Annotated in this window: 51 protein-coding genes; 21 read left to right on the top strand and 30 right to left on the bottom strand. The window is 60.9% G+C overall.

What is annotated here, in order from left to right; genetic code table 11:
- Positions 1 to 42 precede the first annotated feature (42 nt).
- The 17 genes from ACO6VD_RS05250 to rpsB form a co-directional block, all read right to left on the bottom strand.
- Positions 43 to 990, bottom strand: coding sequence for an acetyl-CoA carboxylase carboxyltransferase subunit alpha (locus tag ACO6VD_RS05250; protein WP_400170428.1), 948 nt, complete (start codon positions 988 to 990; stop codon positions 43 to 45).
- Between the two features lie 98 nt (positions 991 to 1,088).
- A complete protein-coding gene (dnaE, locus tag ACO6VD_RS05245; protein ID WP_422417489.1) occupies positions 1,089 to 4,610 on the bottom strand; it encodes a DNA polymerase III subunit alpha in 3,522 nt (1,173 codons plus the stop codon).
- 108 nt (positions 4,611 to 4,718) lie between these two features.
- On the bottom strand, positions 4,719 to 5,348 hold the full coding sequence (gene rnhB / locus ACO6VD_RS05240) for a ribonuclease HII (RefSeq protein ID WP_400170426.1): 630 nt from the start codon (positions 5,346 to 5,348) through the stop codon (positions 4,719 to 4,721).
- Positions 5,349 to 6,476, bottom strand: coding sequence for a lipid-A-disaccharide synthase (lpxB, locus tag ACO6VD_RS05235; protein WP_422417488.1), 1,128 nt, complete (start codon positions 6,474 to 6,476; stop codon positions 5,349 to 5,351).
- 2 nt (positions 6,477 to 6,478) lie between these two features.
- Positions 6,479 to 7,255, bottom strand: coding sequence for an acyl-ACP--UDP-N-acetylglucosamine O-acyltransferase (lpxA, locus tag ACO6VD_RS05230; RefSeq protein ID WP_038613984.1), 777 nt, complete (start codon positions 7,253 to 7,255; stop codon positions 6,479 to 6,481).
- A complete protein-coding gene (fabZ, locus tag ACO6VD_RS05225) occupies positions 7,252 to 7,692 on the bottom strand; it encodes a 3-hydroxyacyl-ACP dehydratase FabZ (RefSeq protein WP_038613986.1) in 441 nt (146 codons plus the stop codon). Before fabZ ends, lpxA begins: the two co-directional genes overlap by 4 nt.
- Before the next feature lie 110 nt (positions 7,693 to 7,802).
- Positions 7,803 to 8,858, bottom strand: a complete 1,056-nt coding sequence (gene lpxD / locus ACO6VD_RS05220) for a UDP-3-O-(3-hydroxymyristoyl)glucosamine N-acyltransferase (RefSeq protein ID WP_422417492.1) — start codon at positions 8,856 to 8,858, stop codon at positions 7,803 to 7,805.
- A gap of 2 nt (positions 8,859 to 8,860) precedes the next feature.
- Positions 8,861 to 9,364, bottom strand: coding sequence for an OmpH family outer membrane protein (locus tag ACO6VD_RS05215; RefSeq protein ID WP_045189677.1), 504 nt, complete (start codon positions 9,362 to 9,364; stop codon positions 8,861 to 8,863).
- Positions 9,365 to 9,408: 44 nt separating this feature from the next.
- Positions 9,409 to 11,757: an outer membrane protein assembly factor BamA gene (bamA, locus tag ACO6VD_RS05210; protein WP_422417487.1), complete on the bottom strand. Its 2,349-nt coding sequence runs from the start codon at positions 11,755 to 11,757 to the stop codon at positions 9,409 to 9,411.
- A gap of 74 nt (positions 11,758 to 11,831) precedes the next feature.
- Complete coding sequence (rseP, locus tag ACO6VD_RS05205) at positions 11,832 to 13,184, bottom strand: RIP metalloprotease RseP (protein ID WP_422417486.1); 1,353 nt, start codon at positions 13,182 to 13,184, stop codon at positions 11,832 to 11,834.
- 42 nt (positions 13,185 to 13,226) lie between these two features.
- Complete coding sequence (gene ispC, locus ACO6VD_RS05200; RefSeq protein WP_422417485.1) at positions 13,227 to 14,417, bottom strand: 1-deoxy-D-xylulose-5-phosphate reductoisomerase; 1,191 nt, start codon at positions 14,415 to 14,417, stop codon at positions 13,227 to 13,229.
- On the bottom strand, positions 14,414 to 15,229 hold the full coding sequence (locus tag ACO6VD_RS05195; protein ID WP_422417484.1) for a phosphatidate cytidylyltransferase: 816 nt from the start codon (positions 15,227 to 15,229) through the stop codon (positions 14,414 to 14,416). The genes ispC and ACO6VD_RS05195 overlap by 4 nt, the downstream gene beginning before the upstream one ends.
- Positions 15,229 to 15,984 carry a polyprenyl diphosphate synthase gene (gene uppS, locus ACO6VD_RS05190; RefSeq protein WP_400170420.1) on the bottom strand — a complete coding sequence of 252 codons (756 nt, stop codon included), beginning with the start codon at positions 15,982 to 15,984 and terminating at the stop codon, positions 15,229 to 15,231. Before uppS ends, ACO6VD_RS05195 begins: the two co-directional genes overlap by 1 nt.
- Positions 15,985 to 16,002: 18 nt before the next feature.
- Positions 16,003 to 16,560, bottom strand: a complete 558-nt coding sequence (gene frr, locus ACO6VD_RS05185; protein ID WP_422417483.1) for a ribosome recycling factor — start codon at positions 16,558 to 16,560, stop codon at positions 16,003 to 16,005.
- Positions 16,557 to 17,300 carry a UMP kinase gene (pyrH, locus tag ACO6VD_RS05180; RefSeq protein WP_038614006.1) on the bottom strand — a complete coding sequence of 248 codons (744 nt, stop codon included), beginning with the start codon at positions 17,298 to 17,300 and terminating at the stop codon, positions 16,557 to 16,559. The genes frr and pyrH overlap by 4 nt, the downstream gene beginning before the upstream one ends.
- 182 nt (positions 17,301 to 17,482) lie before the next feature.
- Positions 17,483 to 18,346, bottom strand: a complete 864-nt coding sequence (gene tsf / locus ACO6VD_RS05175; protein WP_422417482.1) for a translation elongation factor Ts — start codon at positions 18,344 to 18,346, stop codon at positions 17,483 to 17,485.
- A gap of 189 nt (positions 18,347 to 18,535) precedes the next feature.
- Positions 18,536 to 19,270 (bottom strand): 30S ribosomal protein S2, encoded by a 735-nt coding sequence (gene rpsB / locus ACO6VD_RS05170; protein ID WP_273893268.1) that lies wholly within the window; start codon positions 19,268 to 19,270, stop codon positions 18,536 to 18,538.
- Positions 19,271 to 19,610: 340 nt separating this feature from the next.
- Between rpsB and map the strand changes: the two genes are divergently transcribed.
- Genes map through dapC form a run of 3 tightly spaced genes read left to right on the top strand, consistent with a single transcriptional unit; the run spans position 19,611 to position 24,330 of the window.
- Positions 19,611 to 20,393 (top strand): type I methionyl aminopeptidase, encoded by a 783-nt coding sequence (map, locus tag ACO6VD_RS05165; protein ID WP_400170418.1) that lies wholly within the window; start codon positions 19,611 to 19,613, stop codon positions 20,391 to 20,393.
- 21 nt (positions 20,394 to 20,414) lie between these two features.
- Positions 20,415 to 23,114 (top strand): [protein-PII] uridylyltransferase, encoded by a 2,700-nt coding sequence (locus ACO6VD_RS05160; RefSeq protein ID WP_422417481.1) that lies wholly within the window; start codon positions 20,415 to 20,417, stop codon positions 23,112 to 23,114.
- 22 nt (positions 23,115 to 23,136) lie between these two features.
- Positions 23,137 to 24,330, top strand: coding sequence for a succinyldiaminopimelate transaminase (dapC, locus tag ACO6VD_RS05155; protein ID WP_422417479.1), 1,194 nt, complete (start codon positions 23,137 to 23,139; stop codon positions 24,328 to 24,330).
- Between the two features lie 109 nt (positions 24,331 to 24,439).
- Here the strand turns inward: dapC and ACO6VD_RS05150 are convergent, their stop codons facing one another.
- Positions 24,440 to 26,086 (bottom strand): Na+/H+ antiporter, encoded by a 1,647-nt coding sequence (locus ACO6VD_RS05150; RefSeq protein ID WP_422417478.1) that lies wholly within the window; start codon positions 26,084 to 26,086, stop codon positions 24,440 to 24,442.
- A gap of 232 nt (positions 26,087 to 26,318) precedes the next feature.
- Here ACO6VD_RS05150 and ACO6VD_RS05145 point away from each other — a divergent pair, with 232 nt between their 5' ends.
- Genes ACO6VD_RS05145 through ACO6VD_RS05130 form a run of 4 tightly spaced genes read left to right on the top strand, consistent with a single transcriptional unit; the run spans position 26,319 to position 29,425 of the window.
- Complete coding sequence (locus ACO6VD_RS05145; RefSeq protein ID WP_400170413.1) at positions 26,319 to 26,681, top strand: ArsC family reductase; 363 nt, start codon at positions 26,319 to 26,321, stop codon at positions 26,679 to 26,681.
- Between the two features lie 42 nt (positions 26,682 to 26,723).
- Entirely contained in the window at positions 26,724 to 27,758 is a 1,035-nt protein-coding gene (gene dapD, locus ACO6VD_RS05140) for a 2,3,4,5-tetrahydropyridine-2,6-dicarboxylate N-succinyltransferase (protein ID WP_400170412.1), read from the top strand.
- A gap of 54 nt (positions 27,759 to 27,812) precedes the next feature.
- On the top strand, positions 27,813 to 29,018 hold the full coding sequence (locus tag ACO6VD_RS05135; RefSeq protein ID WP_422417477.1) for a cysteine desulfurase: 1,206 nt from the start codon (positions 27,813 to 27,815) through the stop codon (positions 29,016 to 29,018).
- The gene (locus ACO6VD_RS05130) at positions 29,015 to 29,425 is read left to right on the top strand and encodes a SufE family protein (protein WP_422417476.1); all 411 of its coding nucleotides are present in this window, start codon (positions 29,015 to 29,017) and stop codon (positions 29,423 to 29,425) included. Before ACO6VD_RS05135 ends, ACO6VD_RS05130 begins: the two co-directional genes overlap by 4 nt.
- On the opposite strand, the gene tcdA is transcribed toward ACO6VD_RS05130, so the two are convergent.
- Positions 29,404 to 30,225, bottom strand: a complete 822-nt coding sequence (gene tcdA / locus ACO6VD_RS05125) for a tRNA cyclic N6-threonylcarbamoyladenosine(37) synthase TcdA (protein WP_400170409.1) — start codon at positions 30,223 to 30,225, stop codon at positions 29,404 to 29,406. The genes ACO6VD_RS05130 and tcdA overlap by 22 nt on opposite strands.
- Before the next feature lie 290 nt (positions 30,226 to 30,515).
- Here tcdA and ACO6VD_RS05120 point away from each other — a divergent pair, with 290 nt between their 5' ends.
- From ACO6VD_RS05120 to ACO6VD_RS05105, 4 genes are read left to right on the top strand one after another with little or no spacing between them, the layout of a single operon-like run.
- A complete protein-coding gene (locus ACO6VD_RS05120; protein ID WP_422417475.1) occupies positions 30,516 to 33,131 on the top strand; it encodes a glycosyltransferase in 2,616 nt (871 codons plus the stop codon).
- 49 nt (positions 33,132 to 33,180) lie between these two features.
- Positions 33,181 to 34,332, top strand: coding sequence for a succinyl-diaminopimelate desuccinylase (gene dapE, locus ACO6VD_RS05115; RefSeq protein WP_422417474.1), 1,152 nt, complete (start codon positions 33,181 to 33,183; stop codon positions 34,330 to 34,332).
- Positions 34,332 to 35,144 (top strand): putative RNA methyltransferase, encoded by an 813-nt coding sequence (locus ACO6VD_RS05110; RefSeq protein WP_422417472.1) that lies wholly within the window; start codon positions 34,332 to 34,334, stop codon positions 35,142 to 35,144. The genes dapE and ACO6VD_RS05110 overlap by 1 nt, the downstream gene beginning before the upstream one ends.
- Positions 35,145 to 35,161: 17 nt before the next feature.
- Positions 35,162 to 35,539: a hypothetical protein gene (locus tag ACO6VD_RS05105; RefSeq protein WP_422417471.1), complete on the top strand. Its 378-nt coding sequence runs from the start codon at positions 35,162 to 35,164 to the stop codon at positions 35,537 to 35,539.
- Positions 35,540 to 35,627: 88 nt separating this feature from the next.
- Here ACO6VD_RS05105 and ACO6VD_RS05100 read toward each other — a convergent pair whose 3' ends face one another.
- Positions 35,628 to 35,837, bottom strand: a complete 210-nt coding sequence (locus ACO6VD_RS05100) for a cold shock domain-containing protein (RefSeq protein ID WP_400170499.1) — start codon at positions 35,835 to 35,837, stop codon at positions 35,628 to 35,630.
- Between the two features lie 221 nt (positions 35,838 to 36,058).
- On the opposite strand from ACO6VD_RS05100, the gene plsB reads away from it, so the two are divergent.
- From plsB to ACO6VD_RS05075, 5 genes are all read left to right on the top strand, one after another.
- Positions 36,059 to 38,557 carry a glycerol-3-phosphate 1-O-acyltransferase PlsB gene (gene plsB, locus ACO6VD_RS05095; RefSeq protein WP_422417470.1) on the top strand — a complete coding sequence of 833 codons (2,499 nt, stop codon included), beginning with the start codon at positions 36,059 to 36,061 and terminating at the stop codon, positions 38,555 to 38,557.
- A 60-nt stretch (positions 38,558 to 38,617) separates the two neighbouring features.
- Complete coding sequence (locus tag ACO6VD_RS05090; protein WP_422417468.1) at positions 38,618 to 38,959, top strand: YbaY family lipoprotein; 342 nt, start codon at positions 38,618 to 38,620, stop codon at positions 38,957 to 38,959.
- Positions 38,960 to 39,031: 72 nt separating this feature from the next.
- Positions 39,032 to 39,430, top strand: a complete 399-nt coding sequence (locus ACO6VD_RS05085) for a YbaY family lipoprotein (RefSeq protein ID WP_422417466.1) — start codon at positions 39,032 to 39,034, stop codon at positions 39,428 to 39,430.
- A 33-nt stretch (positions 39,431 to 39,463) separates the two neighbouring features.
- Positions 39,464 to 40,153 carry a DUF4197 domain-containing protein gene (locus ACO6VD_RS05080; RefSeq protein WP_422417465.1) on the top strand — a complete coding sequence of 230 codons (690 nt, stop codon included), beginning with the start codon at positions 39,464 to 39,466 and terminating at the stop codon, positions 40,151 to 40,153.
- A gap of 142 nt (positions 40,154 to 40,295) precedes the next feature.
- Entirely contained in the window at positions 40,296 to 40,688 is a 393-nt protein-coding gene (locus ACO6VD_RS05075; RefSeq protein WP_422417463.1) for a hypothetical protein, read from the top strand.
- A gap of 60 nt (positions 40,689 to 40,748) precedes the next feature.
- On the opposite strand, the gene ACO6VD_RS05070 is transcribed toward ACO6VD_RS05075, so the two are convergent.
- Together ACO6VD_RS05070 and ACO6VD_RS05065 are read right to left on the bottom strand one after the other, a co-directional pair.
- Positions 40,749 to 43,817 (bottom strand): efflux RND transporter permease subunit, encoded by a 3,069-nt coding sequence (locus ACO6VD_RS05070; protein WP_422417462.1) that lies wholly within the window; start codon positions 43,815 to 43,817, stop codon positions 40,749 to 40,751.
- A 6-nt stretch (positions 43,818 to 43,823) separates the two neighbouring features.
- Entirely contained in the window at positions 43,824 to 44,924 is a 1,101-nt protein-coding gene (locus ACO6VD_RS05065; protein WP_422417460.1) for an efflux RND transporter periplasmic adaptor subunit, read from the bottom strand.
- Positions 44,925 to 45,117: 193 nt separating this feature from the next.
- Here ACO6VD_RS05065 and ACO6VD_RS05060 point away from each other — a divergent pair, with 193 nt between their 5' ends.
- A complete protein-coding gene (locus tag ACO6VD_RS05060) occupies positions 45,118 to 45,753 on the top strand; it encodes a TetR/AcrR family transcriptional regulator (protein WP_422417491.1) in 636 nt (211 codons plus the stop codon).
- Here ACO6VD_RS05060 and ACO6VD_RS05055 read toward each other — a convergent pair whose 3' ends face one another.
- A complete protein-coding gene (locus ACO6VD_RS05055) occupies positions 45,754 to 46,536 on the bottom strand; it encodes a class I SAM-dependent methyltransferase (protein WP_422417458.1) in 783 nt (260 codons plus the stop codon).
- 95 nt (positions 46,537 to 46,631) lie between these two features.
- Here ACO6VD_RS05055 and ACO6VD_RS05050 point away from each other — a divergent pair, with 95 nt between their 5' ends.
- The gene (locus tag ACO6VD_RS05050; protein WP_422417456.1) at positions 46,632 to 47,252 is read left to right on the top strand and encodes an energy transducer TonB; all 621 of its coding nucleotides are present in this window, start codon (positions 46,632 to 46,634) and stop codon (positions 47,250 to 47,252) included.
- A 3-nt stretch (positions 47,253 to 47,255) separates the two neighbouring features.
- On the opposite strand, the gene ACO6VD_RS05045 is transcribed toward ACO6VD_RS05050, so the two are convergent.
- The 7 genes from ACO6VD_RS05045 to ppc form a co-directional block, all read right to left on the bottom strand.
- Complete coding sequence (locus ACO6VD_RS05045) at positions 47,256 to 47,948, bottom strand: extensin family protein (protein ID WP_422417454.1); 693 nt, start codon at positions 47,946 to 47,948, stop codon at positions 47,256 to 47,258.
- Positions 47,949 to 47,953: 5 nt separating this feature from the next.
- Positions 47,954 to 48,784: an isocitrate lyase/PEP mutase family protein gene (locus ACO6VD_RS05040; RefSeq protein WP_422417452.1), complete on the bottom strand. Its 831-nt coding sequence runs from the start codon at positions 48,782 to 48,784 to the stop codon at positions 47,954 to 47,956.
- A gap of 33 nt (positions 48,785 to 48,817) precedes the next feature.
- On the bottom strand, positions 48,818 to 49,687 hold the full coding sequence (locus ACO6VD_RS05035) for a DUF72 domain-containing protein (RefSeq protein ID WP_422417451.1): 870 nt from the start codon (positions 49,685 to 49,687) through the stop codon (positions 48,818 to 48,820).
- 3 nt (positions 49,688 to 49,690) lie between these two features.
- On the bottom strand, positions 49,691 to 49,978 hold the full coding sequence (locus ACO6VD_RS05030) for a hypothetical protein (RefSeq protein ID WP_422417449.1): 288 nt from the start codon (positions 49,976 to 49,978) through the stop codon (positions 49,691 to 49,693).
- Between the two features lie 130 nt (positions 49,979 to 50,108).
- Positions 50,109 to 50,783 (bottom strand): tRNA (adenosine(37)-N6)-threonylcarbamoyltransferase complex dimerization subunit type 1 TsaB, encoded by a 675-nt coding sequence (tsaB, locus tag ACO6VD_RS05025; RefSeq protein WP_422417447.1) that lies wholly within the window; start codon positions 50,781 to 50,783, stop codon positions 50,109 to 50,111.
- A gap of 87 nt (positions 50,784 to 50,870) precedes the next feature.
- Complete coding sequence (adk, locus tag ACO6VD_RS05020) at positions 50,871 to 51,521, bottom strand: adenylate kinase (protein WP_422417445.1); 651 nt, start codon at positions 51,519 to 51,521, stop codon at positions 50,871 to 50,873.
- 253 nt (positions 51,522 to 51,774) lie between these two features.
- The gene (ppc, locus tag ACO6VD_RS05015) at positions 51,775 to 54,402 is read right to left on the bottom strand and encodes a phosphoenolpyruvate carboxylase (protein ID WP_422417443.1); all 2,628 of its coding nucleotides are present in this window, start codon (positions 54,400 to 54,402) and stop codon (positions 51,775 to 51,777) included.
- A 135-nt stretch (positions 54,403 to 54,537) separates the two neighbouring features.
- Between ppc and ACO6VD_RS05010 the strand changes: the two genes are divergently transcribed.
- The 3 genes from ACO6VD_RS05010 (at position 54,538) to ACO6VD_RS05000 (ending at position 56,389) form a co-directional block, all read left to right on the top strand.
- On the top strand, positions 54,538 to 54,882 hold the full coding sequence (locus ACO6VD_RS05010) for a pilin assembly protein (protein WP_400170514.1): 345 nt from the start codon (positions 54,538 to 54,540) through the stop codon (positions 54,880 to 54,882).
- A gap of 255 nt (positions 54,883 to 55,137) precedes the next feature.
- A complete protein-coding gene (locus ACO6VD_RS05005) occupies positions 55,138 to 55,551 on the top strand; it encodes a DUF4398 domain-containing protein (protein WP_422417441.1) in 414 nt (137 codons plus the stop codon).
- A 49-nt stretch (positions 55,552 to 55,600) separates the two neighbouring features.
- On the top strand, positions 55,601 to 56,389 hold the full coding sequence (locus ACO6VD_RS05000) for an OmpA family protein (protein WP_422417439.1): 789 nt from the start codon (positions 55,601 to 55,603) through the stop codon (positions 56,387 to 56,389).
- The last annotated feature ends 76 nt before the right edge of the window (positions 56,390 to 56,465 follow it).

The raw sequence follows: 56,465 nt of genomic DNA, 5'->3' as shown, positions 1-56,465 counted from the left end.
GGGGGCGGGCTTGCCCCGCGATTGGAGCACCGATGTGTCAGATCAGAGCCCGTAGCTCATCAGACGGTCATAACGACGCTTGAGCAGCGCGTCGTTGTCGAACTTCTTGAGCATGTCCAGCTGTTCGATCAGTTCGCTGCGGATGCTCGCCGACATTTTCGCCGGGTCACGGTGCGCACCGCCCAGAGGCTCGGCGATGACCTTGTCGACAATACCCAGTCCCTTCAGGCGCTCAGCGGTGATGCCCATGGCTTCGGCGGCGTCAGAGGCCTTCTCGGCGGTCTTCCACAGAATCGAGGCGCAGCCTTCCGGCGAGATCACCGAGTAGGTGGAGTACTGCAGCATGTTCAGCTGATCGCACACGCCAATGGCCAGTGCGCCACCGGAACCACCCTCACCAATTACAGTGGCGATGATCGGGGTTTTCAGACGCGCCATGACCCGCAGATTCCAGGCAATGGCTTCGCTCTGGTTACGCTCTTCAGCGTCGATACCCGGGTAGGCGCCCGGCGTGTCGATGAAGGTCAGGATCGGCATCTTGAAGCGCTCGGCCATCTCCATCAGGCGGCACGCCTTGCGGTAGCCTTCCGGACGCGGCATGCCGAAGTTGCGGCGTACCTTCTCGCGTACTTCACGGCCTTTTTGATGACCGATGACCATCACTGGCTTGTCGTCCAGACGGGCAATACCACCGACAATTGCCGCGTCATCGGCAAAGTGACGGTCGCCGTGCAGTTCATCGAACTCGGTGAACAGGTGATCGATGTAGTCCAGGGTGTATGGACGACGCGGATGACGGGCCAGACGGGCAATCTGCCAGCTGGTCAGGTTGCCGAAAATGCTTTCGGTCAGAGTGCTGCTTTTGTCTTGCAGACGGGCGATTTCATCGCCGATGTTCAGCGAGTTGTCATTGCCGACCAGGCGCAGCTCTTCGATCTTGGCTTGCAGGTCAGCAATCGGCTGTTCGAAATCCAGAAAATTCGGGTTCATAGGCATCCGTCTAGGGTCTACGGCCAGGCGGCCGGCCGGTTGATCCGTTTGGCGCCCTACCTTAAGGGATCAGGCGCATTCAGGTCGAGATTAAAAATTCATCGATATTGCAAAAAGACGTTCTCACGCCCGAACTGGTCACGCAGCGCCTGAATCAGGCCATCCGCCGGGTCGATTCGCCAGCTTTCGCCAAACTGCAGCATGGCCTTGGCATCGCTGCCGGTGTACTCCATGGTGATCGGGCAAGCACCTCGATGGCGCTTGAACAACTCGCCCAGCCAGGTCAGCCGATCGCCCTTGAGGGCGTCGCTGTGCACTTTCAGGCGCAGGCTCTCAGCCAGGTTGGTGCGCGCATCCTCCATGCTCATGACCCGTTTGACCCGCAGGCGCAAGCCACCGGAGAAGTCATCATTACTGACCTCGCCCTCGACCACGACCATCGCATCGGTCTGCAACAGGGCCTGGGCAGCCATGAAGGCGTCGGCGAACAACGACGCCTCGATCCGTCCGGAACGGTCGTCGAGGGTGACAAAGCCCATCTTGTCACCCTTTTTGTTCTTCATCACCCGCAGGGCGATGATCATGCCTGCCACGGTCTGCGTGTCGCGAGCCGGTTTCAGGTCAATGATGCGTTGGCGGGCGAAGCGGCGAATCTCGCCCTCGTATTCGTCAATCGGGTGGCCGGTGAGGTACAGGCCCAAGGTGTCTTTTTCGCCACGCAGGCGCTCCTTGAGGGTCAGCTCGCGGGCTTTGCGGTGGTTGGCATAGACATCCGCGTCCGCTTCCTCGAACAGCCCACCAAACAGGTCTACGTGGCCACTGTCCGCGGTGCGGGCGGTCTGCTCGGCAGCTTTGATCGCTTCTTCCATGGTCGACAGCAGCACCGCACGGTTGCGGTCGATATTGGCCTGGTAAGCCTTGAGCTCGTCATGGAAATAAGGTCCCAGACGGTCGAGCGCACCGCTGCGCACCAGAGCATCGAGGGTACGTTTATTGATGCGCTTGAGGTCAACACGCTCACAGAAGTCGAACAAGTCTTTGAACGGGCCAGCCTTGCGCGCTTCGACGATGGCCTCTACCGGCCCCTCGCCCACACCCTTGATCGCTCCCAGGCCATAGACGATACGGCCGTCGTCGTTGACCGTGAACTTGAAGTCGGAGGTGTTCACATCCGGCGCATCAAGGCGCAGTTTCATGCTGCGCACTTCCTCGATCAAGGTCACGACCTTGTCGGTGTTGTGCATATCCGCCGACAGTACCGCGGCCATGAACGGTGCCGGGTAGTGGGTTTTCAGCCAGGCAGTCTGGTACGACACCAGGCCATAGGCTGCCGAGTGAGATTTGTTGAAGCCGTAGCCTGCGAACTTTTCTACCAGGTCGAAGATGTTACCTGCCAGGTCCGGGTCAATGTTGTTGGCCGCACAGCCCTCGATGAAACCGCCGCGCTGCTTGGCCATTTCCTCGGGCTTTTTCTTGCCCATGGCCCGGCGCAGCATGTCCGCGCCACCAAGGGTGTAACCGGCCATCACCTGGGCAATCTGCATCACCTGTTCCTGGTACAGGATGATGCCGTACGTCGGTGCCAGCACAGGTTTGAGGCCTTCGTACTGGTAGTCCGAGTGCGGGTAAGCCAGTTCGGCGCGACCGTGCTTGCGGTTGATAAAGTCGTCAACCATGCCCGACTGCAGCGGGCCGGGACGGAACAGTGCCACCAGTGCGATAAGGTCTTCCAGGCAGTCGGGCTTGAGCTTCTTGATCAGCTCCTTCATGCCCCGCGATTCCAGCTGGAACACCGCGGTGGTTTCGGCCTTTTGCAGCAGGTCGTAGGTCTTTTTGTCATCCAGAGGGATGAAGTCGATGTTCAGGTCAGGCAGCCCTTCCTTGGCCTGCTCGCGGTTGATGGTTTCCATCGCCCACTTGATGATCGTCAGGGTGCGCAGACCGAGGAAGTCGAACTTCACCAGGCCCGCGGCCTCGACGTCATCCTTGTCGAACTGGGTAACCAGACCGCCGCCTTCTTCATCGCAGGCAATCGGCGAAAAGTCGGTCAACTTGGTCGGCGCGATAACCACACCACCGGCGTGCTTACCGGTACCGCGGCAGACACCCTCGAGCTTGAGGGCCATGTCCCAGATTTCCTTGGCGTCCTCATCGGTCTTGAGGAAGTCGCGGAGCATCTCTTCCTGCTCGTAGGCTTTCTCCAGGGTCATGCCCACTTCGAACGGAATCATCTTCGACAGGCGATCAGCCAGGCCGTAAGACTTGCCCTGAACCCGCGCCACGTCGCGCACCACCGCCTTGGCGGCCATCGTGCCGAAGGTGATGATCTGGCTCACGGCGTTGCGGCCATACGCATCGGCCACATACTCGATTACCCGGTCGCGGCCATCCATGCAGAAGTCGACGTCGAAGTCGGGCATGGAAACCCGTTCCGGGTTGAGGAAACGTTCGAACAGCAGGTCATAGGCCAGCGGGTCGAGGTCGGTGATCTTCAGCACGTAAGCCACCAGCGAGCCAGCACCCGAACCCCGGCCCGGACCTACTGGCACGCCGTTGTTCTTGGCCCACTTGATGAAGTCCATAACGATCAGGAAGTAACCGGGGAAGCCCATCTGGATGATGATATCCAGCTCGAACTTCAAGCGATCAAGGTAGACCTGACGCTTCTCTTCATAGTTGGGCGTGGTCTCTTTCGGCCACAGCACCGCCAGGCGCTCTTCCAGGCCTTCATGGGAAACATGTCGCAGGTAATCGTCGATACCCATACCGTTGGGCGTCGGGAAGTCCGGGAGGAAGTGTTTGCCCAACTGCACCTGGATATTGCAGCGCTTGGCAATCTCCACGGTGTTGGCCACCGCGTCAGGCAGGTCGCTGAACAGCTCGGCCATCTCTTCCGGGCTTTTCAGGTACTGCTGGTCACTGTAGTTGCGCGAACGCCGCGGGTCGTCCAGGGCGCGGCCTTCGCCGATGCACACGCGGGTTTCATGGGCGTCGTAGTCCGACTGCTTGATGAAACGCACATCGTTGGTCGCCACCAGCGGCGCATTGAGCTTGTCGGCCAGGGCTACCGCAGCGTGCAGGTACTCTTCGTCGCCGGCGCGGTTGGTGCGCTGCACTTCGACGTAGAAACGCTCCGGGAACATCGCCATCCAGTCTTGCAGCAAGGCTTCGGCTTCATCAGGGTTGCCATTGAGCAACGCCATGCCGATATCGCCCTCTTTGGCCGCCGAGAGGGCGATCAACCCCTCGCTGGCCGCCGGGATCCAGTCCCGTTCGATAATCACCAGACCATTGCGCTGGCCTTCGACCCAGCCACGGGAGATCAACTCGGTGAGGTTGCGATAACCCTTGGCGTCCATGGCCAGAAAGCAGATACGTGACAGCGGTGCATCAGGATCACGATTGGCCAGCCACAGGTCGGCACCACAGATCGGCTTTATGCCCGAACCCATGGCGTTCTTGTAGAACTTGACCAGCGAGCACATGTTGCTCTGGTCGGTAACCGCTACGGCCGGCATGTTCATCGAGGCCAGTGCCTTGGCCAGCGGCTTGATCCGCACCAGGCCATCGACCAGCGAGAATTCGGTGTGCAGGCGAAGATGAACGAAAGAAACCGGCATGATGATCCTATAGCAGCACAAAACAACAAGGCCCGGATTGTACCGGGCCTTGATAAAAACAGCAGCCAGTGAAGGTGGATCCTGACTACTGACACTTGCCTCGATCGGTCAGATCTCGGCAAACCCGCTAGTCAGCGCATCACGGGCTTCGAAGGCCGCACGCACCGGTGCGAAAGAGCGGCGGTGAATCGGCGTCGGCCCCAAGCGCGCAAGCGCTTCCAGGTGCACCGGGGTTGGATAGCCCTTGTGCCCGCCAATACCGTAGCCGGGATAGATCAGCTCGAACGCAGCCATCTCGCGGTCACGGGTGACCTTGGCCAGGATCGACGCAGCAGCTATCGCCGGCACCTGGCTATCGCCTTTGACCACAGGTGCCGCTGGCACCGACAGTTTAGGGCAGCGATTACCGTCGATCAGCGCCAGTTTTGGCGTAACGCTCAGGCCTTCGACCGCGCGCTGCATGGCCAGCATGGTGGCATGCAGGATGTTCAGCTCGTCGATTTCCTCGACCTCGGCGCGGGCGATGCAAAAGCTCAGGGCTTTCTCACAGATCTCGTCAAAGAGCTTTTCGCGACGCGCCTCGGTGAGTTTCTTCGAGTCGTTGAGACCGAGAATCGGCCGCTGCGGATCGAGAATCACCGCTGCGGTCACTACCGCACCGCACAGTGGGCCGCGGCCGACTTCGTCGACGCCGGCGACCAGGTCTTCGACCAAGTTGAAGTCCAGTCCCATTTGCATCTATCGGGTTTCCAGCAAGGCCAGCACCGCGTCAGCTGCCTGGTTCGAGGCATCGCGGCGCAGGGTACGGTGAATCTGGTCAAAGCCTTCAGTCTGCTGAGCACCGCCGGTAACCAGCGGCGCCAGGGTCTGCGCCAGTGCTTCGGGGGTAGCGGCCTCCTGCAATAACTCGGGCACCAGCATGCGCTGGGCCAGCAGGTTGGGCAGGGATACGTAGGGGCTTTTGACCAGTCGTTTGAGAATCCAGTAGGTCAGCGGTGCCAAACGGTAGGCAACCACCATCGGCCGCTTGAACAACAGCGCTTCCAGGGTGGCGGTACCCGAAGCGATCAACACCGCATCACAGGCTGCCAGCGCCTGATGCGACTGACCGTCGAGCAGGGTCAACGGCAGGTCACGACCCGCCACCATTTGCTCCAGCTGGGCACGGCGCTCGGCATTGGCGCACGGCGAAACGAAGCGCACGCCCGGTACCAGTTCACGCAAGCGCTGGGCGGTATCGAGAAACAACGCACCCAAACGTCCTACTTCACCGCCACGGCTACCGGGCATCAGGGCCACCAGTGGCCCTTCACCGACACCCAGTTGTGCGCGGGCAGCGAAGCGGTCAGCCTCAAGCGGAATACTGTCGGCCAGCGGATGACCTACAAAACGTACCGGCACACCCTTCTCTTCGTAGAACTTTGCCTCGAAGGGGAACAGCGTGAGCATCAGATCACAGCCTTCGCGGATCTTCAGTACACGCTTCTGCCGCCAGGCCCAGACCGAAGGACTGACATAGTGCACGGTCTTGATCCCGGCTTTGCGCAGGTTCAATTCGATATTGAGGGTGAAGTCAGGGGCGTCGATGCCGATGAACACATCCGGGCGTTCTTCGATCAGGGTCTGGATCAGCGCCTTGCGCCGCTTGAGCAGCTCGCGCAGGCGGCCCAGCACCTCGACCAGCCCCATGACCGCCAGGCGCTCCATGGGGAAATAGGACACCAGACCCTCTGCCTGCATCAGCGGCCCACCGACACCAATGAACCGTACCTGAGGGTGGCGCTGCTTGAGCGCACGCATCAATCCGGCGCCAAGAATATCGCCGCTGGCCTCACCCGCCACCAGCGCTACACAGAGCTCAGCCATGGTCAGCGGGTGATGCCGCGGGTGGAGTTCTGGATCGACTTGAGGAAGACGTCGACTTCAGGGAACTGGGCTGCAGGCTCGGCCAGCTCGGCAATCGCCTGCTCAACGGTCAAACCCTGGCGATAGACCACCTTGTAAGCGCGGCGCAGGGCGTGAATGGCATCTTCGCTGAAGCCACGACGGCGCATGCCCTCGAAGTTCATGCTACGTGCTTCGGCCGGGTTGCCGAAAACCGTTACATAAGCCGGTACATCCTTGCCGATGGCGGTGCCCATGCCGGAAAAGCTGTGAGCGCCGATATGACAGAACTGATGCACCAGAGTGAACCCGGAAAGGATCGCCCAATCGTCAACATGCACATGCCCGGCCAGCGCGGTATTGTTGACCAGGATGCAGTGGTTGCCGATGACGCTGTCGTGACCGATGTGGGCATAGGCCATGATCAGGTTGTGATCACCCAAGGTGGTTTCCGAGCGATCCTGCACGGTGCCACGGTGGATGGTTACGCCTTCACGGATGACATTGTGGTCACCGATTACCAGGCGCGTAGGCTCACCCTTGTACTTGAGGTCAGGGGTATCCTCACCTACCGAGGAGAACTGGTAGATGCGATTGTGCCGACCGATACGGGTCGGACCTTTGAGGATGACATGCGGACCAATAACGGTCCCCTCCCCGATCTCGACCCCGGCACCGACGATAGACCAAGGGCCAACCTCGACGCCGTCGGCGATCTTCGCCGAAGGATCGATGATTGCCCGAGGGTCAATCAAACTCATAGTTTGCGTTCCGCGCAGATGATCTCGGCCGAGCACACAGGCTTGCCGTCGACCGACGCCTGGCATTCGAACTTCCAGATCTGGCGCTTGCAGCTGATGAACTTGGCCTCAAGGATCAACTGATCGCCCGGCAGGACCGGTTGACGGAAGCGCAGCTTGTCGGAACCGACGAAGTAGTACAGCGTACCGTCCGCAGGTTTCACGTCGAGCATCTTGAAGCCAAGGATACCGGCCGCCTGGGCCATGGCTTCAATGATCAGTACGCCGGGCATGATCGGGTGCGCCGGAAAGTGACCATTGAAGAAAGGCTCGTTGATGCTGACATTCTTGTAGGCACGAATGCGCTGAGCCTCGACGTCCAGGTCCACTACCCGGTCCACCAGCAGGAACGGGTAACGGTGAGGCAGGTATTCGCGAATCTCGTTGATGTCCATCATTTCGGGGGGAAGCCTGTAGTAAAGATAGGGAGCGCCCGCTTTTGCCAGGCGCTCCTTTTGCAAATCAAAGAGTCAGCCTGCGGCTATTTACTCTCGATCAGGAAATGGTATCAGCCATCTGATGAAGGCTGGCTGTCCGAGGTCACGACCTCGACACGCTTTTCCAACTGTTGAAGGCGTTTCGCCATCTCGTCGAGCTGGCGAATCCGCGCGGCACTTTTACGCCACTCGCCAAGCGGCTGCATCGCCGTACCGGAAGAATAAGCCCCAGGCTCGGTAATCGAGCGTGTGACCATGGTCATGCCGGATACGAAAACGCCGTCGCAGACATCAATATGCCCAACCATGCCGACACCGCCGGCAATGGTGCAATGCTTGCCGATTTTGGTGCTGCCGGAAATACCGACGCAAGCCGCCATCGCCGTGTGATCACCAATTTGTACGTTATGAGCGATCTGGATCTGGTTGTCGAGCTTGACCCCGTCACCGATCCGCGTGTCTGCCAGGGCGCCACGGTCTATGGCGGTGTTTACACCGATTTCGACGTCGTCGCCGATAGTGACACCACCGATCTGGGCAATCTTCTGCCAGACACCTTTTTCGTTGGCAAAGCCGAAGCCCTCACCACCGATGACCGCGCCCGACTGGATCACCACACGCTTACCAATCCGCACGTCGTGGTACAGGGTCACCCGCGGCGCCAGCCAGCCACCTTCGCCGATCACGCAACGCGCGCCGACAAAGCACTGGGCACCGATAGTCACACCTGGACCGATGTGCGCGCCACTCTCGATCACCGCACAGGCACCGACACTGGCACTGGCATCGACCTGAGCATCGGCAGCAACCACGGCGCTGGGATGAATTCCCGCTACAGCCTTGGGCTTTGGATCGAACAGGTGGGAAATGCGTGCGTAGGCGAGGTACGGATCGGGAACGATCAGCGCGTTGCCGGCAAAGCCTTCGGCATCGGCCGACTTGAGCAGGATCGCCGCCGCATGGCTGTCACCGAGGTACTTGCGGTACTGCGGATTGGCGAGAAAGCTCAATTGCCCCGGCCCGGCTTCCTGAAGGGTTGCCAGGCCAGTGATTTCCAGCTCCTCGGGGCCACTCAGGGTGGCTCCGAGGAACTCGGCCAACTGACCGAGTTTCATGGTCACAGTCATGTTCAACGGGACTGATTCATGCGCTCGATGACTTGGCGAGTGATGTCGTACTGAGGTTTGACATCAATCACCGCACCACGCTCGAGCACGAGGTCAAAACCGCCCTTCTTGATCACTTCTTCAACAGCACCGTCCAGCTTCGGCTTCAGTTGCTTGAGCATTTCGCGGTCGGCAACGGCCTTGGACTCGTTCAGCTCCTTGGACTGGAACTGGAAGTCACGGGCTTTCTGCTTGTATTCAAGCTCCAGACGCTCGCGCTCTGGCTGGGCCATCTTGTCGCCACCGGCACGGATACGGTCGGCAATGCCTTTGGCGCTGCTTTCCAGATTCTTCAGTTTGGTCAGCTGCGGGCCGAACTTCTTCTCGGCATCGACTGCGTACTTCTTCGCCGCATCCGATTCCAGCAGGGCCATCTGATAGTTCAGGACAGCAATTTTCATTTCGGCGAAAGCCGGGGTTGCGATCAGGGTCGCAGCCAGTACTGCCAGTTGGGTCAACTTACGCACGATGCACTCCTACAGAATCCGTTGTCGTTAGCAAGGGGCAGACCTTAGAAGGTCTGACCCAGAGAGAATTGGAACACCTGGGTATCGGCTTCGTCCGGCTTCTTCACCGGCATGGCCAGGCTGAAGCTCAACGGACCGAGTGCAGTAATCCAGGTAACGCCCAGGCCGACGGAGCTGGCCAGGCCCGACAGGCCGACCTTCTCGCAGTCCGGCTTGGAGCCGCAGTTGGTATCGAACACGTTACCCACGTCCCAGAATACCGAGGTACGCAGCGAGCGTTGGTCCTTGACGAACGGCAGCGGGAACAGCAGCTCTACACCACCCTGAACGAGGACGTTACCACCGAACGGCAGCGGGTCCTGGTCCGGGTCGGCGATAGTGCCCGGGTTGTGACCGTCACTTGGGGTACTGCGCGGGCCAAGGCTGCTGTCCTTGAAACCACGAACCGAGTTGAAACCACCGGCATAGTAGTTCTCGTAGAACGGCAGGCCCGAAGTGCCGCCGAAACCATCACCATAGCCCAGTTCGGTGTGCAGACGCAGGGTGTAGTCGTTGGTGATCGGCTTGAACAGCTGGCCACGGTAGTCAAGCTTGAAGAACGACAGGTCGCTGCCTGGCGTGGTTGCCTCAAGCACCAGGCTCTGGGAATGACCACGGGTAGCCAGCACGCCTTTGTTCAGGGTCGACTCGGACCAGCCGGCGGACGCCTTGAAGTTCAGGTACTTGTCACCTTCTTCGTTAACGAAGTCGAAGATCTCGTCAACGGTGTACTTACCGGTCTTGATCTCATCCTGCTGTACAGTCAGGCCGAAGGTCAGACGCGAGGTTTCGCTGATCGGGTAACCGACGCTGACGCCCGCACCCAGGCTGTCGACCGCATAGCTGGCAACGTCGACGTCGAGGTCGTCGTAGTCAGTGGTGCGATAGAAGGCGTTGTAGCCCAGGCTAACGCCGTCGGCAGTCCAGTAGGGGTCAACAAAGCCGAAGTTGTAGCGGCTCTGGTATTCACTGCGGGTCAGACCGATGGAGACCTTGTTACCGGTACCCAGGAAGTTGGTCTGGCTGATCGAACCGCCGAGGATCAGACCAGCGCTCTGGGCGAAACCGACGCTGGCAGTGATCGAACCGGACGCTTGTTCTTCGACGCTGTAGTTGACGTCGACCTGGTCATCGGTACCCGGAACAGCCGGGGTCTCGACGTTGACTTCCTTGAAGAAGCCCAGGCGCTCGAGACGGGTCTTGGACTGGTCGATCAGGTAGGTCGACGCCCAGCCACCTTCCATCTGGCGCATTTCACGACGCAGCACTTCGTCTTCCGACTTGGTGTTGCCACGGAAGTTGATACGGTTGACGTAGGCACGCTTGCCCGGATCGACCACGAACATGATGTCGACGGTGTGATCCTGGTCGTTCGGCTGTGGCACGCCGTTGACGTTGGCGAAGGTGTAGCCTTCGTTACCCAGACGACGGGTGATCAGCTCGGAGGTCGTGGTCATCACCTTACGCGAGAACACCTGACCCGGTTGCACCAGCATCAGCGACTTGATCTGCTCTTCCGGCACCTTGAGGTCACCGGACAGTTTCACGTCACGAACGGTGTACTTCTCACCTTCGTTGACGTTGACAGTGATGTAGACGTGCTTCTTGTCCGGGGTGATCGACACCTGGGTGGAGGCGATGTCCATGTTGATGTAGCCACGGTCCAGGTAGTAGGAACGCAGACGCTCCAGGTCACCGGAGAGTTTTTCACGGGCATACTTGTCATCGTTCTTGAAGAACGACAGCCAGTTGGTGGTCTTGAGCTCGAACAGGCCGACCAGGTCTTCTTCAGGGAAGACGGTGTTACCCACCACGTTGATGTGCTGGATAGCGGCAACGGTGCCTTCGTTGATCTTGATCTTCAGACCCACGCGGTTGCGCGGCTGAGGCACGACTTCAGTCTCGACCTCCGCCGAGTAACGACCCTGGGCAACGTACTGGCGTTGCAGTTCGTTACGCACACCTTCAAGGGTGGCGCGCTGGAAAATCTCGCCCTCGGACAGGCCAGACTGTTTCAGACCTTTCATCAGGTCTTCAGTGCTGATGGCCTTGTTGCCTTCGATCTCGATACTGGACACCGAAGGACGCTCAACTACGGTAATGATCAGGACGTTGCCGTCACGACCCAGTTGGATGTCCTGGAAGAAACCGGTCTTGAACAGCGCCCGGGTGGAATCCACCAGGCGACGGTCATCGGCCTCATCCCCGACGTTCAATGGCAGAGCACCGAATACGCTGCCCGCGGAAACCCGCTGCAGACCATTGACACGAATATCGGAGATGGTGAAGGACTCGGCGTGAACTTCAGCGATCATCAGTACGGCGAGAACCGCAGTTAGCAGCAGACGTTTCATGAAGTCCTTTCTTATTCCAACTGGCAATAAACGACCCGCCGCGGGACGCGGCAGGTTCGCAATTGAGCGAAGCTTTACAGTCGACCCAAATCGTTTATCAGGGCAAGCAACATCACCCCGACTACCAAACTGATACCGATCTGGATCCCCCAACCTTGCACCCGATCCGAAAGCGGACGACCACGCGCCCATTCGATCAGGTAGAACAGCAAATGCCCCCCATCCAACACTGGAATGGGCAGCAAATTAAGAACCCCCAGGCTAATGCTCAGGTAGGCGAGGAAATTCAGGAAATCCCCAACGCCTGACTGGGCTGAAGCGCCCGCCACTTTAGCAATGGTTATCGGTCCGCTCAAGTTTTTTACCGAGAGCTCGCCGAACAGCATTTTCTTCAACGATTCGAGGGTCAGGACACTCATGTTCCAGGTCCGTGAAAGCCCCTCGCCTACAGCCTCCAGTGGCCCATAGCTGACCTCGCGAAGCATGGCATCCGGCCACTTGACTGGCTTTACGCCAGCCCCGAGGTAACCCGTGGCCGACTTACCTTCGCCACGACTGGCCAGGGTAACAGGTATATCAAGCGTCGCCCCATCACGTTCGACCTGCAGCAACACCTTGCTGCCAGCGCGTCCGCGCACGGTATCAACCACCTGCTGCCAGTCATTGAGAGCCTTGCCGTCAAGGCTCAGCAAGCGATCGCCGGTTTGCAGGCCTGCGGCCTTGGCAGGCCCCTTGGGGTCCAGTTCAGCCAGCACCGGCGGCAATGCCGGACGCCACAGACGTAACCCCAGGGAGCGGATAGGGTCGGGTTCGTCAGCCCCTTTAAGCCAGTTATCCAGGGTCAGCACATGAGCGCTGTCGGCGGTTGCGCCCTCTTCGCGCACATTGATGTGCAACTGGCCGCTTTCACCCAGGCGACGAATCAACTGCAGATTGACAGCAGACCAGCCGCTGGTCGCCTTGCCATCAATAGAAACAATTTCCTGGCCAGCTTTCAGGCCGGCAGCTTCCGCCACACTGCCCGCTTCAACGCCACCGATGACCGGGCGCTCCTGCTGGGTACCGAGCATGGCCAGTACCCAGAAAAACAGAATAGCCAGGAGAAAGTTGGCAACCGGACCGGCTGCAACGATAGCAATACGCTGGCGCACCGACTTGCGATTGAAGGATTGTTCGATCTGCTCGGGCGGCACATCGCCTTCACGCTCATCGAGCATCTTGACGTAGCCACCCAGCGGGATGGCCGCCACCACGAATTCGGTGCCATGGCGGTCGTGCCAGCGCAGCAGCGGCATGCCGAAACCTACGGAAAAGCGCAGAACCTTGACGCCACAACGCCGGGCCACCCAGAAGTGACCGAATTCGTGAAAGGTAACCAGCACACCCAATGCCACCAGGGTGCCGATAATCATGTAGAGCGCACTCATATCTTTCTCCGAATGACGTTCAGCCCAACCAGGCGCCCGGCCTCAGCGCCCGTGATGGTTCAACCATTGCCCGGCCAGTTGCCGGGCTCGCTGATCTGCGGCAAACACCGCATCAAGCGTCTGCACCGCTACGACCGGCTCCTGGTCCAGCACTTGTTCGATCATACTCGCGATCTGCGGGAAGCGAATGCGCCGCTGGAGAAATGCCTCGACTGCCACTTCATTGGCAGCATTGAGCATTGCCGGCGCACTGTTGCCCGCCTCGGCCGCCTGACGCGCCAGGCGCAGGCAGGGGAAGCGTTGCTCATCGGGCGCCTGGAAGTCCAGGCGGGCCACCGCAAACAGATCCAGCGGCGCAACACCGGAATCAATCCGCTGCGGCCAGGCCAGGGCATTGGCGATCGGCGTACGCATATCCGGGTTACCCAACTGGGCCAGCACCGAACCATCGACATAGTCGACCAGCGAATGGATCACGCTCTGCGGATGCACCACCACCTCGACCTGACTCGGCCGCGCGTCGAACAACCAGCACGCTTCGATCAGCTCAAGCCCCTTGTTCATCATGCTCGCCGAGTCGACCGAAATTTTGCGCCCCATGGACCAGTTCGGATGGGCACAGGCCTGCTCCGGACTGACCTCGGCCAATTCGGCCAGTGGCGTTTCGCGAAACGGTCCACCGGAGGCAGTCAGCAGGATACGCCGCACACCAACCTGGGACAGGCCTCGGGCATAGTCGCCTGGCAAGCACTGGAAAATTGCGTTGTGCTCACTGTCGATTGGCAGCAGCACCGCACCACTGCGCTGCACTGCCTGCATGAACAGGGCGCCGGACATCACCAGCGCTTCCTTGTTCGCCAACAACACCTTCTTGCCGGCTTCGACCGCCGCCAGGGTTGGGCGCAAGCCTGCGGCACCGACAATCGCCGCCATCACCGCGTCAACTTCAGGGGCTGCCGCCACCTGACACAAGCCCGCTTCGCCTTCGAGCACCTCGGTGACTGAACCCGCCGCCGCCAGCCCTGCGCGCAATTGCTGTGCAGCTTCAGCCGACGGCACTACGGCAAATGCCGGCGCATGACGCAGGCACAGCGCGAGCAACTCTGGCAACCGTGAATAGCCGCTCAGAGCGAACACCTGGTAGCGCTCGGGATGGCGAGCAATCACATCCAGCGTGCTCAGCCCAATCGAGCCGGTAGCACCCAGTACGGTAATACGCTGCACGCTGCTCACATCACGCCCCAATTGGCTGCCCAGAGCAGCACGGCAAACAACGGAATGGCCGCAGTCAGGCTGTCGATACGGTCCAGCACACCACCGTGACCGGGCAGCAGGTTGCTGCTGTCCTTGATCCCGGAGCGGCGCTTGAACATGCTTTCGGTCAAATCACCGACCACCGACACCAGCACGACGATGGCAGCGCCCAGCAGGCCCAGCAGCAGCTCAGCGACACTCCAGCCGCGATTGAGACCGACTACAAGGGTAATCACCAGGCTCAACGCCAGACCACCGTAGACACCTTCCCAACTCTTGCCCGGGCTCACCTGTGGCGCCAGCTTGCGCTTGCCGAAGGCACGCCCGGAGAAGTAAGCGCCGATATCCGCACCCCAGACCAGCACCATGACCGCCATGATCAACCAGTTACCCAAGGGCCAGTGCTTGAGCAGCACTAGGCCTTGCCAGGCGGGCAACAGAATCAGCAGGCCGATCAACAAACGGCACGCAACACTGGACCACAGCTCGCTGCTGCGCGGATACGTCAGCACCAGCCAGGTCGCCACGCCCCACCACAACACCGAAGCCCCCAACACCCAGGGCGCCAGGTCCGGCATGAGGTAAAGCAGCATCAGCAGACCAGCCACCACAGCTGCATAAGCCACGCGTACCGTTTGCGCGACCAGGCCTGCCAGACGCGCCCATTCCCAGGCACCGAGGGTGACTACCAGGCCGATGAACAGGGCAAAATCCCCACCATCGAGCAAGAAGAAGCCTCCCAGGGCGATCGGCAACAGGATCAGCGCAGTGATGATGCGTTGTTTAAGCATTAAGCACGGGCTCCAGCTTCGACCTGCTCGCTGGTTTTCCCGAAGCGGCGCTGGCGCGAAGCATAATCGGCCAACGCAGTGCGCATGGCCTCGTGTTTGAAGTCCGGCCAGAACAGGTCGGAGAAATACAGCTCGGCGTAGGCCAGCTGCCACAACAGGAAGTTGCTGATGCGATGCTCGCCGCCGGTACGGATGCACAGGTCGGGCAGCGGCAGATCACCTGTTGCCAGGCAGGTCTGCAGCAGCTCAGGCGTGATGTCGTCCGGGCGCAAGTGACCAGCCTGAACTTCGCGTGCCAGGCGCTGGGCGGCCTGGGCGATATCCCATTGACCGCCATAATTGGCGGCGATTTGCAGGATGAAGCGGTTGCTGCCAGCGGTCAGCGCTTCGGCTTCGCGCATGGCGGCCTGCAGCTCTGGGTGAAAGCGCGAGCGGTCACCGATGATACGCAGGCTGATGTTGTTGTCGTTGAGGCGCTTGGCTTCCCGGCGCAAGGCCGAGAAGAACAGCTCCATCAACGCCCCGACCTCTTCGGCCGGGCGCTGCCAGTTTTCGCTGGAGAAGGCGAACAGGGTCAAGACCTCGACCTTGGCCTCGGCGCACACCTCGATGACAGCGCGCACTGCGTCGACACCCGCCTTGTGCCCGGCGACACCGGGCAACAGGCGCTTCTTCGCCCAGCGATTATTCCCATCCATGATAATCGCGACATGGCGCGGCACCGATGGGGACACACCCTGTTTGCTCTTTTCCATTAAAAAAAGTCCCGACCTTTAAACGGCCATCAGGTCCTTTTCTTTCTCTTCCGTGGCCTTGGTGATCTGGGCCTCGGCATCTTTCGTCAGCTTGTCGATATCAGCGATTGCACGACGCTCTTCGTCTTCACTGATTTCCTTGTCTTTGACCAGCTTCTTCAGCTCACCCAGAGCATCGCGGCGAATGTTGCGCACGGCAACGCGAGCATCTTCGGCTGCGCTGCGTGCCTGCTTGGTGAAGCCCTTGCGGGTCTCTTCAGTCAGGGCTGGCATGGAGATCAGCAGCAACTCACCCAGGTTGGTCGGGTTGAGGTTCAAGCCGGCGCTCTGGATGGCCTTGTCGATGGCAGCGAGCATGTTGCGCTCGAAAGCCACGACCTGCAGGGTGCGCGAATCTTTCACGGTGACGTTGGCCACGCCGCTCAGCGGGGTGTCGGAACCGTAGTAAGGCACCATCACGCTTGCCAGGATGCTTGGGTGTGCCTTGCCGGTACGAATCTGGCCGAATGCGTGAGCCAGAGACTCCAGGGATTTCTGCATGCGCGCTTGGGCGTCTTTCTTGATTTCGTTGATCATTTTTGAACTTCCTCGATCAGGGTTCCTTCCGCGCCGCCATGCACGATGTTCAGCAGGGCGCCGGGCTTGTTCATGTTGAAGACGCGCAGCGGCATCTTGTGGTCGCGGCACAGGCAAATTGCCGTCAGGTCCATCACGCCCAGTTTGCGATCCAGCACTTCATCGTAGGTCAGATGATCGAACTTCTCGGCATGCGGGTCTTTGAATGGATCTGCAGTGTATACACCATCGACCTTGGTTGCCTTCAATACCACGTCGGCATCGATTTCGATGGCGCGCAGGCAAGCGGCAGAGTCGGTGGTGAAGAACGGGTTGCCGGTACCGGCAGCGAAGATTACAACTTCTTTCGAGTTCAGGTGGCGCATGGCTTTGCGACGATCATAGTGATCGGTCACTCCCACCATGGAGATAGCCGACATGACGATAGCGGTAATGTTCGCTCGCTCCAGCGCATCACGCATGGCCAGCGCGTTCATCACAGTGGCCAGCATACCCATGTGGTCGCCGGTAACGCGATCCATGCCGGCGGCACTGAGCGCCGCACCACGAAACAGGTTGCCACCACCGATCACCAAGCCGACCTGAACACCGATGCCGACCAGTTGGCCGACTTCCAGCGCCATGCGATCCAGGACTTTGGGGTCGATCCCGAACTCTTCCGAGCCCATCAGGGCCTCGCCGCTAAGCTTGAGTAGAATGCGTTTATAGCGAGCTTGATAACCACTGCCCTGCTGAGCCATTGCGAATCTCTCCTGCGGCGTTTGTAAAAAATTCTGGCGGACTGTTGTCAGTCTGCGCGTAACTCTAGTGTGGCGCAGCTACTGCGCCAGCGAGCAGCGGTCTCGTAAACCGCCCCCGCTTTGACAAAGAGGCTGCGCGCGTGAGCGGGCAGCCTCTTCGGGGCGACAGAGGTGAGTCTGTCTTACTGCTTGGCAGCAGCCAGCTGTGCGGCAACTTCTTCAGCGAAGTTGTCGACTGGCTTCTCGATGCCTTCGCCTACTTTGAAGTAGGTGAAGGAAACGATTTCAGCGCCGGCTTTCTTGGCCAGTTCGCCGACCTTGATTTCCGGGTTCATGACGAACGCTTGCTCGACCAGGCTGGCTTCGGCCAGGAACTTCTTGATACGACCGTCGATCATGTTGGCGACGATGTTCTCAGGCTTGCCCTTCATCTTCTCTTCGTTCAGCTGCATGAATACAGCCTTCTCGCGCTCGATTGCTTCAGCGGAGACTTCCGATGGATTCAGGAACTCTGGGTTGCTGGCAGCCACGTGCATGGCGATTTCTTTGGCCAGCTGGACGTCACCGCCCTTCAGGACAACAGCAACACCGATCTTGTTACCGTGCAGGTAGGTGCCGACTACGTCACCCTCAACACGTACCAGACGACGGATGTTGACGTTTTCGCCAACCTTGGCAACCAGGGCCTCACGAGCAGCTTCGCGCGAAGCGATCAGCGGAGCGGCATCGGTCAGCTTCTCGGCGAAAGCCTGTTCAACGCTTTCAGCGACAAAGTTTTTGAAGTCGTCTTGCAGAGCCAGGAAGTCGGTCTGCGAGTTGACTTCCAGCAGAACGGCGGACTTCTCGTCGGCCTTGATGGCGATTGCGCCTTCAGCGGCAACGTTACCAGCCTTCTTGGCGGCCTTGATGGCGCCCGAAGCACGCATGTCATCAATGGCTTTTTCGATGTCGCCGCCAGCCTTTTCCAAGGCCTTTTTGCAATCCATCATGCCTTCGCCGGTACGCTCACGCAGTTCTTTGACCAGCGCTGCAGTAATTGCTGCCATTTCAAATTCCTCTTGGATAGGTTTTCAACCATTCCACCCGATACTTGACGGGCGTTCAATTCTGTAAATCCACTCATCAACACTCATGCCCGAACAAGCTTGCAACGGCGATGCTGACAAGAGGATTTCAAGGTGGCAAAAAGGGGGCCTAGCCCCCTTTTTGCGTGCCGAGTAGACGCCAGGCGTCAATTACTCAGCAGCTGGTGCCGCTTCTTCAGCGTAAACTTCGGTGCCACCGGCAACGTTGTTGCGACCACGGATAACGGCGTCAGCCATCGAACCCATGTACAGCTGGATAGCGCGGATGGCGTCATCGTTACCTGGGATGATGTAGTCAACGCCTTCTGGGCTGCTGTTGGTATCGACAACGCCGATGACCGGGATGCCCAGCTTGTTGGCTTCGGTGATAGCGATGCGCTCGTGGTCAACGTCGATCACGAACAGGGCATCAGGCAGGCCGCCCATGTCCTTGATACCACCCAGGCTGCGATCCAGTTTTTCCAGATCACGGGAGCGCATCAGCGCTTCTTTCTTGGTCAGCTTGGTGAAAGTGCCATCTTCGGCCTGGGTTTCCAGGTCGCGCAGGCGCTTGATCGAAGCACGGATGGTTTTGTAGTTGGTCAGCATGCCGCCCAACCAGCGGTGATCGACGTACGGCGAACCGCAACGTGCTGCTTCTTCAGCAACGATCTTGCCAGCGGAACGCTTGGTGCCGACGAACAGAATCTTGTTTTTGCCCTGGGCCAGACGCTCTACGAAAGTCAGAGCTTCGTTGAACATTGGCAGGGTTTTTTCAAGGTTGATGATGTGAATCTTGTTGCGCGCGCCGAAAATGTACTTACCCATTTTCGGGTTCCAGTAACGGGTTTGGTGACCGAAGTGCACACCGGCCTTCAGCATATCGCGCATGTTGACTTGGGACATGATAGTTCCTTGATAAGTCGGGTTGGGCCTCCACGTATCCCAATGACCAACCCAGGATCCGTAGATCAAAGGCACCCAGGTCATCGTGTCGACACGTGTGTGGGTTTAAGCTTGCGGGGCTATCCCCGTAAAGCGGCGCATTTTATATCACAGAAGCGGGCCGAACGGAACCCGAATTAACAACCTCCGCCAGCAGCTTTTGCACCCATGCCGTAATCGCGCCAGAATGCCTCTATATAAAGGCTGTATCACAGTCGTAACCGCCGAAGCGGGCACCGCTCTGGTAGAATTCGGCCTTTCCCAGAATATTCGCGCTTCGATGCGCCGTAGAGAGCCTGCAATGACCGTTACCATCAAAACCGCCGAAGACATCGAAAAGATGCGTGTCGCCGGCCGCCTGGCCGCCGAAGTCCTGGAGATGATCGAGGAATACGTCAAGCCCGGTGTCACCACCGAAGAGCTCGACCGTCTGTGCCACGACTATATCGTCAACGTTCAGAAGGCGATCCCCGCCCCCCTTAACTACAAGGGCTTTCCGAAGTCGATCTGCACTTCGGTCAATCACGTGGTGTGCCACGGTATCCCTGGTGACAAGCCGCTCAAGGATGGCGATACCCTGAACATCGACGTGACGGTCATCAAGGATGGCTACCACGGCGACACCAGCCGCATGTTCCATGTCGGCAACGTGCCGGTCTGGGCCGAACGCCTGTCTCAGGTCACCCAGGAATGCATGTACAAGGCCATCGAACTGGTCAAGCCGGGCTGCCGCCTGGGCGACATCGGCGAAGTGATCCAGAAGCACGCGGAAAAGAACGGCTTTTCGGTGGTCCGCGAGTTCTGCGGCCACGGCATTGGCAAGGTGTTCCACGAAGAGCCGCAGATTCTGCACTACGGTCGCGCAGGCACTGGCATGGAGCTCAAAGAAGGCATGACCTTCACCATCGAGCCGATGATCAACCAGGGCCGCGCCGACACCAAGGTGCTGGGCGACGGCTGGACCGCCATCACCAAGGATCGCAAGCTCTCAGCCCAGTGGGAACACACCCTGGTGGTGACCGCGACCGGCTACGAGATCTTCACCCTGCGTAAAGACGACACCATTCCCCGTACGTCGGCCTGATTCAAACAGGAAAGTGACTCGATGCCCCAGGTGGATCCCGAGCTGTTCGACCGCGGCCAGTTCCAGGCGGAACTGGCCCTAAAGGCTAGCCCTATCGCAGCCTTCAAGAAGGCCATCCGTCAGGCTGGCGAAGTGCTCGACAAGCGTTTTCGCGACGGCCGCGAGATCCGCCGGCTGATCGAAGACCGCGCCTGGTTCGTCGATAACATCCTGCAGCAGGCATGGAACCAGTTCGACTGGAGCGATGAAGCCGACATTGCCCTGGTGGCGACCGGCGGTTACGGCCGGGGCGAGTTGCACCCCTACTCCGACATCGACCTGCTGATCCTCCTCGACAGTGCTGATCACGAGGTGTTTCGCGACTCCATCGAACGCTTCCTGACCCTGCTTTGGGACATTGGCCTGGAAGTGGGACAAAGCGTGCGTTCGGTCGAAGAATGCGCCGAACAGGCCCGCGCTGACCTGACGGTTGTCACCAACCTGATGGAAAGCCGCACCATTGCTGGCCCCGAGCGTTTGCGCCAGCGCATGCTGGAAGTCACCAGCACCGCCCATATGTGGCCGAGCAAGGAGTTCTTCCTGGCCAAGCGCGCCGAGCAGAAAGCCCGGCACCACAAATACAACGACACCGAATACAACCTCGAGCCCAACGTCAAAGGCTCGCCCGGTGGCCTGCGGGACATCCAGACCATCCTGTGGATCGCCCGTCGCCAGTACGGCACGCTCAACCTGCACGCCCTGGCCGACGAAGACTTCCTGCTGGAGAGCGAAAATGCACTGCTGGCCTCCTCCCAGGAGTTTATCTGGAAGGTTCGCTACGCCCTGCACATGCTCGCCGGCCGCGCCGAAGACCGCCTGCTGTTCGATCACCAGCGCAGCATCGCCGCCCTGCTCGGTTTCAGCGATGAAAACCCCAAGCGCGCCATCGAACAGTTCATGCAGCAGTACTACCGGGTGGTGATGAGCATCGCTGAGCTCAGTGACCTGATCATCCAGCACTTCGAAGAGGTCATCCTCGACGACGACAGCGGCAACACCCAGCCATTGAACGCGCGCTTTCGCCTGCATGACGGCTACATCGAGGCCGTGCGCCCGAATGTCTTCAAACGCACCCCGTTCGCCATGCTGGAAATCTTCGTGCTGATGGCCCAGCACCCCGAGATCAAGGGCGTACGCGCCGACACCATCCGCCTGCTACGTGAACACCGGCACCTGATCGACGAAGATTTTCGCAACGATATCCGCAACACCAGCCTGTTCATCGAGCTGTTCAAGTGCGAGATCGGCATCCATCGCAACCTGCGGCGCATGAACCGCTACGGCGTTCTGGGCCGTTACCTGCCGGAGTTTGGCCTGATCGTCGGGCAGATGCAGCACGACCTGTTCCACATCTATACCGTCGATGCCCACACCCTGAACCTGATCAAGCACCTGCGCAAACTGCAGTACACCCCGGTGTCAGAGAAATTCCCGCTGGCCAGCAAGCTCATGGGGCGCCTGCCCAAGCCTGAGCTTATCTACCTCGCAGGCCTGTATCACGACATCGGCAAAGGCCGCCAAGGCGATCACTCGGAGTTGGGCGCGGTGGATGCCCAGGCGTTCTGTCTGCGCCACCAGCTGCCGCTGTGGGACAGCCGCCTGATTGTCTGGCTGGTACAGAACCACCTGGTGATGTCGACTACCGCCCAGCGCAAGGACCTTTCCGATCCGCAGGTGATCCATGACTTCGCCCAGCAGGTAGGCGACGAGACCCGCCTGGACTACCTCTACGTGCTGACCGTGGCCGACATCAACGCCACCAACCCCAGCCTGTGGAACTCCTGGCGCGCCAGCCTGTTGCGCCAGCTCTACACCGAGACCAAGCGCGCCCTGCGCCGCGGCCTGGAAAACCCGCTGGACCGTGAAGAGCAGATCCGCCAGACACAAAGTGCGGCGCTGGACATCCTGATCCGCGAGGGCACCGACCCCGACGACGTCGAACAACTCTGGGCGCAATTGGGTGACGACTATTTCCTGCGCCATACCGCTGCCGACGTGGCCTGGCACAGCGATGCGATCCTCCAGCAACCGGCCGATGGCGGCCCGCTGGTACTGATCAAGGAAACTACCCAGCGCGAATTCGAAGGCGGCACGCAGATCTTCATCTATGCGCCCGACCAGCACGATTTCTTCGCCGTGACCGTAGCAGCCATGGACCAGCTCAACCTGAACATCCATGACGCACGGATCATCACCTCCAGCAGCCAGTTCACCCTCGACACCTATATCGTGCTCGACAACGACGGCGGCTCGATCGGCGACAATCCGCAACGGGTCAAGGAGATCCGCGACGGCCTCACCGACGCCCTGCGCAACCCGGACGACTACCCGACCATCATCAAACGTCGGGTGCCGCGCCAGCTCAAGCACTTCACCTTTGCCCCGCAGGTGACCATTCACAATGACGCCCAGCGCCCGGTGACCATTCTCGAACTCAGCGCCCCGGACCGTCCGGGACTGCTGGCGCGGATCGGCAAGATCTTCCTGGAGTTCGACCTGTCGCTGCAAAATGCCAAGATTGCCACCCTCGGCGAGCGGGTCGAAGACGTGTTCTTCATCACCGATGCCGACAATCAACCGCTGTCCGACCCCCAGCTGTGCAGCCGCCTGCAGGATGCCATCGTCGAGCAATTGCGCGTCGACCAGGCCGCAGGGGCAACCATTTCCCGCCTGACCATTTAACGTTTGACGAGACCCAGCGCCGATGAACACCGATTTGCTTCAGCTTCAGCCCTACCCGTTCGAGAAACTCCGTGCCTTGCTCGGCAGCGTCCAGCCTGCCGCCGACAAACGCGCCATTGCCCTGTCGATCGGTGAGCCCAAGCATGAATCGCCGGCGTTCGTCGCCCAGGCCCTGGCCGACAATCTGCAGAAGATGGCGGTTTACCCGACTACCATTGGCCTGCCAGCTCTGCGCCAAGCCATTACCCACTGGTGCGAGCGTCGTTTTGGCGTGCCAAGCGGCTGGCTGGATGCCGACAAACACGTGCTGCCGGTCAACGGTACCCGTGAAGCGCTGTTCGCGTTCACCCAGGCCGTGGTCAACCGCAGCGCTGACGGCCTGGTGATCAGTCCCAACCCGTTCTACCAGATCTACGAAGGCGCAGCACTGCTGGCCGGTGCTACCCCGCACTACCTCCCGTGCCTGGACAGCAACGGCTTCAACCCCGACTTCGACGCCGTCTCCGCCGAGACCTGGAAGCGCTGCCAGATCCTGTTCATCTGCTCACCGGGCAACCCCACCGGCGCGCTGGTGCCGATGGAGACCTTGAAAAAACTGATCGCCCTGGCTGACGAGCACGACTTCGTGATTGCTGCCGACGAGTGTTACAGCGAGCTTTACTTCGACGAGCAAAGCCCGCCACCGGGCCTGCTCAGTGCCTGCGTGGAGCTGGGCCGCAGCGACTTCAAGCGTTGCTTGGTGTTCCACAGCCTGTCCAAGCGCTCCAACCTGCCGGGCCTGCGCTCGGGCTTTGTCGCCGGTGACGCCGAGATCATCAAGCCGTTCCTGCTGTACCGGACCTACCACGGCTGTGCCATGCCGGTACAGACCCAGCTGGCGAGCATTGCCGCCTGGCAGGACGAGGCCCACGTACGCGCCAACCGTGACCAGTACCGAGCCAAGTACGATGCGGTACTGGAGATCCTCCAGCCGGTGATGGACGTGCAGCGCCCGGATGGCAGCTTCTATCTGTGGGCCAAAGTGCCTGGCGATGACGTCGCCTTCACTCGCAATTTGTTCGAAACTCAGCACGTAACCGTGGTGCCGGGTTCGTATCTGTCCCGTGAGGTGGATGGCGTCAACCCGGGTGCCGGGCGTGTGCGCATGGCACTGGTGGCGCCATTGGCTGAATGCGTCGAGGCCGCAGAACGTATTCGCGCATTCCTGCAAAAATAAGGGTGTAGGAGCGGATTCTTCCGCGATGGGCTGCGCAGCAGTCCCATTAATTGGGGTCGCGTTGCGCCCCTTCGCGGATGAATCCGCTCCTACTGAAGCTGCAATAACCTTACTTCACCGCCCCCAGATTCGCCTCGCTCATGTCCAGCTCACCCAGTACCTGCCGCACCACGTCATCCCCTACCTGGTGATGACGGTGCAGCTTGTACAGTTCCAGACGCTGAGCCCGTAAGGCACGCAGACGCAAGCGCCGCTCCAGTTGGTCCATCTGCTCGGCCAGGGCCTGGGCTTCGGCACTGTCGTTGAAGCTGTCCAGCTGATGACGGTACTCGGCCATCAACCTCGCTTTCAATTCCGCCGCCAAAGCCGCCTGGGCCGCATCCAGGGGCACACCCGGCTCAGCCAGATCTTCAGCTTCCAGGGCATGAATAGCGGCTTCCGCCGTCCGCCGCCAGGCTTCCTTGGCCTCTTGGCGCAAGGTGTCGTCAGGGCTTTTTGCCACCCCTCGCAGCAACAGCGGCAAAGCAATACAGGCCGATACCAGCGACAGCAGGATCACCCCGGCAGCAATGAAAATCAGCAGATCGCGCTCAGGGAAGGCCGTACCCGCACTGATCAGCAACGGCACCGACATGACACCAGCCAAGGTCACGGCCCCGCGTACGCCCCCAAGGGTCAGCAACCAGCAGGAACGGGCGTTGGGCACCAGCACCAGATCCTCCTTGCCGCGCCAGCGGCGGATCACCCCGATCAGGCGCCAGATGCTCTGCACCCAGACAAAACGCAGCACCACCAACACGGCAAAGATCGCCACCACATCCAGGCAACGCCACAACAGGGTCGGCCACAGCGAGGCCTCATGGCTGGTGACCGCCTTGATGATGTCGGGGAGTTGCAGCCCCAGCAGCAGAAAGATCAGTCCATTGAAACTGAACTCCAGCAGCGACCAGACACTGCGATTGAGCAAACGGGTACTGGTCTGGCGTGGCAGCAGGTCGAGCCAGCTCTGCATCATGCCGGCGGCCACCGCCGAGAGGATCCCTGAGGCGCCCAGGCGTTCGGCCAGTACATAGGCGGCAAAAGGCAGCAGCAACATGAACACCACATGCGTGGCCGGGTCGTCCCAGCCACGGGCGATCATCCAGGCCCGCAGGCGCCCCACCAGCCAGCTCAGAGCCACACCGATGGCCAAACCTCCGAGCGCCACCAGGACGAACGTGACACTCGCTTCAGCCAGCGAGAACGCGCCGGTAATGGCGGCTACCAGGGCAAACTTGAAGGTCACCAGACCGGTGGCGTCGTTCATCAACGCCTCACCCTGCAACATATGCATCAAGGGCGTTGGCAGACGATCCTGGGTAATGGCCGATACCGCCACAGCGTCGGTCGGCGATAGCACGGCGGCCAGCGCAAACGCCACCGGCAGCGGGATGCTCGGCAGAATCCAGTGAATGAAGTAACCGGCCCCGACCACGGTAAACAGCACCAGCCCCACCGCCAGCGTCAGGATCGGACCACGCAAGCGCCACAAGTCGCGCTTGGGCATGCGCCAACCATCGGCAAACAACAGCGGTGGCAGGAACAAAAATAGAAACAATTCCGGGTCCAGTGCCACATGCAGCCCCAATGTCGGCCAGGCCAGCAAGGCACCGGCAGCAATCTGCACCAGTGGCAACGGCAACGGGATTACCCGACCGACAAGTTTGGAGACACTCACCAGCATCAGCAGGATGAGAACGGTGTAGGCTGATTGCATACGGCGTGTTCCTTTCATTTCAAACACAATCAACGGCGTACCCTTCGCCCATTTTGGGCATTGCCATTGAAACGACATAGTAGCCGTTCAGGCTGCTGGCGCACCGCTGCACAAAAGTCGCAGAGGCTGCCAAAACCTGTAACACAATGCTACAAAGTGCCTCGGCAAGGACAACCCAATCCGGCCGACCGTGGCATAATCCTTGACCATTTTTTCCCAGGAGGGGCAAGACATGACCAAACGCGACACGCCATTGCACCTTTATGGAATCAAGGCCTGTGACACCATGAAGAAAGCCCGTACCTGGCTGGAAGACAATGGCCAGGGCTACGACTTTCACGATTACAAGACCCAAGGCATCGACCGTGCGAGCCTGACCCGCTGGTGCGACGAGCACGGCTGGGAAACAGTACTCAACCGTGCTGGCACGACATTCCGCAAGCTCGAAGACGCCCAGAAAGCCGACCTCGACCAGGCCAAGGCCATCGAACTGATGCTGGCCCAACCGTCGATGATCAAGCGCCCGGTGCTCGACCTCGGCGAGCGGACCCTGGTCGGCTTCAAGCCGGACCTGTACGCAGCCGCCCTTCAATAACGCGGCGCCACGCTTTCACTCTAATTCGCAAGAGGTAACTGCATGTCCACTACCCTGTTCAGCCTGGCCTTCGGTGTCGGCACCCAGAACCGCCAAGGCGCCTGGCTGGAAGTTTTCTACGCACAACCGCTGATCAACCCGAGCGCTGAACTGGTCGCCGCGATCACTCCGGTACTGGGTTACGAAGGTGGCAATCAGGCCATCGCTTTCAGCAACACCCAGGCTGCACAACTGGCCGATGCCCTCAAGGGTGTCGACGCCGCCCAGGCAGCGCTGCTGACCCGTCTGGCCGAAAGCAACAAGCCGCTGGTCGCTACCCTGCTGGCTGAAGATGCTGCCCTGACGTCCACCCCGGAAGCCTACCTGAAGCTGCACCTGCTCTCGCACCGCCTGGTCAAGCCGCACGGCCTGAGCCTGGCCGGCATCTTCCCGCTGCTGCCGAACGTCGCCTGGACCAGCCAGGGCGCAGTCGACCTGGCCGAACTGGCCGAGCAGCAACTCGAAGCGCGCCTGAAAGGCGAACTGCTGGAAGTGTTCTCGGTAGACAAATTCCCGAAAATGACCGACTACGTCGTACCTGCCGGTGTGCGTATCGCCGACAGCGCCCGTGTGCGCCTGGGTGCCTACATCGGCGAAGGCACCACCATCATGCACGAAGGCTTCGTCAACTTTAACGCTGGTACCGAAGGCCCGGGCATGATCGAAGGCCGTGTTTCGGCTGGCGTATTCGTGGGCAAGGGCTCGGACCTGGGCGGCGGCTGCTCGACCATGGGCACCCTGTCGGGCGGTGGCAACATCGTCATCAAGGTGGGCGAAGGCTGCCTGATCGGCGCCAACGCCGGTATCGGTATTCCGCTGGGCGACCGCAACACCGTTGAAGCCGGTCTGTACATCACTGCCGGCACCAAAGTGAACCTGCTGGACGAGAACAACCAGCTGGTCAAGGTCGTCAAAGCCCGTGATCTGGCTGGCCAGACCGACCTGCTGTTCCGCCGCAACTCGCTGAACGGCGCCGTGGAGTGCAAAACCCACAAATCGGCGATCGAGCTGAACGAAGCGCTGCACGCCCACAACTAAGTGGTACCATCGGGTCTGGCCTAACGCCAGGCCCGATTTTCAGGTCCGACCATCATGTTCCAGCCTTCCCCCTGGCGCGCTGACTTCCCAGCCATCGCCGCCCTGCACCGGCAGCACCAGACCTACCTGGACAACGCTGCTACCACGCAAAAACCGCAACGCCTGCTCGATACCTTGAGCCACTATTACGGCCACGGCGCCGCCAATGTGCACCGAGCCCAGCACCTCCCTGGCGCCCTGGCTACACAGGCCTTTGAAGGTAGCCGGGAAAAGGTCGCTGGCTGGTTGAACGCCAGCGATACCCGACAAATCATCTTTACCCATGGCGCAACGTCGGCCTTGAACTTGCTGGCCTACGGCCTTGAAGGGCTGTTCGAAGCCGGTGACGAAATTGCCATCAGCGCCCTGGAGCACCATGCCAACCTGCTGCCCTGGCAGCAACTGGCGCATAGACGCGGGCTGAAGCTGGTGATTCTGCCGCTGGACAGCCGCGGCCTGATTGACCTTGATGCTGCCCTGCAGCTGATCGGCCCACGCACTCGCCTGCTGGCCGTGAGCCAACTGTCCAACGTGCTGGGTGCCTGGCAACCTTTGCCACCCTTGCTGGCCCATGCCCATGCCCAAGGCGCGCTGACCGTGGTCGACGGCGCTCAGGGCATCGTGCATGGTCGCCAGGACATGCAACAGCTGGGCTGCGACTTCTACGTGTTTTCCAGCCACAAACTGTATGGGCCGGACGGGGTTGGCGTGCTCTACGGCCGCACCGAAGCGCTGGCGCGACTGCGTCACTGGCAGTTCGGCGGCGAGATGGTTCAGGTGGCTGACTACCAGAACGCCAGTTTCCGCCCGGCGCCCCTCGGGTTCGAGGCCGGTACCCCACCAATCGCCAGTGTGATCGGCCTGGGCGCGACCCTCGACTACCTCGCCGAGCTCGATTCGAACGCGGTTGCCGAGCACGAAGCGGGCCTGCACCGCAGCCTGTTGCGCGGCCTGAATGATCGCGAAGGCATTTGCCTGCTCGGCCAACCGCAACTGGCTTTGGCCAGTTTTGTGGTCGAAGGCGTACACAATGCCGATCTCGCCCACATGCTCACCGAGCAAGGCATTGCGGTGCGCGCCGGCCATCACTGCGCCATGCCGCTGCTCAAGAGCTTCGAGCTGGACGGCGCAATTCGGGTTTCCCTGGCGCTGTACAACGACTCAGACGACCTGCAACGTTTCTTCGAGGCGCTGGATCAAGCCCTGGAACTACTGCGATGAGCCTGCCTATCAACGCTCAAGATGCGCTCAGCAGCTTCGAACAGGCTGCGGGCTGGGAGCAACGGGCACGCCTGTTGATGCAATGGGGTGAGCGTCTGTCACCCTTGAGCGAAGCAGAGAAATCCGAAGCCAACCGCGTGCATGGCTGTGAAAGCCAGGTCTGGCTGGTGGCCGAACACAAGGAAGGTCAATGGCGCTTCAAAGGCGCCAGTGATGCACGGATCATTCGTGGTTTGCTCGCGCTGCTGCTGGTTCGGGTAGAAGGTCTGTCGAGCGCCGAGCTTCAGCAACTGGACCTGCCCGGCTGGTTCAACCAGCTGGGCCTGGGTCGTCAGCTCTCCCCCTCTCGCAGCAACGGCTTGAACGCCGTGCTGCAGCGCATGGCTCAACTTGCCGCGGGCAACTGAGCCTTGCGCTCGGAAGGGCGACGAGCGCCACCTACCAGTTTTTCCACCGCCTTGCTGGCGGCGACCATGCCGAAGGTCGCCGTCACCATCATCACCGCGCCAAAGCCGCCAGAGCAGTCGAGCTTGACGCCCTCACCGACGAAGCTCTTTTGCAGGCAGACGCTACCGTCTCCCTTGGGATATCGCAGCTGCTCGGTGGAGAACACGCAAGGCACGCTGTAGTTGCGTGTCACCGTGCGGGAAAAGCCATAGTCGCGACGCAAGGTCGAACGGACTCGCGAGGCCAGCGGGTCGTTGAAGGTCTTGTTCAGGTCGGCGACGCGGATCTGGGTCGGGTCGATCTGCCCGCCCGCACCACCGGTGCTGATGATCGTGACCTTGTGCCGCTTGCACCAGCCAATCAGCGCAGCCTTGGCCATGACGCTGTCGATGCAGTCGATCACACAATCGATGTGCTCGCCGATGTACTCGGGGAGGGTTTCCTTGGTGACGAAATCAACCACCGCATGCACCTTGCACGCCGGATTGATCGCCCGCAGTCGCTCCGCCATGACTTCGGCCTTGGCCCGACCGATGTTGCCCTCCTGGGCGTGCAGCTGGCGATTGGTATTGCTGACGCAGACGTCATCGAGGTCGAACAGCGATATTTCGCCGACACCACTGCGGGCCATGGCTTCCGCCGCCCAGGAGCCAACACCACCAATGCCGACGATCGCCACATGGGCCTCGCGCAGGCGCTGCAGGCCGCTGTCACCGTATAACCGGGCAACACCGGCAAAGCGTGGATCATCTGTACTCATGGCCAAACCCCGAAAAAACCGGCGCGCATTATAGGCCTGTTGAGGCCCGATGCCATCCTGCTTCGGACCAGCCACCCTGTACGAATTGGTAAAGTCAGCTGTAATCCTGCTTTAATGTCCCGGACAATCCCTAGAATTGGACGACAACAGCACGGGCCTCTGAACTACAACGTCTGTAGTCAATCTAATCTACTACCGCCAACTTGTGCCTACACAGCATCGGCGGACAAAGAGCAGGATTCGCGCCCCGTGGCGCCCGCCCGTTCCACCCTTCGGAACCCGAACTATCTATGTCATCGCGTAAATTTGGTATCAACCTGGTAATAGTCATGGCCATTGCCGCGCTATTCACCGGGTTCTGGGCGCTGATCAATCGCCCGGTTTCCGCCCCCGACTGGCCGGAGCAGATTTCCGGCTTCTCCTATTCGCCGTTCCGCCTCGGAGAAAGCCCGCAAAAAGGCCAGTACCCTAGCGAGGACGAGCTGCGCCAGGACCTCGAACAGCTGAGCAAGCTGACCGACAGTATCCGTATCTATACCGTCGAAGGTACCCAGGCCGAGATTCCGCGCCTGGCCGAAGAATTTGGCCTGCGGGTGACCCTGGGGGTGTGGATCAGCCCGGACCTGGAGCGTAACGAGCGGGAAATCCAGAAAGCCATTGAGCTGGCCAACAGCTCGCGCAGCGTTGTGCGGGTGATGGTCGGTAACGAAGCCTTGTTCCGCGAAGAAATCACCCCCGAAGCGCTGATCCAGTACCTGGACCGTGTGCGCGCGGCGGTAAAAGTGCCGGTGACCACCAGCGAACAGTGGCATATCTGGAAAGAACACCCGGAACTGGCCAAGCATGTCGACCTGGTCGCCGCGCACATCCTGCCGTACTGGGAGTTCATCCCGATGAAGGATGCCGGCCAGTTTGTGCTGGACCGTGCCCGTGACCTCAAGCAGCAATTCCCGCGCAAACCACTGCTGCTCTCCGAAGTCGGCTGGCCGAGCAACGGACGCATGCGTGGCGGTGCCGACGCCACCCCGGCAGACCAGGCCATTTACCTGCGCACCCTGGTCAACAAACTCAACCGCCAGGGCTACAACTACTTCGTCATCGAAGCCTATGACCAGCCGTGGAAAGCCAGCGACGAAGGCTCGGTCGGTGCCTACTGGGGCGTGTTCAACGCCGCCCGCCAACAGAAATTCAATTTTGAAGGCCCAGTAGTGGCCATTCCACAGTGGCGGGTGCTGGCGGTGGGTTCGGTGGTGTTGGCGATGCTCTCGCTGACCTTGCTGCTGATCGATGGCTCGGCCCTGCGCCAGCGCGGTCGGACCTTCCTGACCTTTATCGCCTTCCTCTGCGGCTCGGTGCTGGTATGGATCGGTTACGACTACAGCCAGCAGTACAGCACCTGGTTCAGCCTGACAGTGGGCTTTCTACTCGCACTCGGGGCGCTCGGGGTATTCATCGTATTGCTTACCGAAGCCCATGAACTGGCGGAAGCGGTGTGGATTCACAAACGCCGCCGGGAATTCCTGCCGGTGCAAGCCGACAGCGCCTACCGTCCAAAAGTCTCGGTGCATGTGCCGTGCTACAACGAGCCGCCGGAGATGGTCAAACAGACCCTCAACGCCCTGGCCGCACTGGATTACCCGGACTACGAAGTGTTGATCATCGACAACAACACCAAGGATCCGGCGGTCTGGGAGCCGATCAAGGCCCATTGTGAAATGCTTGGCGAGCGCTTCAAGTTCTTCCACGTTTCCCCTCTGGCTGGCTTCAAGGGTGGCGCGCTGAACTACCTGATCCCGCACACGGCCAAGGATGCCGAAGTGATCGCGGTGATCGACTCGGACTACTGCGTGGACCGCAACTGGCTCAAGCACATGGTCCCGCACTTCAGCGACCCGAAAATCGCCGTGGTGCAATCGCCTCAGGACTACCGCGACCAGAACGAAAGCACCTTCAAGAAGCTGTGCTACAGCGAGTACAAGGGCTTCTTCCATATCGGCATGGTCACCCGCAACGACCGTGACGCGATCATCCAGCACGGCACCATGACCATGACCCGGCGCTCGGTGCTCGAAGAACTGGGCTGGGCGGACTGGTGCATCTGTGAAGACGCCGAACTCGGCCTGCGGGTATTCGAGAAGGGCTATTCGGCAGCCTACTCCCACGAGAGTTATGGCAAGGGCCTGATGCCCGACACCTTCATCGACTTCAAGAAGCAACGCTTCCGCTGGGCTTACGGCGCAATCCAGATCATCAAGCGCCATGCTGCCAGCCTGTTGCGCGGCAAGGACTCGGAGCTCACCCGCGGCCAGCGTTATCACTTCCTGGCAGGATGGCTGCCATGGATTGCCGATGGCATGAACATCTTCTTCACCGTCGGTGCGCTGCTCTGGTCGGCGGCGATGATCATCGTGCCGCAGCGGGTCGATCCACCGCTGCTGATCTTCGCCATTCCGCCGCTGGCGCTGTTTGTGTTCAAGGTCGGCAAGATTGTGTTCCTTTACCGCCGTGCGGTCGGGGTCAACCTCAAGGACGCCTTTGCCGCAGCCCTGGCCGGTCTTGCCTTGTCGCATACGATTGCCAAAGCAGTGTTGTACGGTTTCTTCACCAGCAGCATTCCGTTCTTCCGCACGCCGAAAAACGCCGACAGCCATGGTTTGCTGGTGGCGCTTTCCGAAGCCCGCGAAGAGCTGTTCATCATGTTGCTGCTGTGGGGAGCCGCCGCCGGGATCTACCTGGTCCAGGGCCTGCCGAGCAATGACATGCGCTTCTGGGTGACCATGTTGCTGGTGCAGTCGCTGCCGTACCTGGCAGCGCTGATCATGGCGATGCTGTCGTCGCTGCCCAAGCCTGTGGATGCCGCCCAGCCCGCTCCCACCGTCCCCCATCAACGCCTGGATTTGCTATAAGATAACGCCCCTCGATTTCGTGCCCTGCCTTGCCCCCGGAGTTCCTTCAATGACGGCCCCAGCCGACCTTTCGCCTACCCTTGAACTGGCCTGCGACCTGATCCGTCGTCCTTCGGTAACCCCGCTGGACTTCGACTGCCAGAAACAGATGATGCAACGCCTGGGCGATGCCGGTTTCATGCTTGAGCCAATGCGCATCGAAGACGTCGACAACTTTTGGGCCACCCATGGCACCCAGGAAGGTCCGGTACTGTGCTTTGCCGGTCACACCGACGTGGTCCCTACCGGCCCGGTGCAGGCCTGGCAGAACGATCCGTTCGATGCCCTGATCGATGCCGACGGCATGCTCTGCGGCCGTGGTGCTGCCGACATGAAAGGCAGCCTGGCGGCCATGGTCGTGGCTACCGAACGCTTCGTCGCCGATTACCCGAACCACCGCGGCAAGGTCGCGTTCCTGATCACCAGTGACGAAGAAGGCCCGGCTCATCACGGCACCAAGGCTGTGATCGAACGCCTGGCCGCGCGCCAGGAGCGCCTGGACTGGTGCATCGTTGGCGAACCGTCGAGCACCAGCCTGGTTGGCGACGTGGTCAAGAACGGCCGTCGCGGCTCGCTTGGCGCCAAGCTGACCGTACGCGGTGTACAGGGCCATGTGGCCTACCCGCACCTGGCCAAGAACCCGATCCACCTGGCCGCCCCGGCGCTGGCTGAACTGGCCGCCGAGCATTGGGACGAAGGCAACGCCTTCTTCCCGCCAACCAGCTTCCAGATCTCCAACCTCAACTCCGGTACTGGCGCGACCAATGTGGTGCCCGGTGAACTGACGGCGCTGTTCAACTTCCGTTTCTCCACCGAGTCGACGGTCGAAGGCCTGCAGCAACGCGTCGCGGCGATCCTCGACAAGCACCAGCTGGACTGGCATGTGGACTGGGCGCTGTCCGGCCTGCCGTTCCTGACCGAACCGGGTGAGCTGCTCGACGCGGTATCAGCCAGCATCAAGGCGGTCACCGGTCGTGAAACCAAGGCCTCGACCAGCGGCGGTACCTCCGATGGGCGCTTCATTGCCACCCTTGGTACCCAGGTTGTCGAACTGGGACCGGTCAACGCTACCATTCACCAGGTCAACGAGCGGATCCTGGCCAGTGACCTCGATGTCCTGACCGAGATCTACTACCAGACCCTGACCCGGTTGCTTGCCTGATGCTCACCTGCCCTCTCTGCAGCGCCCCGCTGAGCACGCTCGACAACGGTGTCGCCTGTCCGGCCGGGCACCGTTTCGATCGGGCCCGCCAGGGTTACCTGAACCTGTTGCCGGTGCAACACAAGAACAGCCGCGATCCGGGCGATAACCAGGCCATGGTCGAAGCCCGCCGCGACTTTCTCAATGCCGGTCACTACGCCCCGGTAGCCCGCCGCCTGGCTGAACTGGCCGCCGAACGCGCGCCCGCGCACTGGCTGGATATCGGTTGTGGCGAGGGTTACTACACCGCGCAGATTGCCGCAGCACTGCCCGCGGCTGATGGCTATGCCCTGGACATCTCCCGCGAAGCGGTCAAACGCGCCTGCAAACGCGACCCGGCAGTGACCTGGCTGGTGGCAAGCATGGCGCGGGTGCCCCTGGCCGATGCCAGCTGCCAGTTCCTGGCCAGCGTGTTCAGCCCCCTCGACTGGCAGGAGGCGCTGCGCCTGCTTGCCCCGGGCGGCGGCCTGATGCGCGTCGGCCCGACCAATGAACACCTGATCGAGCTGCGTCACAAGCTCTATGATGAAGTGCGCGACTACGCCGACGACAAGCACCTGGCGCTGGTCCCGGCAGGCATGCAGCACGCCCACAGTGAAACCCTGAAATTCCGCCTGAGCCTTGTCGATGGCAAGTCCCGCGCCGACCTGCTGGCCATGACACCCCATGGCTGGCGCGCCAGCGCGGAAAAACGAGCTCGCGTCATCGAGCAAGCCGAGCCTTTCGAGGTCACGGTATCGATGCGTTACGACTACTTCGTGCGCCAAGACTGAGCACTCCCGGAGCCCCCATGCGCCAACCCGATATCGAGATTTACCTCAAAGACGCCGACGTCGACCACAAACAGATCGCTGCCTGGCTCAGCGAAGCGCTCGGTCCGTGCAGCGAGTGGCAACAGAAAGGCCAGACCTACAAGTGCAAGGCCGGTAACATTCCAGTTACCTGGTTACCGAAGGCTGTAGGCAAATGGAACAGTCTTTACCTGGAAAGCGACCAGACTCCGTGGGATGACGACATCGCCTGCGCGCGTGCCGCGTTCGCTGCGCTAAATGTCGAAGTGCGCTGCGCACCGGGTAGCTGGGTCGAGGAAGAAGGTGAAGAGGATGCCGATCGCTGGATCCGCATCAGCGCCGACGGTGAAGAGGAAATCACCTGGCGTACCAGCTGAGGCCGGCTCTACGAAAAGGCCCGTCCCGGTCGTCCGGCGACGGGCCTTTTCGCTTGTGGGCCCAGGCTCAAGGCCCCTGGCCCGGCGCTTACAGACCGATAACGTCTTCTGCCTGCAAGCCTTTCTGGCCTTGAGTCAGACTGTATTCGACCTGCTGCCCCTCGATCAGGGTGCGATGCCCCTCACCGCGAATGGCACGGTAGTGAACGAACACGTCCGCACCATCTCCACGCTGAATGAAGCCATAACCTTTGGCGTCATTGAACCACTTTACACTTCCAGTCTCACGAGACGACATCTGAACTACTCCGGGTTTTTATTTTGGAATCGCCTGGCAAGCGGAGGATCACCTTCCTCCGCCGACGCAGCTTGAGGATTACTCCTGCAAGCTGCGGACCGAGTATATGACAGGCTCGAAAGATTTTTTATGACGGCCCGGCTTTTTGCTGAAGTTGCGCAGATACGTCACACTAACCGACTGAGCAATCACTCGAAAAATTCACCCAGAGCACACACTGTATGACCCGTTCCCCCCTGCGCCGCCTGATCTTTGGCGCCCTGCGTCGCCTGTTGTACCTGTGGGTTCGCTCCGAGACCATCAATCAGTCGTCCTTTACCCTGAACCTGGATCGCAGCCGGCCGGTGTTCTACGCCCTGCAATCGCCGTCGTTGACCGACCTCGCGGTACTCGACCGCGAGTGCAGCAAAGCCGGGCTGCCACGGCCGGTGTTACCGGTTACAGTAGGCACCCTGCAGGAGCCCGCGGCTTTTTTCTACCTGACGCCCGAGCCGGACTGGCTGGGTCGCCAGGACAAACGCGGCGCCCCGCCGACGCTGTCGCGGCTGGTCAACGCCATCAGCCAGCACGCCGAGGAAGACGCGCAGATCATTCCGGTCAGCGTGTTCTGGGGCCAGTCTCCCGCCAGTGAGTCCAGCCCCTGGAAACTGCTGTTTGCCGACAGTTGGGCAGTAACCGGGCGTTTGCGCCGGCTGCTGACCGTGCTGATCCTGGGGCGCAAGACCCGTGTGCAGTTCTCTGCGCCGATTCATCTGCGCGAGCTGGTCCAGCACAACAAGGGCCACGAACGCACCGTGCGCATGGCCCAACGCATGCTGCGCGTGCACTTTCGCAACCTCAAGACCGCGGTCATCGGCCCGGACATCTCGCACCGGCGCAACCTGGTCAAGGGCCTGGTCCACGACCCGCTGGTACGCCAGGCCATCGCCGACGAAGCCGAGCGCGAGAAAATCCCTCTGGCCAAGGCAGAAGCCCAGGCCCTGCGTTATGGCAATGAAATCGCCTCGGACTACACCTACACCGCAATCCGCTTCCTTGAAGTGGTACTCAGCTGGTTCTGGAACAAGATCTACGACGGTATCAAGGTCAACCATATCGAGCAGGTCCAGGGCATCGCCCCCGGACACGAAGTCATCTATGTGCCCTGCCACCGCAGCCATATCGACTACTTGTTGCTCTCCTATCTGCTGTTTCGCAACGGCCTGACCCCGCCGCACATCGCTGCCGGGATCAACCTCAACATGCCGGTGATTGGCGGCCTGCTGCGCCGCGGCGGGGCATTTTTCATGCGCCGTACGTTCAAGGGCAATCCGCTGTACACGGCAGTGTTCAACGAATATCTGCACACCCTGTTCACCAAGGGGTTTCCGGTCGAGTACTTCGTCGAAGGTGGCCGCTCGCGCACCGGGCGCATGCTCCAGCCGAAAACCGGCATGCTCGCCATTACCCTGCGCAGCTATCTGCGCTCATCGCGCACGCCGATCGTCTTCGTCCCGGTTTACATTGGCTACGAGCGCGTACTCGAAGGCCGTACCTATCTGGGCGAGTTGCGCGGTGCAAGCAAGAAGAAAGAGTCGATCTTCGACATTTTCAAAGTAGTCGGCGCACTCAAACAACGCTTCGGCCAGGTGGCGGTGAACTTCGGCGAGCCGATTCGCCTCGGCGCCTTTCTCGACCAGCAGCAGCCCGGCTGGCGCGAACAGACTCACGCGCCGCAGTTCCGCCCGGCGTGGCTCAACGAGACCACCTCGCGCCTGGGTGAAAAAGTTGCTCGCCACCTCAACGAAGCGGCAGCAATCAACCCGGTCAACCTGGTCGCCCTGGCCTTGCTCTCCACCAGCCGCCTGGCCCTGGACGAGCGCGCCCTGGCACGGGTGCTGGACCTGTACCTGGCATTGCTGCGAACTGTGCCCTATTCGCCGCACACCACCTTGCCGGAGGGTGACGGCCTGGCGCTGATCAGTCACGTCAGGGGCATGGACCTGCTGGCCGAGCAGAGCGACGCGCTGGGCAGGATTCTGTACCTGGACGAGCAGAATGCGGTGCTGATGACCTATTACCGCAACAACGTCCTGCACATCTTTGCCCTGCCGGCGCTGCTGGCAAGCTTCTTCCAGAGCAGCTCGCGCATGAGCCGCGAACTGATCCTGCAGTACACCCGGGCCCTGTACCCGTACCTGCAATCGGAACTGTTCATCCGCTGGGAGCTGGACGAACTGGACGCCGTCATCGACCAGTGGCTGCAGGCCTTTGTCGAGCAGGGTCTGCTGCGCTACGAGAATGGCGTGTACCTGCGCCCGGCACCGAGCTCGCGCCAGTTCGTACTGCTGACGCTGCTGGCCCGGGCCATCACCCAGACCCTGCAGCGCTTTTACATGGCCACCGCTCTGTTGCTCAACAGCGGCCAGCACACCCTGAGCGCCGAAGAACTGGAAGACCTTTGCGTGATCATGGCTCAGCGCCTGTCGATCCTGCATGGGCTCAACGCTCCGGAATTCTTTGACAAGACTCTGTTCCGCCACTTTATCCAGACCCAGATCGAACAGGGCGTATTGCGCCCAGACAGTAACGGCAAGCTGGGTTACCACGAAAAACTCAGTGAACTGGCCGAGGGCGCGGCAAAACGCGTGCTGTCGGCGGAGCTGCGCTTGTCTATCCGCCAGGTTGCGCTGCACCGCGAAGACGGGCAAGACCACACACAGAGTCAGGGTTCCTTCTGACTTACACCTCCACAAGGGTTCAGGCTGCAGCCTCCCTGAATCCTCGTAGAGGAACGCACAATGCCCAAAGTCGATTACCAAACTCTCGATGTCACACTACTGTTCGCCGTCACCCGCCTCGGCCTGCCCAGCGGCGTCACGGTGACCCTCACCCTCGCCGACATTTCCCGCGCAGATGCCCCCGCCATCACCCTCGCCGAGCAAACCTTGCTCGCAGGTCCCGAGATCGGCTTCGACTTCAATCTGCGCTATGACAGCCGTATGGTAGACGAGCGTATGACCTATGCCCTGATGGCGCGCATCGTCCATGAGGACAATCTGCTGCTCCTGAACACCTCGTCATGTATCGTCAAACTCGACGGTACTCAAAATGAGGTGACGATGAATCTTGATCATCCATAGGCCTTGAGCAAGAAAAACCGTTAAAGTTCGTGGGCTTGGCCACAAGCCAAACCTACGAACCACGGAGATCCCATGAAGAAACTTTTCCTGCTGTGTTGCGCATCCCTGCTCGCAGCCTGCTCCAGCAACGCACCCAGCGGCAAAGCCAGCCTCGATGGCGAAGTCTTCTACCTGCAGCGCATCGCCCTGCCACCCGCTGCCACCTTGAGTGTCAGCCTGCAAGACGTTTCACTCATGGACGCCCCTGCTGTGACCCTGGCCAGCCAGAGCGGCCCCGTGAAGGGCAACGTGCCGCTGCCCTTCCACCTCAGCTATGACCCTGCCCAGGTCAAGCCTGGCCATCGCTATGCGGTCAGCGCGCGGATCGAACTGGACGGCAAGTTGCTGTTCATCAACACCGAGCACCATGGCGTACAACTTGATGGCAACGACCCGCAGCCGGTACGCATCAAGGTTGATGCTGTTCGCTGATAGCCCGTTCTGACCACTGATAAGGATGCTGCCATGTTCCGCCCCGCTCTCACCATCACCGGCCTGTGCGCCGGCTTGCTGCTGTCGGCCAGTGCTCTGGCGTTGTCGCTCAGCGATCTGTCGCAGAAGGATGCCTCTGGCGGTCTGAAAGACGCCCTGACCCAAGGCGCCCAGGTTGCCGTGAAGCAACTGGGTACGCCTGGAGGCTTCAGCAGTAACCCTGATGTGCGCATCGAACTGCCAGGTAACCTCGGCAAAGTAGCGAAGAAAATGAAGCAGTTCGGTATGGGTGCCCAGGTCGAACAGCTGGAAACCAGCATGAACCAGGCCGCTGAGGCCGCTGTGCCACAAGCTCAAGCGCTGCTGGTCGATGCCGTGAAGAAAATGACCGTCGATGATGCCAAGGGTATTCTCGCCGGCGGCAACGACTCGGCCACTCAATACCTGAGCAAGACCAGCCGCGAGCAGATCCGCGCCAAGTTCCTGCCGATCGTCAAGAAAGCCACCGACCAGGTCGGCCTGGCCCAGCAGTACAACAGCTTCGCCGGACAAGCCGCGACCCTTGGCGTGCTGGATGCCAAGAACGCCAATGTCGAAGGTTACGTGACCGAACAAGCGCTCAACGGCCTGTTCGAGATGATCGCCAAGCAGGAAGAAAGCATTCGCCAGAATCCGGCGGCCGCGGCCACCGGCCTGGCCAAGAAAGTTTTCGGCGCGCTTTGATTCCGTAACAAGTGCATACGTGTGGGTGAAGGCTCCACGTATGCAGCACTCAAGCTCCACCACCAGCATTTCCAAGTTGGATCAGGTCATTGGCTTTGAAAATATCCCTGAGCAAAGCACGTAAACCCTCAGGAGTACTACGATGAAGCAATCCAATACGCTGCAAATAACCACCACCATCGATCCACGATGGCTGGATAGCAAAGCCTTTGATGGTTCGCCCGATGATGCCACCTGTCATTGGCTGGAACTCTATGACGCCACCGACTTCTCCCTCCCGCCAGCGACTATCCTTCACTCGAACGAAGGCTTGGCAGTACCCAATACGTTCAACATTGATATCGGCAGCGAGTACACAGTGGGTGCCCTCTACTTGCTTCGGCTGAAGTACAAAGTAAACACAAGGTCGCGCATATCGGGAGATGTCCAATTCGAACTTCAGCCGCGCGGTGAGACACCGCAAATGATTACGCTGAAGCTCAAAACCGGGCACGGGCCATGTCGAGGACGCACAGGGTTTTGCCACTCTTGGTGATCACTGATCGGCTTTCGTGATACGAGCACGGCGAAGTGCCTGTCACTTCGCCGCATTAGCTCAATTTGTCTTCCTGACCCTGAACCACGCCGCATACAGCGCCGGCAGGAACAACAGCGTCAACGCCGTCGCGACAATCAGCCCGCCCATGATCGCCACTGCCATCGGCCCGAAGAACACGCTGCGTGACAGCGGAATCATCGCCAGCACGGCGGCCAATGCCGTCAGCACAATCGGCCGGAAACGCCGCACCGTCGCCTCGATAATCGCCTGCCAGCGATCCAGCCCGGCAGCAATGTCCTGTTCGATCTGATCGACCAGAATCACCGAGTTACGCATGATCATCCCCGACAGCGCGATAGTCCCGAGCATGGCCACAAAGCCGAACGGCTGACGGAACACCAGCAGGAACAAGGTCACCCCGATCAACCCCAGCGGCGCGGTGAGGAACACCATCACCGTGCGTGAGAAGCTGCGCAGCTGCAGCATCAGCAGGGTCAACACCACCACGATGAACAAGGGCACGCCGGCGTTCACCGACTTCTGCCCGCGCGTGGAGTCCTCCACCGTACCACCGACTTCCAGCAGGTAGCCATCCGGCAGTTCGGCGCGCACCGCGTCCAGGGTCGGGAGAATCTGCTTCACCAGGGTTACCGGCTGTTCCTTGCCGTAGATATCCGCCCGCACCGTCACGTTCGGCAAGCGATTGCGGTGCCAGATGATGCCCTCTTCAAAACCGTACTCAAGCGTTGCCACCTGCGACAGCGCCACGCTCCGGCCATTGTCGGTCGGCACCGCCAGGCTAGGCAGGTTGGCAAGCTCGGTGCGCTCCTGGCGGGTGCCGCGCAAGAGGATCTCGATCAACTCGTTGTCTTCACGGAACTGGCTGACGGACGAACCAGTCAGCGAGCTCTGCAGGAACTTCGCCAGGTTGGCCGTGCTCACGCCCAGGGCGCGGGCGCGATCCTGGTCGATATTTAGATAAACCACCTTGCTCGGTTCTTCCCAGTCCAGATGCACGTTGACCACATGCGGGTTCTCGCGCACCTTGGCCGCCACCTTGCGCGCCAGGGCACGGACTTGCTCGATGTGTTCACCGGTGACCCGGAACTGCACCGGGTAGCCCACAGGCGGACCGTTCTCCAGGCGGGTAACCCGCGAGCGCATGTCGGGGAACTGCTCATCCAGGGTAGCAATCAACCAGCTACGCAGGGCTTCACGTTCTTCGATGGTCTTGGCCAGCACCACGAACTGGGCAAAACTCGCCGCCGGCAGTTGCTGGTCCAGCGGCAGGTAGAAGCGCGGCGAGCCGGTGCCGACATAAGCCACATAGTTATCGATACCCGCACGCTCCTTGAGCATTGCCTCCAGGCGTTTGACCTGCTCGGCGGTGTTGCTCAGCGACGCGCCTTCGGCCAGCTTCAGGTCGACCATCAACTCCAGTCGCCCGGACGCCGGGAAGAACTGCTGGGGCACGAAGCGGAACAATAGAATGCTGCCGATGAACAGCGCGATAGTCGCCACAATCACCGTCTTGCGCCGTTCCACGCACCAGCCGACCAGACGCCGCACACGCTGATAGAACGGCGTACCGTACGGATCAGGGCCACCTTCGGCCGTACCGTGCTTGGCCGCGTGCAGCTTGGCCAGGTCCGGCAGCAGGCGCTCGCCCAGATAGGGCACAAAAACCACGGCGGCGATCCACGAGGCAATCAGTGCAATGGTCACCACCTGAAAGATCGAACGGGTGTACTCACCGGTGCTGGACTGGGCGGTCGCAATCGGCAAGAAACCTGCCGCGGTAATCAAGGTGCCGGTGAGCATCGGGAACGCCGTGCTGGTCCAGGCATAGCTCGCCGCCTTGATGCGATCGAAGCCCTGTTCCATCTTGATCGCCATCATCTCGACGGCAATGATCGCATCGTCCACCAGCAACCCCAGGGCCAGTACCAGCGCCCCCAGGGAAATCTTGTGCAGGCCGATACCCAGGTAATACATGGTCGCGAAGGTCATCGCCAGCACCAGTGGAATGGCCAGCGCCACCACCAGGCCGGTACGCATACCGAGTGAGAAGAAGCTCACCAGCAGCACGATTGCCAGCGCCTCGACCAGCACCTGAACGAACTCACCGACGCCGGTCTTCACCGCCGCTGGCTGATCCGAAACTTTGCGCAGCTCCATGCCAGCCGGCAGGTTGTGGGCAATGCGGGCGAACTCGGCCTCCAGCGCCTTGCCCAGCACCAAAATGTCGCCACCGGGCTTCATCGATACGGCAAGTCCAAGCGCATCCTCGCCCATGAAGCGCATGCGCGGCGCGGGTGGATCGTTGAAGCCGCGACGCACATGGGCCACATCGCCGATGCGGAAGGTGCGGTCGCCGACACGAATCGGGAACTGCTCGATCTGCTCGACCGTATCAAAGCGTCCGCTCACCCGCAGTTGCAAGCGCTCGCTGGGGGTCTCGAAGAAACCGGCGGTGCTGACTGCGTTCTGCTCTTCCAAAGCCTGCTGCACCGCAGCCAGGGGTAAACCGAGGGTGGCCAGCTTGAGGTTGGACAGTTCAATCCAGATCTTCTCGTCCTGCAGCCCGAGCAGCTCGACCTTGCCCACATCCTTGACCCGTTGCAGCTGGATCTGCACACGGTCGGCGTAGTCCTTGAGCACGGCATAGTCGAACCCTTCACCGGTCAGCGCGTAGATGTTGCCGAAGGTGGTACCGAACTCGTCATTGAAAAATGGCCCCTGGATGCCGGGCGGCAAGGTATGGCGGATATCCGCGACTTTCTTGCGGATTTGGTACCACAACTCGGGGATGTCGGCCGAGTGCATCGAGTCGCGCGCCATGAACGTCACTTGCGATTCACCTGGTCGCGAGAACGAGACGATTTTCTCGTACTCGCCGGTCTCCATCAGCTTCTTTTCGATGCGCTCGGTGACCTGACGCGAGACTTCCTCGGCGCTGGCCCCCGGCCAGATGGTACGAATGACCATGGCCTTGAAGGTGAAGGGCGGATCTTCACTCTGCCCCAGTTTGGTGTAGGACAACGCGCCGACCACAGCCAGCAGGATCATCAGGAACAGCACGATCTGGCGATTGCGCAGCGCCCAGGCGGAAAGGTTGAAACCCATCGGGACTTACTCCTTGGCCGCCAGATTCACCACACGATTGGAACGATCCACCGGACGCACCTGCTGCCCCTCCTGGAGCACATGCACGCCGGCCGCCACTACCCAGTCCGACGCACTGAGGCCTTCAAGTACCGGGACACTGTTTTCGCCGTAGGCGCCCACGCGCACCGGGACGCGTTTGAGGGTGTTATTGGCATCCACGCGCCAGACGTAGGTCTGGCCGTTCTCGGCGGTCAGCGCCGACAGCGGCACCGCCAGCGGCACCTGTTCAGCATGCTGAATAAATACCCGGGCGCTCTGGCCGAGCTCTGCCGGTACTTTGCCGGCGCTGAAGGCAATACGTGCGGCGTAAGTCCGCGAGCGCGGATCGGCCGAAGGCGACAGTTCGCGAATGCGCCCGGTGAAACGTTGATCCGGTTGCGACCACAGCTCGACCGCCACTGGTTGGCCGACCTTGAAGCGCCCGAATTGCTGCTCCGGCAATCCAATCAACACCTCACGCTCACCATCGGCGGCCAGGGTAAAGACGGTCTGGCCGGCGGCGACCACTTGCCCCACCTCGACCTGGCGCTTGGCAATGACGCCATTTTGAGAAGCACGCAGCACGGCGTACTCCGCCTGGTTGCCGGCCACGTCGAACTCGGCACGCACCTGCTTGAGCCGGGCCAGACCGGCGCGGTAGAGGTTTTCGGCATTGTCGTACTGGGAACGGCTGACCATCTGCCGGTCGAGCAAGGTCTTGTAGCGGTCACGCTCGGCCTTGACCAGGTTCAGGTTGGCTTCGGCGGCGGCCAGCTGGGCGCGACTCGCTTCCAGTTGCAGGCGCACATCCTGCGGGTCGAGTTCGGCCAATGGCTGCTCGACCTTGACCCGCTGCCCTTCTTCCACCAGGCGTTTACTGACCTTGCCTGCGATGCGGAACGCCAGTTCCGGCTCGAAGCGCGCTCGCACCTCGCCCGGGTAGCTGTCGGCAGCGGCGCTGGCCGGTTGCGGCTGCACCACCATGGCGGGACGCAGGGAAGTCTGCGGCGTGCTCTCCTGCCCGCAAGCAGAAAGCAGCAAGACAAGAGCAACGGGCAGAGCGAGGGGCAAGGCATGGCGCAACATGATGAATGACCTTTCGCGAGTGACGCTTTGAATATTTATACTCGCGAGTATATTAAATCAGCGAACCCACGCGGGGAAGCGCCCGCCCAAGAGAAAAAACGTATTAACAGGCGCTCGTTATGACGATATCTGCCAGCCCGGGACGGGCCGGCGATGTACCATGTCCACTTACCGGAATCTGTACAAGTCACCCATGCCCAACGATCTCACCGCTCCCGTCGGCCCCGGCCGGCCCAAGGACCTGGCAAAGCGCCAGGCCATTCTCGAGGCGGCCAAGCAGCTGTTTCTCACTCTTGGCTATGCCAGCACCAGCATGGATGCGGTCGCGACAGCGGCAGGTGTTTCAAAACTGACGGTCTACAGCCACTTCACCGACAAGGAAACGCTGTTCACTGCAGCGATCTCTGCCACTTGCACGGCACAGTTGCCGGAGCTGATCTTCGAACTGCCTGACGGCGTACCGCTGGAGCAAGTGCTGCTCAATATCGGCTGTGGTTTCCAGGCGCTGATCAGCAGCGACCAGTCGGTGCAACTGACCCGGCTGATCATGACTCTGGGCACCCAGGACCCCAAGCTCAGCCAGATCTTCTTCGAAGCAGGCCCGTTGCGGGTGCTGCGCGAGATGGAGCTGTTGCTGCAGCGTGTCGACCAACGCGGCCTGTTGCGCATCGAGCACCCGGACAAGGCGGCAGAACACTTTTTCTGCCTGCTCAAGGGCGCGCCGAACTATCGCCTGCTGCTCGGTTATGCCCCTGCCCTGGACGCCGAAGCCGCCCAGGCGCATGTGGCAGAAGTGGTCAGCATGTTCCTGCGCGCTTATCGTCCCTGATCAGGCTTTGAGCGCTTTCTTCGGATAGATGTCGTAGCGGCTCGACTTGCCTTCGAGGCTGTGACTCGGCTTGGGGCCGTCGATGATCGGCGCCTTGCGCGGGCGCTTGACCACCACCCGGTGGCTGGCCAGGGCCAGGGCTGCTTCGAGCAGCGCGGGCGCATCCAGGTCATCGCCGACCAGGGGGCGGAACACGCGCATTTCCTTTTTCACCAGGGCACTCTTGTCCCGGTGCGGGAACATCGGGTCGAGGTAGATCACTTGCGGTGGCTCGCCCTGCCAGTTGCGCATGCGCTCGATGGCGTTGCCGGTGAGCAGCTGCATACGCGCCACGATCGGGCCGACCTCAGGGTCACTGGCAGCCCGGGCCAGGCCATCTTCAAGCAGCGCGGCAACCAGCGGCTGGCGCTCGATCAAGGTCATCTGACAACCCAGGCTGGCCAGCACGAAGGCATCCTTACCAAGCCCCGCTGTAGCGTCCAGCACCTGCGGTCGTACGCCCTGGGCGATGCCCACGGCTTTAGCGATCATCTGCCCGCTGCCACCCCCGAACACCCGCCGGTGCGCCGCCGCGCCCTCGACAAAGTCGACCCGCACCGGTCCAGGAGCCTGCGCTCCGAGCTGCTGGATCTGCAGCCCGCTGGCACCGACCTGCACGGCGAAACCGGCGTTGTCGTCCGCCAGCGGCAGGTCCAGGCGCTGCGCCCACGCTTGGGCCGTGGCCTGATAATCGGCTGTCAGTGCCTCGACCCGGATACCGCCGTCCGCCAGTTGCTCCACCATCAAATCCTGTACTCAAAAAAATTAAATGATCGTCGGCCACGGCCGATATACGAAGTATTCGCTATTTTGCCAGACCTTCACGGCCCGCGACTGCCATGACCGACATTCTTCAGCTCAGCTCAGGTTACTTATCGCCCGTTGGCGATTATGGCCGGCACAATACCCAGGCACTGGGCGGCGTCAGCCACCTGTGGCAGGATTTTTTTGCCCGTGCCCTGGCTGAGCAACAGCGTGAAGGCACTGAAGCTGACACGGTCGCCATCGAGCAATTCGACAAGACCACCGGCGAGCCTTTGGGCGGCAGTCAGGTACTGGCGCAAATCCATACCCAGCGCCTGTGCAATGTCCAGGACACCGAACTCGCCCCGCCTGAGCCTTTGTTCCTGCCGATTGCCGAGTTCGAGCCAGAACTGCTGGAAAAGCTTGCGCCACCGTTCAGCGACGTCGAACTGATCGAACAACAGCGCCAGCTGGATATCAGCAACACCTGGGTACGCCCGGTGGTCATGAGCCAGGGCCATCCGCTGCCCGAGCCTGGGCCGGGACCTGCGCCAAAAGCACTGTACCTGCCGATCGCCGAGTTCGAGATGGATCTGCTCGACAAAGCACCTGAGCCGTTCGACGAACCTACCCTGGTGGCCCAGCAATCAGCCCTCGACTTCGACACCCGCTGGGCCCGCCCCGTGGTGCTGAACAACGTGCGCATCGCCGCCTGAGCCTTAACGACAGATCTGCCAGAAGCCCATGTCCAGATGAAAGTGATTGCGGTGCGCGGCGTTGTAGTCCGGCCCCAGCACGGTATTGAAGCTGTCACAGGCACTGGCGTGCACATCCTTTAGAAAGCGTGCCTTGGCGCCCTCTCCCGGCCAGTCCTTGAGTAACTGGATACGTTGGCCGTCAGCCAGGCGAAAGCCGGCAATGTCCAGCGCATTTGCCGAAGCATGCTGGCTGAGGCGGCCGACCTTGCGGTTGTACATGTTGCGACAGGCAAAGCTGCCCAGATGGTCGATCTGCACTACCGGTTGTGAAAACGCGCGCTGCGCCGCGGGCTGCAATGCGTGGCGCTCGAACAGGGCATACGCCACCGCCAGCGGACAACTGGCGAGGAAGCTACTGCTCAGTCGCACCGACGAGCCTTCGACACGCACTACGTTTTCCAGGGGGCATGGCGCGTCAGGCGGACTGTCGACCTGTGGGCGATAGCGCAAGCCGGAGGTGGCCAAGGCTTGTGCACAGCGTTGCGAATCATCCTGCAAACGCCCGAGTTTATAAGGCGTCAGCAGGTTCGGCGGCTCACGCACATCAAGCGCGGCCCAAGGGTTCCAGGCATCCGGCAGACGCCAACCTTGTCGCCAGGCATAAACCGACAGGCCGACCAACACCAGGCACAGCAGCAGCACGCCCTTGCGCATTCGGCTCAACGCCGGAACAACTGATTCAACTTATCGAACGGCATGGCCTGGTCGCCATAGGTAAACGTGCCCTGAGTCAGGATTTCCTCGGCACCACGGTAGAACGCAGCATAAGCGGCGCGCATCAGCGACGAACCGACACTGATGCGCCGCACACCCAGGTCCTGCAACTGGTTGACGCCCAATTGCACGCCTTTCATGCCCATCAACACGTTCACCGGTTTCGGCGCGACGGCCTGGACCACCGCACGAATTTCATCTGCGGTGCGCAATCCAGGCGCATACAACACATCGGCACCCGCTTCGGCGAAGGCTTGCAGACGGGCAATGGTGTCGTCCAGGTCCATGCGACCATGCAGCAGGTTTTCGGCACGGGCACAGAGCATGAACGGGAAGTCCAGGCTTCGCGCGGCCGCCACAGCCGCTTCAACCCGCTCCACCGCATGATGGAAGCTGTAGATCGGCTCTTCGGCATTGCCGCTGGCGTCCTCGATGGAACCGCCCACCAGGCCTGCCTGGGCGCCCTGCAGAATCGCCTCGGCGCAGCCTTTGGGGTCATCGCTGAAGCCGTTCTCCAGGTCGGCCGCCACCGGCAATGCCGTGGCATCGACAATGGCGCGGGCATTGTCGAGGGTTTCTTCCAGGGTCATGGCGCCTTCGGCATCCGGCCGCCCGAGAGAAAAAGCCAGCCCGGCACTGGTGGTAGCCAGTGCTTCGAAGCCGAGGCTGGCCAGTAGCTTGGCGGAGCCGGCATCCCAAGGATTGGGAATGACGAAGGCGCGATCGCGCTCATGCAGGGCTTTGAAGGCTTCGGCACGCAGGGTTTGTACATCCATGATCACGGCTCCCGGGCAGACGGCAGGACGCGTTCAGAGCAGACCGAGTTGTTCGGCCTCAGGCGCCCTGTCCAGTTCAGGCAAGGCCGGCAATCCAGGCAAGCGCTCCATCAGACCGCGATGAAAACGCTGCGCCAAGGCAGCGGCCAGGCGATTATCGGCAGTATGCAGGAAAACGTAGGGGCTGCGCCCTTCCTCGATCCAGGCCGCCACTTTGTCTATCCATGGCAGTAGAAAGGGTTCATTGGCCGCCAGTTCCGGGTGGCCGATAAAGCGCACCTGCGGATGCTGACTGAAGGCGGTCGGCCGTGGCGGTACCCGCGGCTTTTTCGACTGGGCATGAAGTACGCCCGGGTCGCGCGAAGTACAACTGAACAGTGCCCTCGGATCCAGGCAGATGCGCTCGACGCCGCGCCCCTGCAGCAGCCGATTGAGCAAGCGTTCTTCCTCGCCTTTGGCGAAAAAAGCACGGTTGCGCACCTCCACGGCGACTGGCACGTCAACTTCATCAAGGAACGCGATCAGCTCACCTATTCGCGCCGGGCCGAAGGACGCCGGCAATTGCAGCCAGTAAGGCGCTACCCGCGCCCCCAGAGGCTTGAGCAGTTCAATGAAGGTCTGTGCTGCGACCAATTGCTCGCGCAAGTCACCGCCATGGCTGATGTCGCCAGGAAACTTGGCGGTAAAACGAAAGTGCGCGGGCATGACCTGGGCCCAACGCTCGATGGTCGCCGGTGCCGGGCGGGCATAAAAGGTGGTGTTGCCTTCTACGGCATTGAAGACCTGGCTGTAGAGGCCAAGAAACTCGCCGGTTTTAGCGTCCGCCGGGTAGAGGTACTCGCGCCAGGCGTTTTCACTCCAGGAGGGACAACCGAGATAATAGGGAAGCGTGGACAGACTCATCCATCAAATGTACAGGTCCAACCCCAGTACTTCCATCTCCCAATCCACGAAACCTGCCGTGGTCAGGTAGCTGGTCAGGGCCTGGGCGGTGCGCTTGTCGCGGGCGCGAGGAAAGATCATGTCCTGCTGGCGCGCAGGCAGCCCACCGGTACGCGCCTGGCCGCTGCTGGCCTGAGGCTGTACTTCGAATTCGCCTGGAAGATCCTCGTCCACATCATCGCTGCGAACCGGCGCTTTGCGCGGGGTCCGTTTGATCGGATAGGACTGTGAGGAAAAACCGTCGATACGCATGGCGATCTTCTCAGGAACAATGATGGCAATTTAGCAGCACCAGAGATCCTTCGCTAATGCCCGACTGATAACTGGACCACAGTTCGGGCAAAAGGTTTTATTTGGCCTGGGAATAACCGACGAACAGCACTCAGCGCGCTTTCGGGGTGGCCACGTTGTCGCGCAGGTAGACCGGCTGAGCCTGGTCGGCAGGGATGCTCTCGCCGCGCTGCCAGGCGAAGGTGGCCAGGGTCAGCAGGTCCAGGGCATGCGGCAAGAGAGCGGCATCCTGACCGCTCAGGGTCACCGGAATGCGCTCGGCGTAACCCCAGCCGGTGCCTGCGCCGAACCAATCACCACTGCTGCCTGCCGGTAAAACGGCCCGCTCCGGTGGCAGCACCGCTTCTTCGCCGAGCAGACGCATTTCCCCGTCGACGGCCTGGTAGCAGCCCCAGTACACCTCGTCCATGCGCGCATCGATGGCGGCTGCGACCTGGCTTACGCCCTGCTCGCGCAGGGCCCGCTGAGCCAGCACCGCCAAGTTCGACACCGGCAAGACCGGACGCTCCAGCGCAAAGGCCAGGCCCTGGACCACACCAATGGCAATACGCACGCCGGTGAAGGCACCCGGCCCACGCCCAAAGGCAATGGCGTCTACCGCTGCCAGCGTGGTGCCGGCATCGGCCAACAGTTGCTGGATCATTGGCAGCAGCTTCTGGGCGTGCAGGCGCGGGATCACCTCATAATGGCTGGAAACCTTGCCGTCATGCAGCAAGGCAACGGAGCAGGCTTCAGTGGCGGTATCCAGGGCCAGCAAGGTGGTCATCGGTGTATCCAGGCGAGAGAAAAAAGAGCGGCATTATAAACAACAACGGCCCGCAAGCGGGCCGTTGTCTGCACTACCGAGCGTCAATCAGCTCAGTGCGGCCAGCACCTTGGTGGTGATGGCATCAACCGAGCCCACGCCTTCGATGTGCGCGTACTTCGGCTTGCCGCCATTGGCAGCGGAGAGCTTCTGGTAGAAGTCTACCAGTGGCTTGGTCTGGTCGTGGTAGACCGACAGGCGATGACGCACGGTTTCTTCGGTGTCGTCTTTACGCTGAACCAGCGCTTCACCGGTTTCGTCGTCCTTGCCTTCAACCTTCGGCGGGTTGTAGACCACGTGGTAAACGCGGCCCGAACCTTCGTGAACGCGACGACCGGCAATACGCTGAACGATTTCTTCGTCTTCAACGGCGATTTCAACCACGGCATCCAGCTCGACACCGGCAGTCACCAGGGCTTCAGCCTGAGGAATGGTGCGAGGGAAACCGTCGAACAGGAAACCGTTCGCGCAGTCAGGCTGGGCGATGCGGTCCTTGACCAGGTTGATGATCAACTCGTCGGAAACCAGCTTGCCAGCGTCCATGATCGCCTTGGCTTCCAGACCCAGCGGGGTGCCGGCCTTGACAGCGGCGCGCAGCATGTCACCGGTGGAGATCTGTGGAATGGCGAATTTTTCGGTGATGAACTTTGCCTGAGTACCTTTACCGGCCCCGGGAGCTCCCAGCAGAATCACGCGCATATTGTGCTCCTCATTTTTGTAAGCAAATCAATGGAGTCGGCGCAGAGGGCCAAGTCCGGAATTGGGTCATGACCACAAATCGGTCAAAAGGCTGCTCAAGATACACAGCGCCTTCAAGCCACACAAGCGGTCGAAAGTCGGAAAAAACCCCACACACTTGCCGTATAAAGCTCAGGTTGCGCCGAGCGCAACCTATTGCTTTGCAAGCATTCTCCCCTCTACTTGCAGCCTCTCGGCGGTGCGGCGATTTATCTCACCCGGTATTGCGCAAGCCCGCCGCAATTCCCGCGACAGTGACCAGCAGAGCCTGCTCCAGCGGGCTATCCAGAGCGGCTTCACGCGTGCGCGAACGGGCCAGCAACTCAGCCTGCAATAGATGTAGCGGGTCCAGGTACGTGTTGCGCAGACGGATGAATTCCAGGGTCTCCGGGCTGTGCGCCAGTAGCACCGGCTGCCCGGTCAGCCCCAGCACCACCCTGCACGCCTGCGACAATAGGTCGCGCAAATGTACACCCAAAGGTCGCAGTTCTGGTTGCACTAGACGTTCGTCGTAGGAGCGGGCGATTTCCGCGTCGGCCTTGGCCAGTACCATTTCCAGCATGTCGATGCGGGTACGGAAGAACGGCCACTGCTCGCGCATCTCGGCCAACAAATCGCCCTGCCCACGGCTCAAGGCATTGTTCAGCGCCGCTTCCCAGCCCAGCCAAGCCGGGAGCATCAGCCGCGTCTGGGTCCAGCCGAAGATCCACGGAATCGCCCGCAGGCTCTCGATGCCGCCGGCGCGGCGTTTGGCCGGGCGACTGCCCAACGGCAAACGCCCCAGTTCCTGTTCCGGGGTCGACTGTCGGAAGTACTCGACGAACTCGGGGTTCTCACGCACTACACCACGGTAAGCCTGGACCCCGTCGGCCGCCAGCTCGTCCATCAGCGTGCGCCAGGCCGGTTGTGGTGGTGGCGGCGGCAGCAAGGTCGCTTCCAGCACCGCAGCCAGGTACAGGTTCAGGTTCTGCTCGGCGATGTCTGGCAGGCCAAACTTGAAACGGATCATCTCGCCCTGTTCGGTGGTACGAAAACGTCCCGCGACCGAGCCTGGTGGTTGCGACAGAATTGCCGCGTGGGCAGGGCCGCCACCACGTCCGACGGTGCCACCGCGACCGTGAAACAACAGCAACTCGACCTGCTGCTCGTGGCAGATGCGCACCAGAGTCTCCTGCGCCCGGTACTGGGCCCAGGCGGCCGCCGTTGTGCCGGCATCCTTGGCGGAATCGGAGTAGCCGATCATCACTTCTTGCGGGCCATGCAGGGCGCTGCGATAACCGGGCAAACCGAGCAGACGCTCCATCACCGGGCCGGCGTTATCCAGGTCGGCGAGGGTTTCAAACAGTGGCACCACGCGCATCGGGCGCAGTACACCGGATTCTTTGAGCAGAAGTTGCACGGCGAGCACATCGGAGGCGGCACCGGCCATGGAAATCACATATGACCCCAGCGATGCGGCAGGTGCCGCGGCAATCTCGCGACAGGTGGCCAGCACCTCGGCGGTATCGTCCTGCGGCTTGAAGTAACCCGGCAGCAGCGGTCGACGATTGCTGAGTTCCTGCTGAAGGAAGGCGATTCGCGCGTCTTCGTCCCAGTCTGCATAACGCCCCAGCCCCAGGTACTCGGTTATTTCACTGAGCGCGGCAGTGTGCCGGGCGGCGTCCTGACGCACGTCCAGGCGCACCAGAAACAGACCGAAGGTCACTGCCCGGCGCAGACAGTCGAGCAACGGGCCATTGGCGATAACTCCCATGCCGCAGGCATGCAGCGACTCGAAACACAGGTGCAGGGGCTCGAACAGGTCGTGGTTGTGCTGCAACACCAGCGGCGACGGCGTTTGCGGCGACTTCAAGGCGCTTTGCGCCCAGGCGCGGGTCTCCCGCAGGCGATCACGCAATTGTTTGAGTAGCGTCCGATAAGGCTCGGCAGAATCGCCCACCTTGGCCCTCAGCGCCTCGCTGGCCTGCTGCATGGACAGCTCGGCGGCCAGGGCATCGATATCACGCAGGAACAGGTCAGCGGCCATCCAGCGCGCCAGCAACAGCACTTCGCGGGTTACCGGGGCAGTGACATTGGGGTTGCCGTCGCGATCACCGCCCATCCACGAGGCAAAACGGATCGGCGCGGACTCCAGCGGCAAATGCAGGCCGGTAGCCTCATGCAGCGCTTTGTCGACTTTGCGCAGATGATGCGGAATGGCCTGCCACAGCGAATGCTCGATCACCGCGAAGCCCCATTTGGCTTCATCCACCGGCGTTGGCCGGGTGCGGCGGATTTCCTCGGTGTGCCAGGCTTCGGCGATCAGCCGCTGCAAACGCTCACGGACCTGCTCGCGTTCGGCGGGCGTCAGGTCGCGATGATCCTGCGCGGCCAATTGCGCAGCGATCGCATCGTACTTCTGGATCAGCGTACGACGGGCCACTTCGGTAGGGTGGGCGGTCAATACCAGCTCGATATTGAGCTTGCCGAGCTGACGCGCCAGTGCATCGTCACTGTGCCCGGCGGCCTTGAGCCGCGCCAGCAGCTCGGGCAGCACCCGGGATTCGAAGGGCTCGGCCTGACCGCTGTCGCGGCGGCGAATCAGCTGATACTGCTCGGCGATGTTGGCCAGGTTGAGAAACTGGTTGAACGCCCGCGCTACCGGCAGCAATTCATCGTCAGCGAGGTCATTGAGGGTCGAGCTCAATTGCTCGGCGGCACCACTGCGGTCGGCCTTGGCGCTGCGGCGGATATCTTCGATCTTCTGCAGGAACGCTTCGCCATGCTGCTCACGAATGGTGTCCCCCAACAACTCGCCCAACAAATGAACATCTTCACGCAAGCGCACATCGATATCAGTCATCAGCCTTGTCTCCGGCATTCCTGGAAAACCGCTCTGGCTCCAGAGTGCCCCAGTACCGGTCATGCTTTCAAGGCAGACCAAAGGCTGCACAGTGACTACGCTGAAAACAGGTCCCTGAGGATTGATGAGGTCAGTATGAAAATCCGTGAGCTTGCCCGGCACTGGGAACAGAACGACAAAGGTCGTATGAGCCCGACCGGCCATGTCCTGCACCTGGACGTGGAATCGGCGGCGCGACTGGCCGCCCTGGCCGAAATGTACCCCAGGCGCCGCCCTGAAGAACTGCTCGGAGAGCTGCTGGGAGCGGCCCTGGAAGAACTGGAAACGAGCTTCCCCTACATTCAGGGGCACCAGGTAATCGCCACCGATGAAGAAGGTGATCCGCTCTACGAAGACATCGGTCCCACGCCGCGTTTCCTTGCGCTGTCACGTCGTTACCTGCACGACATGAGCAGCCACAAGGACGAATCGACCCACTGACGCCCCTCCCTTTCAGCCGCTACCGGGTGCCCGCGCAGGCGCCCGCGTACCACGGCCAACGCCTGAAGTTCCGGAAAAAACTGGCTGACCGATCAGTCAGAAATACCCGTAAATCCGCGGCAATTTTTTCTGAACTATTGAAAAACCCCCTCGGTCACAGCCAATAGCCATCACGGCAAAACCCTCCCCTCATCACAGTAGGTGGGTCGCGCCGATGGACTGTTACGGAATTCGTTGTTCATCAGGAGTGATCCAATGGAGTTGACCACCATGAAGACCCGTCCCGCTAACATCTCACCCTCTCACTTGCGCGGTATCAAACTGGCCGCACTGGCCCTTGGCAGTAGCCTGGTGCTCGCCGGCTGTGCCGGTAAGCCGCCTACCGAGCAGTACGCCGTGACCCAGTCAGCCGTCAATTCGGCCGTCAGCGCCGGAGGCACCGAGTTTGCCGCCGTAGAAATGAAAGCGGCCCAGGACAAGCTCAAACAAGCTGAAATCGCCATGCATGACAAGCAGTACGACGACGCCAAGCGCCTGGCCGAGCAGGCCGAGTGGGATGCCCGCGTCGCCGAACGCAAAGCCCAGGCCGCCAAGGCCGAGAAAGCCGTGCAAGACGCCCATCAGGGTGTTCAGGACGTGCGTGAGGAAGGCCTGCGCAGCGCCCAGTGAGGCTGCGTTATCGACCCATGCATTAGTAATTGATCAAAGGATGAACATTATGCGTAATCACTTGATGATCCCCACCCTGCTGGCCCTGAGCGTTGGTCTGAGCGCCTGCGCCACACAACCTAACGCCAACCTGGAATCCGCGAAGACCAACTTCTCCACGCTGCAGAGCAACCCGCAGTCGAGCAAGGTCGCCGCCCTCGAAACCAAGGACGCCCAGGATTCGTTGAACAAAGCCGAAGCGGCGTTCATGAACAAAGAAGACCAGAAGCAAGTCGATCAGTTGGCCTACCTGACCAACCAGCGCGTTGAAGTGGCCAAACAGACCATTGCCCTGCGCACGGCCGAAGGCACCTTGAAAGATGCTTCCGCCCAGCGTGCCCAGGCGCGCCTGGATGCTCGCGACGCGCAGATCAAAAAGCTGCAGGACAGCCTCAATGCCAAGAAGACCGATCGCGGCACGTTGGTAACCTTCGGTGATGTGCTGTTCGACTTCGACAAAGCCACGCTCAAGAGCAGTGCCTTGCCCAACGTCACCACGCTGGCGCGCTACCTTCAGGAGAACCCTGATCGCAAGGTGATCGTCGAGGGTTACACCGACAGCAAAGGCAGCTCCAGCTACAACCAGTCGCTGTCCGAGCGCCGTGCCGCCTCTGTGCGTGCGGCTCTGGTGCGTGCCGGGGTAGACCCTGCACGGGTAGTTGCCCAGGGCTATGGCAAGGAGTTCCCGGTGGCCGATAACGCGAGCAACTCGGGGCGCGCGCAGAACCGTCGGGTGGAAGTGACGATTTCCAATGACAACCAGCCAGTGGCGCCGCGTTCGGTGAGCCAGGCTTATTGAGGGTGTAGCGCCATCGCGGGGGGAAAACCCTTCCCCCCAACACATGGGAGGGGGGCTTTCCCCCAAGGCCGTTTCC

The sequence above is a fragment of the Pseudomonas sp. GZD-222 genome, from assembly GCF_049310525.1.
In the GTDB taxonomy this organism is placed as follows: Bacteria; Pseudomonadota; Gammaproteobacteria; order Pseudomonadales; family Pseudomonadaceae; genus Aquipseudomonas.
This window is presented reverse-complemented; position numbering and strand designations above follow the sequence as displayed.

Coding starts and splice junctions, on each gene's coding strand:
- ACO6VD_RS05135 (WP_422417477.1), top strand. CDS start 27,813: ATGTTCCAGCCTTCCCCCTGGCGCGCTGACTTCCCAGCCATCGCCGCC.
- tcdA (WP_400170409.1), bottom strand. CDS start 30,225: ATGAGTACAGATGATCCACGCTTTGCCGGTGTTGCCCGGTTATACGGT.
- ACO6VD_RS05085 (WP_422417466.1), top strand. CDS start 39,032: ATGAAGAAACTTTTCCTGCTGTGTTGCGCATCCCTGCTCGCAGCCTGC.
- ACO6VD_RS05060 (WP_422417491.1), top strand. CDS start 45,118: ATGCCCAACGATCTCACCGCTCCCGTCGGCCCCGGCCGGCCCAAGGAC.
- plsB (WP_422417470.1), top strand. CDS start 36,059: ATGACCCGTTCCCCCCTGCGCCGCCTGATCTTTGGCGCCCTGCGTCGC.
- ACO6VD_RS05040 (WP_422417452.1), bottom strand. CDS start 48,784: ATGGATGTACAAACCCTGCGTGCCGAAGCCTTCAAAGCCCTGCATGAG.
- ppc (WP_422417443.1), bottom strand. CDS start 54,402: ATGACTGATATCGATGTGCGCTTGCGTGAAGATGTTCATTTGTTGGGC.
- ACO6VD_RS05010 (WP_400170514.1), top strand. CDS start 54,538: ATGAAAATCCGTGAGCTTGCCCGGCACTGGGAACAGAACGACAAAGGT.
- ACO6VD_RS05250 (WP_400170428.1), bottom strand. CDS start 990: ATGAACCCGAATTTTCTGGATTTCGAACAGCCGATTGCTGACCTGCAA.
- dapC (WP_422417479.1), top strand. CDS start 23,137: ATGAACACCGATTTGCTTCAGCTTCAGCCCTACCCGTTCGAGAAACTC.
- ACO6VD_RS05035 (WP_422417451.1), bottom strand. CDS start 49,687: ATGAGTCTGTCCACGCTTCCCTATTATCTCGGTTGTCCCTCCTGGAGT.
- pyrH (WP_038614006.1), bottom strand. CDS start 17,300: ATGGCTCAGCAGGGCAGTGGTTATCAAGCTCGCTATAAACGCATTCTA.
- dapD (WP_400170412.1), top strand. CDS start 26,724: ATGTCCACTACCCTGTTCAGCCTGGCCTTCGGTGTCGGCACCCAGAAC.
- frr (WP_422417483.1), bottom strand. CDS start 16,560: ATGATCAACGAAATCAAGAAAGACGCCCAAGCGCGCATGCAGAAATCC.
- ACO6VD_RS05110 (WP_422417472.1), top strand. CDS start 34,332: ATGCTCACCTGCCCTCTCTGCAGCGCCCCGCTGAGCACGCTCGACAAC.
- rseP (WP_422417486.1), bottom strand. CDS start 13,184: ATGAGTGCGCTCTACATGATTATCGGCACCCTGGTGGCATTGGGTGTG.
- rnhB (WP_400170426.1), bottom strand. CDS start 5,348: ATGCAAATGGGACTGGACTTCAACTTGGTCGAAGACCTGGTCGCCGGC.
- lpxD (WP_422417492.1), bottom strand. CDS start 8,858: ATGACTGTGACCATGAAACTCGGTCAGTTGGCCGAGTTCCTCGGAGCC.
- uppS (WP_400170420.1), bottom strand. CDS start 15,984: ATGGAAAAGAGCAAACAGGGTGTGTCCCCATCGGTGCCGCGCCATGTC.
- tsf (WP_422417482.1), bottom strand. CDS start 18,346: ATGGCAGCAATTACTGCAGCGCTGGTCAAAGAACTGCGTGAGCGTACC.
- tsaB (WP_422417447.1), bottom strand. CDS start 50,783: ATGACCACCTTGCTGGCCCTGGATACCGCCACTGAAGCCTGCTCCGTT.
- bamA (WP_422417487.1), bottom strand. CDS start 11,757: ATGAAACGTCTGCTGCTAACTGCGGTTCTCGCCGTACTGATGATCGCT.
- lpxA (WP_038613984.1), bottom strand. CDS start 7,255: ATGAGTTTGATTGACCCTCGGGCAATCATCGATCCTTCGGCGAAGATC.
- dapE (WP_422417474.1), top strand. CDS start 33,181: ATGACGGCCCCAGCCGACCTTTCGCCTACCCTTGAACTGGCCTGCGAC.
- ACO6VD_RS05160 (WP_422417481.1), top strand. CDS start 20,415: ATGCCCCAGGTGGATCCCGAGCTGTTCGACCGCGGCCAGTTCCAGGCG.
- ACO6VD_RS05120 (WP_422417475.1), top strand. CDS start 30,516: ATGTCATCGCGTAAATTTGGTATCAACCTGGTAATAGTCATGGCCATT.
- ACO6VD_RS05070 (WP_422417462.1), bottom strand. CDS start 43,817: ATGGGTTTCAACCTTTCCGCCTGGGCGCTGCGCAATCGCCAGATCGTG.
- ACO6VD_RS05075 (WP_422417463.1), top strand. CDS start 40,296: ATGAAGCAATCCAATACGCTGCAAATAACCACCACCATCGATCCACGA.
- ACO6VD_RS05105 (WP_422417471.1), top strand. CDS start 35,162: ATGCGCCAACCCGATATCGAGATTTACCTCAAAGACGCCGACGTCGAC.
- ACO6VD_RS05005 (WP_422417441.1), top strand. CDS start 55,138: ATGGAGTTGACCACCATGAAGACCCGTCCCGCTAACATCTCACCCTCT.
- ACO6VD_RS05130 (WP_422417476.1), top strand. CDS start 29,015: ATGAGCCTGCCTATCAACGCTCAAGATGCGCTCAGCAGCTTCGAACAG.
- fabZ (WP_038613986.1), bottom strand. CDS start 7,692: ATGATGGACATCAACGAGATTCGCGAATACCTGCCTCACCGTTACCCG.
- ACO6VD_RS05050 (WP_422417456.1), top strand. CDS start 46,632: ATGACCGACATTCTTCAGCTCAGCTCAGGTTACTTATCGCCCGTTGGC.
- ACO6VD_RS05195 (WP_422417484.1), bottom strand. CDS start 15,229: ATGCTTAAACAACGCATCATCACTGCGCTGATCCTGTTGCCGATCGCC.
- ACO6VD_RS05100 (WP_400170499.1), bottom strand. CDS start 35,837: ATGTCGTCTCGTGAGACTGGAAGTGTAAAGTGGTTCAATGACGCCAAA.
- ACO6VD_RS05090 (WP_422417468.1), top strand. CDS start 38,618: ATGCCCAAAGTCGATTACCAAACTCTCGATGTCACACTACTGTTCGCC.
- ACO6VD_RS05150 (WP_422417478.1), bottom strand. CDS start 26,086: ATGCAATCAGCCTACACCGTTCTCATCCTGCTGATGCTGGTGAGTGTC.
- ACO6VD_RS05000 (WP_422417439.1), top strand. CDS start 55,601: ATGCGTAATCACTTGATGATCCCCACCCTGCTGGCCCTGAGCGTTGGT.
- ACO6VD_RS05065 (WP_422417460.1), bottom strand. CDS start 44,924: ATGTTGCGCCATGCCTTGCCCCTCGCTCTGCCCGTTGCTCTTGTCTTG.
- ACO6VD_RS05055 (WP_422417458.1), bottom strand. CDS start 46,536: ATGGTGGAGCAACTGGCGGACGGCGGTATCCGGGTCGAGGCACTGACA.
- ACO6VD_RS05080 (WP_422417465.1), top strand. CDS start 39,464: ATGTTCCGCCCCGCTCTCACCATCACCGGCCTGTGCGCCGGCTTGCTG.
- map (WP_400170418.1), top strand. CDS start 19,611: ATGACCGTTACCATCAAAACCGCCGAAGACATCGAAAAGATGCGTGTC.
- lpxB (WP_422417488.1), bottom strand. CDS start 6,476: ATGGCTGAGCTCTGTGTAGCGCTGGTGGCGGGTGAGGCCAGCGGCGAT.
- ACO6VD_RS05045 (WP_422417454.1), bottom strand. CDS start 47,948: ATGCGCAAGGGCGTGCTGCTGCTGTGCCTGGTGTTGGTCGGCCTGTCG.
- dnaE (WP_422417489.1), bottom strand. CDS start 4,610: ATGCCGGTTTCTTTCGTTCATCTTCGCCTGCACACCGAATTCTCGCTG.
- rpsB (WP_273893268.1), bottom strand. CDS start 19,270: ATGTCCCAAGTCAACATGCGCGATATGCTGAAGGCCGGTGTGCACTTC.
- ACO6VD_RS05030 (WP_422417449.1), bottom strand. CDS start 49,978: ATGCGTATCGACGGTTTTTCCTCACAGTCCTATCCGATCAAACGGACC.
- adk (WP_422417445.1), bottom strand. CDS start 51,521: ATGCGCGTGATTCTGCTGGGAGCTCCCGGGGCCGGTAAAGGTACTCAG.
- ACO6VD_RS05145 (WP_400170413.1), top strand. CDS start 26,319: ATGACCAAACGCGACACGCCATTGCACCTTTATGGAATCAAGGCCTGT.